The sequence below is a fragment of the Rosistilla carotiformis genome (assembly GCF_007753095.1).
GTDB lineage: Bacteria > Planctomycetota > Planctomycetia > Pirellulales > Pirellulaceae > Rosistilla > Rosistilla carotiformis.
Genome location: NZ_CP036348.1, coordinates 57,672 through 115,342, shown reverse-complemented (window position 1 = coordinate 115,342; position 57,671 = coordinate 57,672). Strand labels below are relative to the sequence as shown.

The 57,671-nt window shown below is 57.0% G+C and carries 35 protein-coding genes and 1 tRNA gene (2 of these 36 cut by a window edge); 26 read left to right on the top strand and 10 right to left on the bottom strand.

Annotated features, from left to right (window positions below):
• A protein-coding gene (locus Poly24_RS00430) for a type I polyketide synthase (protein ID WP_145088914.1) crosses the window boundary here: on the top strand, nucleotides 1-1,255 show its 3' portion. 4,790 nt of this gene lie to the left of the window's left edge; 1,255 of the gene's 6,045 nt are visible here — the last part of the coding sequence; its start codon lies off the left edge, out of view; it ends in the stop codon at nucleotides 1,253-1,255.
• 62 nt (nucleotides 1,256-1,317) lie between these two features.
• Complete coding sequence (locus Poly24_RS00425) at nucleotides 1,318-2,991, top strand: SDR family NAD(P)-dependent oxidoreductase (protein ID WP_145088911.1); 1,674 nt, start codon at nucleotides 1,318-1,320, stop codon at nucleotides 2,989-2,991.
• 32 nt (nucleotides 2,992-3,023) lie between these two features.
• On the opposite strand, the gene Poly24_RS00420 is transcribed toward Poly24_RS00425, so the two are convergent.
• Nucleotides 3,024-6,863, bottom strand: coding sequence for a hydantoinase B/oxoprolinase family protein (locus Poly24_RS00420; protein ID WP_145088908.1), 3,840 nt, complete (start codon nucleotides 6,861-6,863; stop codon nucleotides 3,024-3,026).
• A 134-nt stretch (nucleotides 6,864-6,997) separates the two neighbouring features.
• Here Poly24_RS00420 and Poly24_RS00415 point away from each other — a divergent pair, with 134 nt between their 5' ends.
• Complete coding sequence (locus Poly24_RS00415; RefSeq protein WP_145088905.1) at nucleotides 6,998-8,644, top strand: serine/threonine-protein kinase; 1,647 nt, start codon at nucleotides 6,998-7,000, stop codon at nucleotides 8,642-8,644.
• On the top strand, nucleotides 8,637-8,987 hold the full coding sequence (locus tag Poly24_RS00410) for a hypothetical protein (protein WP_145088902.1): 351 nt from the start codon (nucleotides 8,637-8,639) through the stop codon (nucleotides 8,985-8,987). Before Poly24_RS00415 ends, Poly24_RS00410 begins: the two co-directional genes overlap by 8 nt.
• 56 nt (nucleotides 8,988-9,043) lie before the next feature.
• On the opposite strand, the gene Poly24_RS00405 is transcribed toward Poly24_RS00410, so the two are convergent.
• The 3 genes from Poly24_RS00405 to tnpC all read right to left on the bottom strand — a co-directional run bounded on the left by Poly24_RS00405 (nucleotide 9,044) and on the right by tnpC (nucleotide 14,591).
• Nucleotides 9,044-10,543 carry a DUF1501 domain-containing protein gene (locus tag Poly24_RS00405; protein ID WP_231753385.1) on the bottom strand — a complete coding sequence of 500 codons (1,500 nt, stop codon included), beginning with the start codon at nucleotides 10,541-10,543 and terminating at the stop codon, nucleotides 9,044-9,046.
• 17 nt (nucleotides 10,544-10,560) lie between these two features.
• Nucleotides 10,561-12,993, bottom strand: coding sequence for a PSD1 and planctomycete cytochrome C domain-containing protein (locus tag Poly24_RS00400; protein WP_145088897.1), 2,433 nt, complete (start codon nucleotides 12,991-12,993; stop codon nucleotides 10,561-10,563).
• A 278-nt stretch (nucleotides 12,994-13,271) separates the two neighbouring features.
• A complete protein-coding gene (gene tnpC, locus Poly24_RS00395) occupies nucleotides 13,272-14,591 on the bottom strand; it encodes an IS66 family transposase (protein ID WP_231753667.1) in 1,320 nt (439 codons plus the stop codon).
• 304 nt (nucleotides 14,592-14,895) lie between these two features.
• On the opposite strand from tnpC, the gene Poly24_RS00390 reads away from it, so the two are divergent.
• The 9 genes from Poly24_RS00390 (at nucleotide 14,896) to Poly24_RS00350 (ending at nucleotide 26,715) form a co-directional block, all read left to right on the top strand.
• On the top strand, nucleotides 14,896-15,903 hold the full coding sequence (locus Poly24_RS00390) for a DUF1559 domain-containing protein (protein WP_145088890.1): 1,008 nt from the start codon (nucleotides 14,896-14,898) through the stop codon (nucleotides 15,901-15,903).
• A gap of 104 nt (nucleotides 15,904-16,007) precedes the next feature.
• Nucleotides 16,008-17,063, top strand: coding sequence for an alpha/beta hydrolase family protein (locus Poly24_RS00385; protein WP_145088887.1), 1,056 nt, complete (start codon nucleotides 16,008-16,010; stop codon nucleotides 17,061-17,063).
• Nucleotides 17,064-17,134: 71 nt separating this feature from the next.
• Nucleotides 17,135-17,572 (top strand): carboxypeptidase-like regulatory domain-containing protein, encoded by a 438-nt coding sequence (locus tag Poly24_RS00380; protein ID WP_145088884.1) that lies wholly within the window; start codon nucleotides 17,135-17,137, stop codon nucleotides 17,570-17,572.
• A 98-nt stretch (nucleotides 17,573-17,670) separates the two neighbouring features.
• Nucleotides 17,671-18,231: a sigma-70 family RNA polymerase sigma factor gene (locus Poly24_RS00375; protein ID WP_197452214.1), complete on the top strand. Its 561-nt coding sequence runs from the start codon at nucleotides 17,671-17,673 to the stop codon at nucleotides 18,229-18,231.
• Nucleotides 18,232-18,280: 49 nt separating this feature from the next.
• On the top strand, nucleotides 18,281-19,819 hold the full coding sequence (locus tag Poly24_RS00370; protein WP_145088878.1) for a hypothetical protein: 1,539 nt from the start codon (nucleotides 18,281-18,283) through the stop codon (nucleotides 19,817-19,819).
• 422 nt (nucleotides 19,820-20,241) lie between these two features.
• A complete protein-coding gene (locus Poly24_RS00365; protein WP_145088875.1) occupies nucleotides 20,242-21,225 on the top strand; it encodes an ImuA family protein in 984 nt (327 codons plus the stop codon).
• Nucleotides 21,140-22,843 (top strand): Y-family DNA polymerase, encoded by a 1,704-nt coding sequence (locus tag Poly24_RS00360; protein ID WP_197452213.1) that lies wholly within the window; start codon nucleotides 21,140-21,142, stop codon nucleotides 22,841-22,843. Before Poly24_RS00365 ends, Poly24_RS00360 begins: the two co-directional genes overlap by 86 nt.
• Before the next feature lie 842 nt (nucleotides 22,844-23,685).
• Entirely contained in the window at nucleotides 23,686-24,252 is a 567-nt protein-coding gene (locus tag Poly24_RS00355; RefSeq protein ID WP_145088869.1) for a peptidylprolyl isomerase, read from the top strand.
• A gap of 255 nt (nucleotides 24,253-24,507) precedes the next feature.
• Nucleotides 24,508-26,715: a glycoside hydrolase family 5 protein gene (locus Poly24_RS00350; protein ID WP_145088866.1), complete on the top strand. Its 2,208-nt coding sequence runs from the start codon at nucleotides 24,508-24,510 to the stop codon at nucleotides 26,713-26,715.
• 35 nt (nucleotides 26,716-26,750) lie between these two features.
• Here Poly24_RS00350 and Poly24_RS00345 read toward each other — a convergent pair whose 3' ends face one another.
• The 5 genes from Poly24_RS00345 to Poly24_RS00325 form a co-directional block, all read right to left on the bottom strand.
• On the bottom strand, nucleotides 26,751-28,034 hold the full coding sequence (locus Poly24_RS00345; RefSeq protein ID WP_145088863.1) for a polysaccharide pyruvyl transferase family protein: 1,284 nt from the start codon (nucleotides 28,032-28,034) through the stop codon (nucleotides 26,751-26,753).
• Nucleotides 28,035-28,070: 36 nt separating this feature from the next.
• Complete coding sequence (locus Poly24_RS00340) at nucleotides 28,071-31,046, bottom strand: exo-alpha-sialidase (protein WP_145102529.1); 2,976 nt, start codon at nucleotides 31,044-31,046, stop codon at nucleotides 28,071-28,073.
• Nucleotides 31,047-31,179: 133 nt separating this feature from the next.
• The gene (locus Poly24_RS00335) at nucleotides 31,180-32,682 is read right to left on the bottom strand and encodes a sulfatase (RefSeq protein ID WP_145088860.1); all 1,503 of its coding nucleotides are present in this window, start codon (nucleotides 32,680-32,682) and stop codon (nucleotides 31,180-31,182) included.
• A 174-nt stretch (nucleotides 32,683-32,856) separates the two neighbouring features.
• Entirely contained in the window at nucleotides 32,857-33,339 is a 483-nt protein-coding gene (locus tag Poly24_RS00330) for a MarR family winged helix-turn-helix transcriptional regulator (RefSeq protein ID WP_145088857.1), read from the bottom strand.
• Between the two features lie 198 nt (nucleotides 33,340-33,537).
• Nucleotides 33,538-35,811, bottom strand: a complete 2,274-nt coding sequence (locus Poly24_RS00325; RefSeq protein ID WP_145088852.1) for a transglutaminase family protein — start codon at nucleotides 35,809-35,811, stop codon at nucleotides 33,538-33,540.
• A 258-nt stretch (nucleotides 35,812-36,069) separates the two neighbouring features.
• Here Poly24_RS00325 and Poly24_RS00320 point away from each other — a divergent pair.
• Nucleotides 36,070-36,151 (top strand) — tRNA-Ser (locus Poly24_RS00320).
• Between the two features lie 537 nt (nucleotides 36,152-36,688).
• Here Poly24_RS00320 and Poly24_RS00315 read toward each other — a convergent pair.
• A complete protein-coding gene (locus Poly24_RS00315; RefSeq protein ID WP_145088850.1) occupies nucleotides 36,689-37,333 on the bottom strand; it encodes a TetR/AcrR family transcriptional regulator in 645 nt (214 codons plus the stop codon).
• 257 nt (nucleotides 37,334-37,590) lie between these two features.
• Between Poly24_RS00315 and Poly24_RS00310 the strand changes: the two genes are divergently transcribed.
• The 12 genes from Poly24_RS00310 to Poly24_RS00255 all read left to right on the top strand — a co-directional run.
• Nucleotides 37,591-39,168, top strand: a complete 1,578-nt coding sequence (locus Poly24_RS00310) for an HlyD family secretion protein (protein ID WP_231753384.1) — start codon at nucleotides 37,591-37,593, stop codon at nucleotides 39,166-39,168.
• The gene (locus Poly24_RS00305; protein ID WP_145088845.1) at nucleotides 39,165-42,506 is read left to right on the top strand and encodes an efflux RND transporter permease subunit; all 3,342 of its coding nucleotides are present in this window, start codon (nucleotides 39,165-39,167) and stop codon (nucleotides 42,504-42,506) included. The genes Poly24_RS00310 and Poly24_RS00305 overlap by 4 nt, the downstream gene beginning before the upstream one ends.
• A 55-nt stretch (nucleotides 42,507-42,561) precedes the next feature.
• Nucleotides 42,562-43,512: an SDR family oxidoreductase gene (locus Poly24_RS00300; RefSeq protein WP_391556929.1), complete on the top strand. Its 951-nt coding sequence runs from the start codon at nucleotides 42,562-42,564 to the stop codon at nucleotides 43,510-43,512.
• 939 nt (nucleotides 43,513-44,451) lie between these two features.
• Complete coding sequence (locus Poly24_RS00295; RefSeq protein ID WP_145088839.1) at nucleotides 44,452-47,202, top strand: O-antigen ligase family protein; 2,751 nt, start codon at nucleotides 44,452-44,454, stop codon at nucleotides 47,200-47,202.
• Between the two features lie 756 nt (nucleotides 47,203-47,958).
• Nucleotides 47,959-50,712, top strand: a complete 2,754-nt coding sequence (locus Poly24_RS00290) for a glycosyltransferase (RefSeq protein WP_231753383.1) — start codon at nucleotides 47,959-47,961, stop codon at nucleotides 50,710-50,712.
• Between the two features lie 95 nt (nucleotides 50,713-50,807).
• Nucleotides 50,808-51,806 (top strand): GDP-mannose 4,6-dehydratase, encoded by a 999-nt coding sequence (locus Poly24_RS00285; RefSeq protein ID WP_145102527.1) that lies wholly within the window; start codon nucleotides 50,808-50,810, stop codon nucleotides 51,804-51,806.
• Nucleotides 51,807-51,966: 160 nt separating this feature from the next.
• Nucleotides 51,967-53,085, top strand: a complete 1,119-nt coding sequence (gene gmd, locus Poly24_RS00280) for a GDP-mannose 4,6-dehydratase (protein ID WP_145088836.1) — start codon at nucleotides 51,967-51,969, stop codon at nucleotides 53,083-53,085.
• Between the two features lie 686 nt (nucleotides 53,086-53,771).
• Nucleotides 53,772-54,305, top strand: coding sequence for a hypothetical protein (locus tag Poly24_RS00275; RefSeq protein ID WP_145088833.1), 534 nt, complete (start codon nucleotides 53,772-53,774; stop codon nucleotides 54,303-54,305).
• Between the two features lie 181 nt (nucleotides 54,306-54,486).
• Nucleotides 54,487-55,308: an ABC transporter permease gene (locus Poly24_RS00270; protein WP_231753382.1), complete on the top strand. Its 822-nt coding sequence runs from the start codon at nucleotides 54,487-54,489 to the stop codon at nucleotides 55,306-55,308.
• Between the two features lie 149 nt (nucleotides 55,309-55,457).
• A complete protein-coding gene (locus Poly24_RS00265) occupies nucleotides 55,458-56,699 on the top strand; it encodes an ABC transporter ATP-binding protein (protein WP_145088827.1) in 1,242 nt (413 codons plus the stop codon).
• Nucleotides 56,696-57,142: an acyltransferase gene (locus Poly24_RS00260; protein ID WP_145088824.1), complete on the top strand. Its 447-nt coding sequence runs from the start codon at nucleotides 56,696-56,698 to the stop codon at nucleotides 57,140-57,142. Before Poly24_RS00265 ends, Poly24_RS00260 begins: the two co-directional genes overlap by 4 nt.
• A 13-nt stretch (nucleotides 57,143-57,155) precedes the next feature.
• Nucleotides 57,156-57,671 carry the 5' portion of a sulfotransferase gene (locus Poly24_RS00255; protein ID WP_197452212.1) on the top strand. Its footprint extends 510 nt past the window's final position, so the window shows 516 of its 1,026 coding nt (coding positions 1-516); the start codon lies at nucleotides 57,156-57,158; the stop codon falls past the right edge of the window.

Sequence of the window (57,671 nt, the reverse complement as noted above, 5' to 3'; positions counted from 1 at the left end):
TCAACTGGTTCACACCTTGGGCCGCTTGATCACCGCGGGTGTCGACGGGATCCGGCCTTCGGCCCTGTTCGCCGCACGCGCTCCGCAACGCATCGACCTGCGAAAATTGAATTCACAGATCGGCCATCCCGACTATCCTAAGAACGCATGGATGGTCAACGGAATGCGGAACCGCCCGATCAACGAACCGGAAAAACATTATCTGGGGCAGCGTCATCCCGACGCCGACAAACCTCGGCCGGCCGCCACTGGAAACGGCCAACCTGCGAAACAGGAACCCGCCGCCAAACCATCGGCGGCTGCGGCAACGGCAAAACCGATTGCCGCCGCAGCGGAGCTGCAAAAACCACAACAAGTCCCACCACAAAAACCTCGTCAAACGAAGCCGCTGCCGCCAGCAGCATCCGCCGCGCCACAGCGGCCGCAAAAACCGACAGCTCCAACTCCCGTTGTTCCATCTGATCAAAACACCATGCAACGAACATCCTCCGCTACGAATCGTCTTCCACAAGAAACCAACGGATCGGCTCAAGCACCTGCTGCCGCTTATCATGACGAAGCGACAGCCGTGATGCTTGGCTACCAACAACTGATGCGTCAGTTCTTGCAAACGCAACGCGATGTGATGGTCACCTACCTGCAAGGGGAAGCTCCCGAAGCCGACAACGGCATGCTCCCACAAGCGGCTCAACCGCAGATCGCTCAGCGACCGCAGCCAACCTACGCGGCGATCAGCCACAACGGCGAAAACGGCCACGCAGCGAAGCCAGCACCCGCGGTTCCTGCTGCCGCACCAGTCGCCGCGGCACCGCCAACTGCCGCAGCTCCCGCTCCCGCACCGGCGCCAACCGCTGCACCGGAACCGACTCCCGCCGCGCCAACGCCTGCTGCCGCAACGCCCGCGGTTGCCCAGCCCGCCGCCGCCGCGCCGACCGACAACGGTCAAGCGGCTCCCGCGTCGATTCAACAAGCCGAAGAAGCGCTGCTGGAACTGGTCGCCGACCGCACCGGATATCCGGTCGACATGCTCGACATGGAAGCGGACCTCGAAGGCGATCTCGGAATCGATTCGATCAAACGAGTCGAAATCCTGGGGAACCTCGCCGAAGTCCTGCAGCTCGCTGGCGATGGCGAAGACCTGCAAGATACGCTGGAACTTGAGAAATTGACGACGCTTCGCACGCTGCAAGGAATCGTCGACTATCTCGAAGAAGCGATCTTCAGCGACGACGCAAAAAAAAAAGTGAAGTCGTAGCGCAGGCCGACGCGGCAGTCGAAACCGCTGATCCCGAAGCCGTTGCTGAACCCGCGGCCGCTGTGGAACCAACGCCCACCGCGCCCGCTGAACCGGCAGCCGCAGAGGCTGTCGACGACGGAACGATTCCGATTTCGCGAGGCGGCGTGCGGTTGATCCCCGCGCCGCTGGGCAGCAACCTGGGTGCTGGGATCTTGCCCGCCGGAACCGTGGTTATCACCTGCGACGACCGCGGGATCGCCAACAAAGTCGTCGAACGTTTTGACATGTTCGACCATCCAACCGTTCTGCTGCGTCATGTCGACGGCAAACCGTTGGACTTGTCGACGCTCGACGATGTGATCGAAGCCGATCTCAGCGACGCCGCAGTGATCGATGCTCTGATCCCAGCCCTGCGTCAGCATCACGACGCCTTGGCCGGCCTGATCCATCTGTCGCCTCTGTCGCAGTTCAGCGACACCGACACGCTTGTCAATCGCGCTCGACGCGATTGTCGATCGCTGTACCTGTTGGCTCGAGCGATGGAAGCCGACCTGACCGAAGCGGCTCAGAACGGCAGCGCGGTCCTGCTGGCAGCCACCGCCATCGACGGACGACTCGGCTACGGCACGTCGGCCGACCAACCAATCGCTCGCGCTGCCCATGGCGGTATCTTGGGTCTGGTCAAATGCATCGGACTGGAATGGCCCGACGTCTTGGTTCGCGCCGTCGATATCTCCCCCGAAATGAACACCTCGACGACGTTTGATGCCATCGCGGCGGAACTGGGCCAGTCGACCGGACCGCTGGAAATTGGTGTCAGCAGCGCAGGCCGGATCACCTGGGAACCGATCGCTGCGACGATCGATCCGGCCAGCGAAGACAAGCTGGTTCTGGAACCTGGCGAAGTGATCGTGATGACCGGTGGCGCCCGAGGGATCACCGCCGAGATGGCGGTCGGCCTGGCGAAGAAGTACCAATCGCAACTGGTTTTGCTGGGACGGTCTCAATTGCCCGAACAGGTTGAACCGGCGGAGATCACTGCGGCGACCAGCGACGTCGAACTGAAATCCGCCCTGATCCAGCTGGCCAAAACGCGAGGCGAAACGCCCAAACCGGCCGAGATCGGACGCCAAGCAAATCGCATCATGGCAGCTCGCGAGATCCGGCAAACGTTGGATCGAATCCGGCAGGTCGGAGGTCATGCCGACTATCGATCGGTCGACGTCTCGGATCGCGAATCGTTTGCCACGATGCTGCAGAACATCCAAGCCGAATACGGGCAGATCGCCGGAGTGGTCCACGGCGCGGGAGTGATCGAAGACAAGCTGTTGCGCGACAAGACTCCCGATTCGTTCGACCGCGTCTTCAACACCAAGGTCCACAGCACGGCGGGGCTGATCGATGCGATCGCCCCCAACCAATTGAAGTTCCTCGCCCTGTTTGCTTCGGTTGCCAGCCGATTTGGCAACCGCGGGCAGAGCGACTACGCGGCGGCGAACGAGGTCTTGGGCAAAGTCGCCTGCACGCTGAACCAAGCCTGGCCGCAAACCCGGACCTTCGCGGTCGCTTGGGGACCGTGGGCGGAGATCGGCATGGTCGCCGACCTGGAAAAGCATCTCACGGCGCGCGGGCTGACTCTGATCCCACCACCGCTGGGCGTGCAGATGTTCCTCGACGAAATCGCCAGCGGAGATCGGGAAACCCCCGAAGTGATCATCGCCGGCGGTGCAGAACAATTGGCTACGCCGAACTAGATCGATCGATGTTGTTTGCGACAGCACAGGACCTACGTCTCCGCGCCGTAACCACCGCCGCCGGGCGTCAGCAACGTGAGCCTGTCGCCCGCTTGGACTTCGATCCGGCAACAGGCAGCTAGCCGCTGTTTCTTGCCGTCGGCCGAGGTGTACCAGTTCTCCCCCAACGCGCCATCGGCTCCGCCGGCGAGACCGTACGGTGGGCGATCGGTCCGCCGGCCGGTCAGCAGCGAAACGGTCAGCGGCTTCAAAAACTCGACCTCGCGGATCGCGCCGTCGCCGCCGCGATGTTCCCCCGCGCCGCCGCTGTCGCGGCGAATCGCAAACCGAATCAAACGCATCGGATACCGCAACTCGAGCACCTCCGGATCGGTGATCCTTGTGTTGGTCATGTGCGTGTGGACCGCCGACGCTCCGTTGCCAGTCGCCGTTGCGCCACTGCCACCACAGATCGTTTCATAGTAGCCGAACGTGGCGTCGCCGATGACAAAGTTGTTCATCGTCCCTTGGCTCGCCGCCGCCACGCCCAATGCGCCCAACAGCACATCGACCACGCGTTGGCTCGTCTCCACATTCCCCGCCACCACCGCGGGACACTTGCGCGGATCGTCGTCTCGGGTTGGGTTCAACAGCCCAACCGGAAGATGCAGGTCGACGCATCGCAGCACGCCTTCGTTCAGCGGCAGCGGTTGATCGATCAAGGTTCGCAGCACGTACAAAACCGCTGCGGTCACGATCGCGGGAGTCGCATTAAAACCACGCGGATGGACGCTGGCGGTACCGGTGAAATCGATCCTCAAGCGATCGTCGATCACCTGCATCTGCACGCAGATCGGCGTGCCATCGTCCAGACAGTCCTCGAACTGCATCTCCCCGGCGGGTAGCAAACGCAAGCGAGCGGAGACCGCAGCGGCGGCGACATCTTGCAGATGCATCATGTAGCGATCGACCACCGCGCCGCCGTATTGAGCGACCAGCGCGCAGAGATCGCGTGCCCCGCCCGTTCCGGCGGCTTGTTGCGCCGCGATGTCGGCAAGATTCTCCGCCACACAGCGCGAAGGATATTCGCCCGCGGAAAGCAAATGTTTCAAATCCTCTTGATGTTGCTGGCCGTTGCGGACCAATGCCAGTCCGCGAATCAAGACACCTTCCTGGCTAAGATTGCTCGCGTCCGGCGGCATCGAACCGGGCGTGATCCCACCAATTTCTGCATGATGCGCCCGACTGGCGACAAAAAAATCGGGGCGTCTCGTTTCTCGATCGCTCGCCGATTCCGGATCGCTATCGACAAAGACCGGCGTGATCACGGTCACGTCGGGCAGATGCGAACCGCCGGCAAACGGATCGTTAGTGACAAAACAATCTCCCGGAAACATCTCGGGAAACTGCGTCATGATCGATCGGACGGTATGCCCCATCGCACCCAGATGCACCGGCACGTGAGGCGCGTTGGCGACCAAGCTGCCGTCGCCACGGAAGATCGCACAACTGTAGTCCCGCCGCTCTTTGACGTTCACGCTGATCGCGGTCCGCCCGAGGACCAGTCCCATCTGATTGGCGATCTGCTGGAATCGGCTGGCAAAAATTTCCAACAGCACCGGATCGCAAGTCGCTTCGTCCGTTTCGACAGCAACCCGCCGATCCCTTGCCGCTTCCTCTTGAACCAGCACGATCGAAAGGTCTTCGGCGACCTGAGCCTTCCAATCGCGATCGACGATCAACGTGTGATGGTCCGACGCGACGATCGCGGGGCCAACGATCTGTGCTCCGGGGACCAATTGGTCGCGGTCGAACGAAGCGACTTGTTGCCAGCGGTCGCCGAGCCAGACGTCTTGAAACGCTGTCGGCTGCCAGTCCAGTGGTTCGACTTCGGCAAGAGGCTGCAGACTCGCTGCACCCGGTAAGCTGACAGTCGCTCGAACGGCGACAAGTTCCAACGGCTGATCGGTCCGCTGGTAACCAAACTGTTCGCGATGCTGACGGTGAAATGCCGCTGCGATCTCGTCGCGCGATCGGCAATCGATCTCGAGCGCCGCGTCGGTACCGAGGTAGCGGACGTCGATCGTTTGACGAATCGTTGCCACGACACCGTCGGGAGCGGTTGGAAGTTCAGCGAGCGCCTGTTGCGTGACTGCTTCGATATGACCCGATAGTTCGTCGTCGGAGACTTTTTCCAGCGGCCGATAGATGCCGTGCGATTGCGTGTTGCCGGTAGCGGCCAATCCCATTCCGAGCGCGCTCAGCAGACTCGCTTGCGGGTGATCGATGATCTTGCGAATCCCCAACACCTCGGCGACGTCGCACAGATGCTGCCCCGCGGCGCCACCAAATCCGACAAGCGTCATCCCCCGCGGATCGCGTCCTTCAGCGGTCGTCACAGCGCGGACGGCTTCGGCCATATGATGGTTCGCGATCGCGCGAAAGCCAGCGGCCAACGCCTCGGCCGATTCGATCGGTTGCCCCACCGCATCCATCGTCTGTTGAATCTCAGCCAACCGAGCGATCGCTGCATCGCGATCCATCGGGAAGGGGAACCGATCGGCCAACACGCGTCCCAAGACGACGTTCAGATCGGTTACCGTCAACGGACCGCCACGCCCATAACAGGCTGGGCCTGGATCGGCGCCAGCGCTTTCGGGCCCCACGCACATCCGTTGGCCATCGAACCGGCATATCGAACCGCCCCCGGCGGCAACCGTCTCGATCGCCATCATCGGTGTCAGAATCCGCGTCCCCGCTTTGAAGGCTTCGTATTGACGGACCGGCTGCCCCGCGAATCGACTGACGTCGGTACTGGTCCCTCCCATGTCGAAACCGATCGCCTCATCCGCCCCATGCGCGCGGGCGATTTCCGCGAGCGCAACGACGCCGCCAGCGGGCCCCGAAAGGATGCTGTCCTTGCCGCGGAAGGCGTCGCCGGGAACCAGCGTCCCGCCGCTTGTCATCAACTGCAACTGACATCGATCGACGCCGCCGAACTGCTGCCAAACTTGAGCGACATAGTCGGCGATGACCGGATTCAGATAGGCGTCCAAGACCGTCGTTTCGGCACGATCGACCAACTTGATCACCGGAGCAATCCGATGCGACGCGCTGACGTTGGAGAACCCAGCGGCCAGGGCAAGATCGACCAGTGCTTGTTCGTGGGCCGGGTTGATGTAGGCGTTTAATAGACCGATCGCCAGCGATTCGGCCCCGGAGCGTCGCAGCGCATCGATCTGCTGGCGGGCGGCTTCGAGATCCAACGGCTGCAAAATCGTGCCATCGGCGGCGATCCGTTCTTCGACCGCGGCGACCGTCGAATAGAGCGGCTTGCGTTTGACGATGTTTAACGTGAACAGATCGGGGCGATCCTGTTGGCCGATCTCCAACAGGTCCTCGAAGCCGGCGGTCGTCAGGAAGGCGGTCGGCGCACCGCGACGAGTCAACAGCGCGTTGGTGCCGCGTGTGGTTCCCATCCGAACGTCCAGCGGCGGCAGCGGTTGATCGGCAGGCAGACCCAACAGCAGCCGCGTGGCGATCACCGGAGCGGTCAGATCGCTTGTCAGTTCGTACGCCCAACCGGGCTGCGGTGGCTGAGAAAACGGCTCGGACAGTTGCAACTGGCCCGACGCGGCAGTGAACGACTCGACGACGCGTTGCTCGACCAGCGTGCCGTGGGGGTCGAGCAGCCGCAGGACCGAACCATTCCAAAATCGGTCGGGATCGCCGACGCGAAGCCGATCGATCACCGTCGCGGCGGTCGAATCGGCGTCGATGCGTCCCTTGGTGCTGCCACTGCTGAGCACCTTGGTCCAACGCAACGGTTGTCCTGGAATCGAAACAAAACAATCGGTAAATGTGCCGCCGATATCGGCCCAGACTTTGATCATTCCTAGACTATCGCATTTTTCGAGCCACTTTCCCAGACAACCAGCCCGACCGCTCGCAAACCAAGACGATTGTGAACAGAATAGAGAGGAATCTCTGGCCCCTTGTTGTTTCTCTTCCACATTTTGTGTCGCCGATGTCTCGCTCTCGCCTCGGACCGCTCGCCCTAGAATCCAAGCTAGGTGCCCATCCTTCGCAGTCCTCGGTCTGGAGTGCCGTGCATGTGGAGCAGCGGATTCGGTTGGCGATCAAAGTCTTTTCGCTGCCGCTGGGAGGGACGACGGAGTCGCGGAAGGAGCTGGCGGCGGAGTGGGCGCGGCTGAAACAATTGCAACATCCGGCGATCGCCCGCTGCTACGGCGGCGGGTTTGAAGAGACCGACGCCTACTTGGCGTACGAGCTGGTCGAGGGTGAAACGCTCGCCCAACAGATCGAACGCCGCGGGCGGTTGCCTTGGGAAACGGTGCTCGATTACGCCGACAATCTGATCGCCGCGATGGTTGTGGCGCACGATCAACAGATCATTCACGGAGGGCTTGAGCCCGACAAGATCATGATCGAACCGTTGGGTCAGGCGCAGATCCTCGACTTCCGCGTCGACCGCTACGATTCGCCCTACCACACCAATCAGCCTGCATCGTTGTTGCACTACGCTTGCCGGGCCCCCGAATTGATCACGTCGACAAGCAATCTGTCGGTCAAATCGGATCTCTATTCGCTCGGCGCGATCCTCTATTTCGCTTTAACCGGACGACCGCCAATCTCCGGGGATACGCCCGAAGCGGTTGCTGCGGCGAGCGCCACCGAAGTCCCATCGCCGATCAATGCCGTCGTGATGGAATGTCCGATCTGGTTCGCTGCCGTCATCGACCAGTTGTTAGACAAAGATCCCGCCGGGCGACCGTTTGGAACGCAAGCGGCTCAGTTGGCCTTTGTCGAAGTCCGCCGCAAATCGGCGTCGGGAGTTGGCGTGGCCGAACACGCTTCGGCCGGCTTCAGTCCGCTGAACATGAAAGTCGACAAACAGGAAGCGAAGAAGGTGTTGGGGCGAGCCGACGATGGCGTGCTCAAACCTGTCGACGGCGCGTCGTTCTACGAGAAGGCATGGTTCCTGCTGTTCACGTTAGTCGTCTTGATAGGCGTCGCGGCATGGTTCTTCGTTCCACCGAGCGAAGACAAATTGCGAGCCAGCGCCGAACGGATGTTGGCGACCGAGAACCGGACCAATCTGCGGATCGCCAAAGACGAGTATCTGATGCCGATGACGCGTCGCTTCCCCGATGGAAAACACATCGATTGGGCGATGGAACAGATCGACCAGATCGACATGCTGGAAGCTGAATACCAATTGGGGATCAAGCTGAAGCATGGCCGTCCGATTCGCAACGAGGCGGAGCGGTTGTATTCACAGGGCCGCGAATACGAACAGTTTGGCGATATGGTCTCGGCGCTCGATCAGTACAAAAACATGGTCACGCTGTTGGATCCCGAGGATGAAAAATCGCGGCCCTACATCAATCTCGCTCACCGCCAGATCAAGACGATCGAACGCGAAGGGACCCAGTCGGGCGTGCGGGTCAAATTGATCGAAGCTCGGTTGTCCGAAGCCGAATCCTTGGAAGCTCAAGGCCGTCAGATCGAAGCTCGCAAGATCTGGTACAGCATCGTCGAACTGTATGCCGACAACCAAGAGATGCAGCGGCAAGTGCAGATCGCCCAAGACAAGCTGCGCGAAGTGACCGAGAAGTCCAAGCCACGGGAATCCGACAGCAGCGATGAGTGATCCATCGACCTCTACGCCCATCGAAGCCGAAATCGTCTCGGCAACACCGGTCGCCGACGCGCCGCAGCCCGATGCAAAGCACTGGATCGAGGAGCTCGCCGACAACCGCGCGATCGTCCTCGGCACGCTGTTTTTAGTGACCGGAGTGTTGGGGCTGCCGCTGTTGTGGATCAGCCGCCAATTTACGCCGCTGCAAAAATGGCTGCTCTCGATCGTCGTCACGATCTACACGCTGGTCCTGATCGTGATCGTCGCCGTGGTGCTGATGTGGAGCTGGAACCGGATCCAGCAATCGATCGCCAGCAGCCCGGCTCGCCCCCACGCGATACGCGTAGCGGGCTAAGCGGAAGAGAAGCGAGGCTCGGGAGAGTCGCGTTGGCCCGTACGACGATGGGCGCGCTACGCGATGATATCGTTGACAACTCGCCCGGCGACATCGGTTAGGCGGAAGTCACGTCCTTGGACGCGATAGGTCAGCCGCGTGTGATCGAGACCAAACAAATGGAGCACAGTGGCATGCAGGTCGTGGACGTGGACAGGGTTCTCGGCCACATGCCATCCGATATCGTCGGAAGCTCCGTAGGTAAAGCCCGACTTAACGCCCCCCCCGGCCATCAGAATGGTGAACGCACCGGGGTGATGATCGCGACCGGTCACCTTCTTGTACCCCGGCCGATTCTCGCCCAAGGGAGTTCGGCCAAACTCCGATCCGACAATCACCAACGTGTCGTCGAGTAGTCCGCGCTGCTTCAGATCCTTGATCAGTGCGGCAATCGGTTGATCGGCCATCAGGCTGTTGTGTGTCAATTCGGGTTCGAGTCGCGAGTGGTGATCCCATGACGAGTGAATGATATTGACGACACGGACACCACGTTCCACCAATCGCCGCGCCATCAAGCAATCGTAAGCGAATTCACGGAAGAGGCCTTTGCCTCCGCGGTTGCTCTTAATCTCAGGCTCTTTGCGATCGAAGCCGTACATGTCGAGCGTACTTTGGGACTCGCTGGAAAGATCCGTTAGTTCGGGAGCCGACGATTGAAGTCGGAAGCCGAGTTCATAAGCTTTGATCCGGCTGATCAGTTCGGAGTCGCCGGTGTGGTCGATCCTTTGACGATTTAACGTGTTGATGAAGTTCACCGAAGATCGCTGAATTTCATCCGTGATTCCCTCGGGATTCTGAATGTTATTGACGGTTTGCCCTTCGCTGCCGAACAACACACCGGAATACGATGAAGGGAGAAAACCGCTCGACCAACTCGCCGAGCCGCCGGGGATGCCGCGTCCTGTCGTTGCCAGTGAAACATAGGCAGGTAGATTCTGCGATTCACTTCCCAATCCGTAACAAAGCCAAGAACCCATACTTGGCCGCCCGGCAATCGCCGAACCGCAGTTCATCAGCAGTTGGGCAGGCACATGATTAAATTGGTCGGTATGAACCGAGCGGACCATGCACAGGTCGTCGGCGCAACTTGCCAGGTGGGGAAGAAGGTCGGAGAAATCCATACCGCACTTGCCGTGCTTAGAGAACTTCCGCGATGTCCCCATGATGCGTGCCGTTTCCTTTTGCAGGAATGCGAACTGCATGTTTTCGAGCATCGATTCCGGCAATGGCTGGCCATCGAGCTTGTTCAAAGTTGGCTTGGGATCGTAAAGATCCATCTGGCTGGGCCCGCCTTCGAGATAGATATAGATACAGTTCTTCGCGCGGGCCGGAAAATGCGAGTCCCTCTTAACGAGTGGATCCACGCGTTCATCGGCCGCCGCGTTCGATACGATCTCTTCCGGGGCAAGCAGGTTCGAAAGCGTTACAGCCCCCATGCCCCAGAGCGATTGAAATAGAAAGTCGCGGCGTGCGCGTTGGCTGGCGGATTGATAGGCAAGCATATTCATGGTGGTCATCTTTTTCGATTCTTCCGCTAGGGGCGGGTGATAAACTCGTCGAGATTCATCAGGCTTCGCGCCAATAGAACCTGAGCGGCTTGCTGAATGAGAGACGCGCTGCTCTTCTCGTCGTTCACAATCGCTTTCAGATCGGATTGCTTGCTGTTTTCCAGGGAATCGAGCAACTCCCGATAGAACTCCTGCGAGGCTGCCAACTCTTCGCTGGTCGGATTTCGTGAGAGCATGCGCTGAAACATCTCGGAAATCCAAGCGTCTTCTTCGGCGGCAAGCTTTTGCTGCCCAAGCGACTGAGCACACTCAAAGAAAACCGGATCGTTCAACAGGGTGAGCGACTGCAGGGGAGAGTTCGAGATCTCGCGAGCTGCACACGCGGACGTCGAGTCGGGACCGTCAAATGTAGAAAGCATCGGAAACGGAGTAGCCCGGCGGAACAGGATATACATCCCCCGTCGATACTTCTGTTCTCCACGACTCACATCCCAGCTCTGATTTCGACTGATCGAAGTCAGGCGTTTATTCATCGGTGGGCGAATACTGGGGCCGCCGATGTTCTTTGAGATCAAGCCGCTCACCGAGAGAGCCAGATCGCGAATGATTTCCGCTTCCAAGCGATATCGAAACTGGCGGCCCAGCAAACGGTTCTCGGGATCCACTTCCTTCAGTCGCTGAGTCTGTTGAGAACTTTGGCGATAGGTCGACGAAAGAACAATCGTCTTGATCAGTGACTTTCGGCTCCATCCGTTTTCCTGTAGCTCGCCTGCTAACCAATCGAGAAGCTGAGGATGCGTCGGCGGATCCCCGGCGACGCCAAGATTGTCTTCGGTCCGAAACATTCCCTCCAGAAATAGATGCTGCCAAATGTGATTTGTGGCTGTCCGCGCGGTCAGCGGATGCTCCGGATGGAATAGCCACTTCGCCAAGTCCACACGATCCGCGTCCTTCTCGCTTGATTCCAGTGGAGGAAGAAAACTAGGCGTCCCTGGATAGACCTTATCGCTTGGTTGTCGGAAGTCGCCGCGATAGTGAATGAATGTTTGGCGTGGCTTGCGGCGTTGCTGCACGGCGGGGGCGACAATTTGTTTCGGCGCCGGTCGTTTGCTGGCCAGATCTTCGTACTCGGCCAGTCGTGATCGTGTGTCGTCCGGCAGGTCGGCAAGCCAGTGTTCGAGCGACTCCTTCTCCTCCTCAGTGCGATGTTTCTCTGGCTTGGCCAACGTATCCAAACGCTGGTCGACCAACTCTTTCTGAGCAGGATCCAAGGAAACCAGGTCCTGCAGAATCTTCGCAACGATCTCGTCGATCTTTTCTTCCCGTTGCTTGGCCTCTTGGGAATCTTCGGCGACTTGGTCTCGATAGCCAAGGACGACTTTGTCACTCTCGAGATTGTTGAAGAACGCGTAGAGTTGATAGAACTCCTGGTGCGTCAGCGGGTCGAATTTATGGGTATGGCATTCGGCACACCCGACCGTCATGCCCATCCAGATCGTTCCGAATGTACTGAGCCGGTCTACCGTTTGGGCGACGCGGTCGGCCTCTTTATCGACACCCGCTTCGGTATTTTCCATGGCGTTGCGATGGAAGCCAGTGGCAATCCGCTGTGATTCCGTCGCGTCCTCCAACAAGTCACCAGCAATTTGTTCCGTCGAGAACTGATCATACGGCAGATCGTTGTTGATCGCTTCGATCACCCAGTCGCGGTAACGCCAGGCCTCCGGTCGAAGCTCGTCTCCCAAATATCCGTTGCTGTCGGCGTACCGAGCCAGGTCGAGCCAGTGGCGTCCCCAACGTTCACCGAAATGCTTCGATGCAAGCAGCCTGTCAACGATCTGCCCGTAGGCTTCGTCATTGGGGTCGCTGGCAAACTCTTGAACCTCTGTATAGGTCGGTGGAAGGCCGATCAAATCGAGATAGAGTCGACGCATCAACTCTTCTGGTGAAGCCTCGGGACTGGGAGACAACCCGGCCGCTTGAAGCTTCGCCAGCACAAACGCATCCACTTCGTTGCGTCCCCAGCCACCCTTTGTTGACAGTGGGGCAGCCGGCTTATGAATTGGCTGAAACGCCCAGTGCAAAGAATATTTTGCGCCACTCTCGACCCAGCGTCGAAGGATCTCTTTCTCGTCGTCCGACAAAGACTTGCCCGTTTCCGGGGGAGGCATCTGCAGGAACTCATCCTTCGTGACCACGCGGGCCATCAGCTCGCTTTGGTCAGCGTCGCCGGGCACGATCGCCCTGCTGCCGCTATCGAGTTCTTCAACCGCGTGCTCGCGCGTGTCGAGTCGCAGTCCTCCCTCACGCGTCTCTTCGTCAGGACCGTGACAAGCAAAGCACTGTTTCGACAGAATCGGGAGAACCTCGCGAGCAAAGTCGGGAGCTTCATCTGCCCCAACGGAACTTGCACAGAGAATCAGGATGATCAGGGAAACAACGACCGTTCTATGTACCATGGGCAACGGTATTCTGCATCAGGAATATAAGGGAGGGAGCCAACAAAAGTTCATTGGCGTATATCAGGTAGGCTGCAACTATAAATCGTAGTGACCGCGACCGACTTCATGTCAAAAACGTCGTACCTAACGGAAAAATTTCCAGGAGAGGTGCAGCGCCCGGTAATCTTCTTCTTCAGGCTTGCGTAGCTAACTTCTGTCCTAGAGAGACCTTACGCTGCTCCAATAGCTGCAATTGAAGCGCTCGCCAACGCGAACCAATCCGAAAATGTACTTGTTTACCGGGCCGTGATGGGTAATGGCAGTGCCAGCGGCGTAGGGCTGAGCAGTTGATGGCGGATGAAGTCGAACGGGTCGGCCAGTCGTTGCTTGCAGGTTTGCATCACACTCATGATTCGGGATTGTGCCAACGCTCCGGACTCGGTTCGATTTCCGCCCCAGACTTTCCGATTCACCACGGCGGGACGAATCGCTTGCTCGCCTCGCCAGTTCGTCGCATCCGCACCGGGATGCCGAAGAAAGGTGTACAGGTCATGTAAGTGCTTCTCGAGGAACTTTGCGAATCGTTCATTGGCCCTGTGGGTCTTCCGATGGCGGACCAAGTCCCACATCTGCATTGTCAATCTTCCTGCCATCACCTTCATGCCATGAACGCCCACTTCATCTCGCCGAAAGCGATTGCGAAATTCAAAACCTCGCAACAACAACTTCTTCACGCCGCGCGGAAACGCCAACGCAACACCCGTCCCGCTTTCGATCAGCGATTCACATCGCCGAAGCAGGTGCGCGAAGCATTGTTGATGAGTCGCCGAAGTGAATTTGTCGTAGACCGCCCAGCCATCGTGTCCGAAGATTCCAGACCAATCCATCCCCAGCAGTCGTTTTGCCGGTCCGATGCTTCGCGTCGGGTCCACCTCGTAGCACGTGGCCGTCAGCCCGACGAAGGCGTGTAGCCAAGCCCCACGTCCATCCACTCGCCAGCCCGTTTCATCACCTACGACCTGCGGTGAACCTCGCACGGCATCACGAACTTGTTGGTCAGCCTGCTCGAGTCGATCCGCCGTGCGAAGCATACTGCGACAACTGGTGCTCCGACTGACGTGGATTTCAAAGAGCATTTCCAGCAGGCGTTTGACTTTGCCATGACTGAGCCCGAGTTCTTTGTTGAGCAGCGTCATCGCGGCGTGGACATTCGGGCCAAGTTGAGCGGCGGCAGCGCCCACGGCGCCGGAAGTTTGCAATTCGTGTCGGCTCTGAACATGGCTTCCGCATCCACTGCAACGGCCAGCGTCAATATTGAATTGTCGGTTGATGACGGTGCGAGGGATCTCGGTTTGGAATTGGACGAGAGTTTCGGTTTTCGTCAGTTCCTTGTGACCGCAATCGGGGCAGCATGCGGGCAGCGGAACATCGTAGGTCTCGTCGATCACCTCAGGCACGGCTCGGCGATGGTGATTGCCGTGATCCTCGCCACTCTTGCGTCCCGGTTTCTTCGGATCGGATTTTCGTTTCTTGCGAAAGGGAGCCGCTTGGCGTTTACCTTCGCGTTCAACCTTTTCGAGACGTGCAGTCAATATTTCGATCTGCTTGACCAGCATTTCATTGATCGCCTGCTGTTGCTCAAGTAACGTCTTGCAGTCGGGACAATCGGTCGTAATCTTGGGGACATTCATGACCCGCGAATTTTGATCGATTTACCCTGTTTTCGACAACACCAGTTTTTGCCCCGGTAAACAAGTACTCCGAAAAAACAATGCGTTTTTGTCGGATTGTGCCATGAAAGGTTATGCATTCCCGACGATTTAGGGGTGACGATTGTCTTTTTCTTTACTTGTTTAACAAGCCGAAGAGTCTATCACACGTCGTCACTATCATTTCCACTACTTCCAAAGGACTCATATCATGTTGCGGTTCCATCCTTTCCGTCGACACGGATTCACCCTAGTCGAGCTCTTGGTCGTCATCGCCATCATCGGCATCTTGGTCGGGCTTCTTCTTCCCGCCGTGCAAGCCGCCCGCGAAGCAGCCCGGCGGATGTCGTGCGGTAACAATCTGAAACAGATCGGCCTAGGACTGCATAACTACCACGACACCTTCCAATCGTTCCCGATCGGTTCGCGACATTCGAAGGGCGACTTGGCGAACCCAGGGTTTGGTGTCTCGTGGTGGCTAGGGCTGTTGCCGTTTGTAGAGCAGGGCAATCTATCCGACCAATTGACCGTTGATGGTAATCACCCGGGCAGCCTGTCCAACGGTGGCGGTGGCGCATATGACGGTCACGCCGTGAATGGACCGATCATCGACGGGATCGAAATCGACGTGATGCTTTGCCCCTCGAGCCCACTGCAAGCCGTTCGCAGTTCGGGTTATTCCTACACGATTACCTGTCCGCAATACACGGGCATTTCGGGAGCCGCCAACGATGCGTTGGGCTTTAACCTGAATCCTACCAATCGCCAGTGGGTCGGTTATCAAAGCGGGATTGTTTCGCTGAGCGGCATGTTAACCCCACTCAACTCCATCAAAATGCGTGATGCGACCGATGGGCTTTCCAACACGCTCATTGTTGGCGAGCAGGCTGATTTCGTCGTCGATACAAATGGCAATCGTACGGCGACCATCAACAACCACCAGGGATTCATGTGTGGCATCAATAAGACAGCATTCGGATTTACCGAACGCACTTTCAATACGACCACCATCATGTATCCGATCAACGGATCGTCCTTGAGCCTAACCGGCGTGAAGAACAACGACGGCACCAACAACGGCATCTTCTCGGCTCACCCTGGCGGGTCATTAGTTGCGATCAGCGATGGGTCGGTGCGTTTCGTAAGCGAAAATCTCGAGCTACGAACACTAAAACTCCTGGCGACACGCGATGATGGTCAGGTCCTTGGCGAATTCTAGTCATTCCCCAAGACGCAGTACTCGGCGCCAGGCATCGCGATGATTTACGAGCGGTTGACTGGCTCCGAGTCCTTCACTTGTAAACTTTGCCGATTGTCTTTCCAATGCAACACTTCACCTTGTTTCGATCTCAACTGAAACCATCTAGATTCTTAGGGCTGATCGTTTTGCTACTCGCATCGACTGGTGAAATAGAAGCCGTGGATCCATCGCCCCAAGAGTTGCCCAACTCATCCGTCGATCCGCGATATATCGAGGCAGAATTCGTCAGCACGTTCGACAGGACGATGCAACCGCTTCGCTACGCACTTCCTCCAAAAAGCCAGGATGCAGAGCGCCCCGTTCTCGTGTTCCTGCATTCCTGGAGTAGCGACTATCATCTGCATAAACCCGAGTGGCTGCGTGCCGCTTTGAGTCGCGGTTGGATCTTTGTCGAGCCCAATTTCCGCGGTCCCAATGACAACCCAGAGGCCTGCGGTTCAGCAGCAGCACGTGCCGATGTGTTGGACTGCGTCGAATTCGCGATCAAGCATTTGAATGTTGACACGAATCGGATCTACCTTGCAGGTGCTTCGGGAGGCGGTCATATGACGATGTTGATGGCAGGCCGGCATCCGGAGCGATTTACCGCGGCTTCTGCGTGGGTTGGAATCAGCGATTTGAAGAAGTGGTATGAACACCATTCACCCAACGGCATCCCTCAGAACTATGCCAAGAAGGTTGCCAAGTGCTGTGGCGGTGCTCCAGGTGTCAGCAAGCTGGTGGACCAGCAGTACTACCAGCGTTCCCCGATTCATTGGATCACCAACGCGGGAGATCTACCACTCGACATCGCCGCAGGTGTACACGATGGCCAGTCCGGCTCGGTACCATTCCAACACTCGGTCCAACTCTATAACGCAATTGCCAAAAGCCATGCCGCTCCTCTTGTGAGCGACGCAGAGTTGCAGCAGCTTTGGGACCAGGGCAAACTCACCAAACCCCAGGCCCAGGACACGGCAGAGGACCCAACTTATCGACGAGACATCAAACTTCGACGGAAGACCAACAACGCACGCTTGACCATCTTCGAGGGAGGCCATGAAGGACTTGCCGAAGCGGCTTGCGCCTGGTTGGAAGTCCAGCGGCGACCTACACACCTGTCGTCCGTCCCTGAGTAACTCCCACTCTACTAAGACATCCATACCTTACACTGTTTTTTAAACGCAAATCCCACAGGTGATCCACTATCATGTTTTCAGGCCGTATCGTCTTGCTTTGTTTGATTGCCGGTGCCTTGAGCCTGGGATGCAGTCGTGCACACAATCTTCCCGGAGAAACGGGCACCGTGAAGGGACACGTTAGCTACCGCGACGGGACCATTCCTGAAGGTTCCTCGGTCGTCATGCTTCACAAGGGAACCGGAATTCCTGCCGTCGGCGTGACAGATTCCGACGGCAACTTCACAATGATCATGCGAGAAGGCCCCGACGTTCTCGTCGGTGACTATGTTGTCAATATCCGGCCGCCGGGCGAGATTGATGATAACGTATTGGAGATCACCGCTGAGACCGTACCGCCGCTCTGGAATGAGGTCCCACAAAAATACTGGAATCCATCGACCAGCAACGAGGCCTACACAGTGAATTCAGGTACCAACTTTTACGAGTTCACGCTAACTGACAATTAGATCGCCAAGGAAGGCCCGTGCCAATCGCGAATTCGATGCGTTATCGGAGAGTTGTCATGTCCGAGCTTGATTTGTCAGCGCAAAGTAATGCGGACGGAATGAATCAAAAAGTAGAACAATTGAACGAGGATGCCGAAGCCCGAGAGATGGAGCTGCGTCTGGAGTTCGAACAGATGCTACAGGCTTCACGGGATAAACTGATGCTCTACCTGGTCGCGCTCGTGAGCAATGTCGCGGATGCGGAAGACCTTTGTCAGCGGATAAGCCTGGTGATGTGGCAGAAATTTTCCGATTACGACCGTTCACGTAGCTTCCTGTCGTGGGCATGTGGGATCGCACGATTCGAAGCGTATAACTTTCGTCGGGCGCGTGTCGCAGATCGAATGCTTTGGCGAAACGACCTGCCAGAACTATTGGCCAGCACGCTCGAGAATTTAGACCAAGCCCCATCGCATCAGCGATTGTCGGCATTGCGAAATTGTGTGCAGGCACTTCCCGAGCGAGAGCAATCCTTTGTCTGGCAAATCTACTGGGAAGGACGCTCGTTCGATTCCATTGCGCAATCGCTGGGATGCTCGGTTCGCACGTTTTACAACCGAATGTATTTACTCCGGCGTCGATTGTCCCATTGTGTCGCCAGGCGTTCGAAGGCCGAATAGTACAAATATTTGACAGAGCCCGACGCGGATTGTCCAAAGAGAGGGCGTTATGAGCGATTCAGAATTTCAACGTATTTCATCGTTATTCGAGGCGATCATCGCCGGCACGCTAACTCTTCAGCAAAAAGAAGATCTGGAGTGTGCCCTTGTCGAGTCCGAGCCGCTGCGTGTCGCCTATCTGCAGGCCATGAGCATGCATCTCGATTTAGATCAACTGAGCCGCTCGGATGAAGACATCCCGGAACTCGTAAAATCAACCGAGGAAACCTTGGTCCCGGACAAGCACAACCTGTGGCGCAGCAGGATCTTTCAGGCTGGTTTGGCTGCCAGTATTCTGGTCTTGGTCTCACTCCTCACGGTTTTGTTGACAACGCCCCAATCAAATCCCGTCGCCGTAGTTCCCCAAGGTGGCGACGAGGATCATTCGCCAAAGACGGTTGCGGTGGCCAACGCAATACTCCTTAGCCAAGGTGGCGATCCCACAACCGGCGGCCAGAAAGTAACGATTGGCAAGAACTATGTTCTCACCGAGTGGGTCCTTGGAATCGAGTTTGCATCGGGGGCCCGTGCCGTCATTCAGGCGCCGAGTGGCTTCACCGCAGAAGGTCGCCAGTCGCTGCGTGTACGATCGGGAAAGTGTTCGGTCGATGCGCCCCCTGGGGCCGAGGGGGTCGACCAGGGAACGCGCTGCGCAACCGGAATTGCGGAGACGGGCGAAACTCAACTCGTGGCGATCGACGGGGAAGCGACGCTGTCTTCCTTGAAACAACGCACACGTCCGACCATGCACTTACGTAGCGGCGATATGGCGCCGGAACCCGGCATGCCCCCGCATCGATCGAAGGGTTCTCTTCCCTCTCGGGCCAATTTAGATCGCTTACCGGATCGCATCATTCGCTACGAAGCAACGTTCATTGACTCATACGCCGACGAATTACTCACCCTTACGGTTCAACGAAATGGCGTCACCAGCACGATCGACCGCGACGATCTCATTCGGGCTCGCGTTGTGCATTTTGAATCGGGGAAAAATGCGGCTACGTTTTGCACGAAGATGGGAGACCACCTGCCGACAGGAGAGGATCGCTTAAAGCTCCTGCACGGCGACTTTAGTCTGGTCACGGGGATCATCAATCCATTCGCCCGTCCCGGTCGAAAGGTTTCCATGCGGGTTGAGTTCGAAGAGGCAATCGTCAATGCACCAGGCCCCGACATTGTGATCTTCGATCTCCAACTCCTGGTCTACGACCCCAATGGCGACAAGCTGGTCTTGCGATCAGGCGACGAGCGTCAGAACCGCCCTACATTGACTGTCGAGCAGTTCGATATTGGACTGAACTCCCCGTATGCGCTCGACCTCTTTCCTCATTGCACGTATCGCGCGCAGGAAGCCACCCGTTCGATCGACGACCTGAAGCAAAACGCGTTCATTCATGGTCGTCAGATCAACATCGATGCACGTGCCCTCGCGGTCGCGATCGATTTAAGCAACCTCGGCTATGAGGAAGGAGAGTCGCTGCAGAGGCTCGAATTCCTAAACACCTCAGGCGGTATCGATCCCGTCCTCATCGTCGGCTTGCGACCATAATGACGGCGATGGAACCATAAATCCCATCCCCGCAATATGTCCAACGGGTAGGCGCATTTCAGACATTTGTCCTTCACCCGAACCTTCGCCGTTTTGTTGTTCTTCCATAGGCTTGGGCTCGTTCTTCTCCGCGGGCTGAAGTTGCTGCCCCGCTCACACACGATCCCCGCGCCAGCGGCACGACCGTCGCTGCCTCAAACGTTCCCCATCGCGTAGCGAGACGCCCCCTCTTCACTCTTTCCAGCCCTGCGATCGCGAGCTTCGATTACCAGAGGCTTAGGGAGCATTCACGCCGCCCGCTGGAGGGGTTTGTCGCGGGGACCAAACGTGTCCAAACGCCAAATATCCTCTTCGTGGACAACTGAATTGTTGGTGATAGCATTGATGTTTCACCGATACATCAAGTTCATGGTGAGGGAGCGATGTCTGTGCAACTGCAATTGTGGGATGAGCCTGCAAAAACGCTAGCATTTCCGGAAAGGAAGGCTCAGCCGCCGGTGGAACCACCGCTGGCCGCGGGTTCTGCCGAGCTAGCTGCCGCGCCGCCAGACGCCAAAACTGACGTTTTTTCCACACTGCAATCTTGCTCGAAAAACGGTGAGCAGGACGAGTGCCAGCCGCCCGCAGCCAAAGCGGACGTTTTATCGAGCTTGCGAAAGCAGCTACGCCGCGTCGAAGCGGCTCGGCGTCCCGAATCGCAGGCCATCTCTTCGGGCATCGAACCGCTGGACGCACTGCTCCCCCAAGCCGGTTATCCCCCTGGTTCATTGGTCGAATGGATCGACGTCGGGCACGCCGGCGGTGCGGCTTGGTTGTCGCTGACCGGTGCGGTCGCAGCGCATCGGCACACCGGCGGCAAGGTCGTGATCGTCGACACCGAGCGGACGTTTTATCCCCCCGCCGCGATCGCTGCGGGGTTGCCAGCCGATGCGATCGTGCTGCTGCAGCCCAAGTCGCGGGAAGACCTGATCTGGTCGCTCGACCAATCGCTTCGCTGTTCCGCGGTGGCGGCGGTTTGGGGACGCATCGGGAATCTGCAGGACAACGATGCCCGGCGGTTGCAATTGGCTGCCGAAACGGGAGCCACGTTGGGGATGTTGCTGCGGCCAGCGACAGCGATCCGGCAAACCAGTTGGGCTGAGGTCCGTTGGCTGGTCCGCGGAGTCGTCCCCCGATCGGCTGCCCCGACCTCCATCCTGACGGCGAATTCCGACCGCTTGCTGGCCGTGCGGTTGCTGCGTGCCCGCGGGGCTACGGCCGGACAGCAATTGATGCTGCAGATCGATCAACAGTCGCGAATCGTTCGCAAGGAACTGCCACGTGAATCCAAGAGTGCTCAGCATTTGGCTGCCGAATTGGCCCATCCAAAGACTGCACGCCGCCAGCAATCTGCCCGCCGGGCCTGATCGCCCGCCGCTGGTCTTGATCGCTCGCGACCCTCGCCGCGGACAGCGCGTCGTCGCCTGCTGTCGCCGCGCCGCGATGGCGGGGATTAAAGTCGAGATGTCCGGGGGCGAAGCGACTTCGTTGATCGAAGCGGCAACCGATGCGCAATCGACGACTCAACCGCACGACGCTCAAGCCGACCTCGACGCGCTGCAGGAACTCGCCGCCGCCTGCACCGAACGCTTCAGTCCGCTGGTCGGCCTGGAACCGCTGGGCCCACGCCCTTGGGCGGGCCAGCTGCTGCACATGCCGCAAGGCTTGGTGATGGACGTGACCGGAATCGGTCCGTTGTTCGATGGCGAAGAATCGCTCTGCCACCAGATCGATGATTTTTTCCACAGCCGCAACCTGCAGGTTCGGATCGCGCTGGCCAGCACGTTAGCTGGCGCGTGGGGTTTGGCCCGAAGCCCCGCCTCGCGTCGCAAGACCGTCGAAACAACAAAACGTTATTGCATCACCAAACCGGAAACTGAGTTCCATCACTTAGTCTCGATGCCAACCCGCGCGATGCGGTTGGAACCGGCTTGTGTCGAGACGTTGGCTCGGCTGGGGATCGAGCAATTTGGTCAATTGCTGCGACTCCCTCGTGAAGGACTTGCCACGCGGCTGGGTGCCGATTTGATGTTGCGGATCGACCAACTGTTAGGTCGCGCCGACGAACCGTTGCCCGTCTACCACCATCGCCTCGAAGATCATGTCAGCATCGATCTGGAGCATCCGACGCGCGACACGGAGATCCTGATCTACAGCAGCGAACAATTGATGCAGCGGTTGGTGAAGGGACTGCGACGACGTGGTCACGGCGCGCTGCGGATCGCTTGCCGGTTTGAACTGCTGCAGCACGAAGCGGTCGAGATGCGATTGAGCTTATTCGCCCCGACCGCCGACGACCAACACCTCAACCGTTTATTGGCCAATCATTTCGGCCGCCAGCGGTTGCCGGCCGACGTCCATCGCGTGGCGGTCTCCGCGACGTTAACCGCTCCGCTGCAGCAACGCCAACCCGACCTGATCGGCGACGCGTCGACGCATGCCAACAGCGCCCCGGCGCTAGCTAATCTGATCGACAACCTGGCGGGACGACTGGGGCGACAATCGGTGTTGGGAGTTCGAGCGACGCGGAATCCCGAACCCGAATCAGCCTACCGCACTCAACCGTTGACTGGCCAACCGGTCGGTGAGATCGCGCGGATGCGACGCGGCGGCAGCCGATCGGCCGTTCGAAAATCATCCCGTTCGACGAAGCCGCGGGGATTTTTTAACGAGCAATCCGACAGCGAAAGCTTTGTCCCCTCGCCGCACGACCCGCTGCGTCGACCGATCCAATTGTTGAAAGAACCGATCGAACTGACGGTCCTCAAGATCGAGCGAGGGACGCCGCCGATGCTGTTCGGATACCGCGACCGTCAACTGCAGACGCATCGTTTTTGGGGCCCCGAGCGAATCGAGACCGCTTGGTGGAGCGGATCGATGATCCGCCGCGATTACTTCCGCATCGAGACCAATCAAGGCGATTGGTTGTGGGTCTATCGCAAACTGACGACCAGCCAATGGTATCTGCACGGACTGTTTGGTTGATTGGCGACGACGACGACGCCGGCAAGTCGCAAAGCGACGAAATGGACGCAAGTCCCTGAAACACCCGCCCGGCGAAGCCAGGGAGGGTCGGAAAACGAGCGTTTAGCGACGTTTTTCGGGGACGGCATTGCCATGTTTCGAGATGCTTGAAAATCGTCGGCGGACTCCCCTCCCCGAACCTCGCTTCGCTGGTTCGACCCTCCCCTCAAACTACGTTTGGGGAGGGTGAAGTAATGGGTTGCTTCACCCGCCCGGCGAAGCCAGGGAGGGTCGAAAAACGAGCGTTTAGCGACGTTTTTCGGGGAGGGCCTTCCGCTGGTTCGAGATGCTCGAAAATCTCCGCCGACTCCCCTCCCCGAACCTCGCTTCGCTCGTTCGACCCTCCCCTCAAACTACGTTTGGGGAGAGTGAAGTAATGGATTGCTTCACCCGCCCGGCGAAGCCAGGGAGGGTCGAAAAACGAGCGTTTAGCGACGTTTTTCGGGGAGGGCCTTCCGCTGGTTCGAGACGCTTGGAATTCCCCGCGGACTCCCCTCCCCGAACCTCGCTGCGCTGGTTCGACCCTCCCTACCAAACTGCGTTTTGGGAGGGTGAAGTGATGTGTTGCTCCTGCTTCACTCAAAAAACGGCGAGAACGCTTCGATCTGAGTAAGCCAAGGGTTTGCTAGCAAAACTTGGTTTATAGAAAAGACTTCGATCGATTGGACTTGCCTTTGCAGGTCAGGTACGGACAATAGCCTGTCGTTGAACCTCAAGAACCCTCGGTTTCATTCCGCTGCGACGACTCCGGGCGATGTGAAACCTAACCACCTGCCTTTCCGATACCAAGGAGTATCTACCCGATGCGAAATTTCGCTGCGATGCTTGCCGTAACACTGTTGGCCACCGCCACGTTGAGCGCTGCCAATCCTGTTGTTGTCGATATGAAGACCTCGATGGGGCCGATCCAGATCGAGATGTATCCCGACAAAGCTCCTGAGACTGTCAAGAACTTCGTTAACTACGCGAACCAAGGTTTCTACGACGGCACGATCTTCCATCGCGTGATCGATGGGTTCATGATCCAAGGCGGCGGATTTACGCCCAACATGCAAGAGAAAGAAACCGGTGCGATGATTCAAAACGAATCGACCAACGGACTCAAGAACGACAAGTACACGATCGCCATGGCGCGGACTCCGAATCCTCACAGTGCGACCAGCCAGTTCTTCATCAACACCGGCACCGACAACGGTTTTTTAAACCGGGCCAGCGCTCGCGACGGTTGGGGATATTGCGTGTTTGGCAAAGTGACCAAGGGAACCGAAATCGTTGACGCGATCGGCAAAGTTGCCACCGGAAACGTCGGCCCTCACGGCGACGTCCCACGCACTCCCGTGATCATCGAAAAGGTCACGATCGCTCAATAGGCGATGCCTCTCGGCGAATCATCGCCTGTTGTTGTCCCGCTGCAACGCGAACGGTCGCGTTGCACGTTGGTGGGTCAAAAGGCGATGAAGAACCGCCCCTCTCTGTCACGCCGCTCGTCGTGACGTATCAATCGCTTCAGTTATCGCGATCGCATTCGATCCGCCACACCAACATCCTTCAACAGAATGATTGGCGGAGCGATTTGAACTCGATTACATTAAAGCTCCTCATCCCCTATTCTGGAGCTTTGGTGCATGCGATCCGTAAAAATCCTGTTTGCCTTTGTCGCGCTGTTGTACGGCAATTCAGCAGTTGTTGCCGACAACCCACAATCGCTGATCTCCAACGGCAATTTTGAATCCGATTCCGATACCAACCGGTGGCCCGATGGCTGGCCACGCGTCGACGACGGCACCTGGGTCGAGGAAGCGGGGAATCGCTTCCTGCGGCTCCGCAGCCCCGAAGCTGGCAAGATGGTGATGCTGTATCGAGAGATCGCCATCCCGGAGGGAGTCGAGGCGATCGAGTTCTCATGGCGGCAGCGGATCACGGGGTTAAAAGTTGGTAAAAATTCGTGGTTCGACGCCCGCGTGTTATTGGAGTTTCTCGACGCCGATCGCAACAAGGTCGCTCCCAATCCATCGGCTCCCGCATCGCGGAAAGACACCGACGGCTGGCAGCAGCGCCGCACTGCGTTCCTGGTTCCCGAAGGGGCGCGGACGCTGAAGTGGATGCCTTGTCTGTTCCAAGTTGCGGCGGGAACGTTCGACCTGGATGACATCACGTTACAAAGAACCGACGCCGGTCCGCTGCGTGCGGCGGCGGCAAAAGCGGCTGCGGAGAGGCTGGCGAAACAGCAAGCTTCCGCTGCGAAGCGACGCGAAAAGGCAGCAGAGCTGTTGGCCGAACAGGGCACGCTGATTCTCAACGGCGACTTCGAATCGAACACCAAGCAGTCCGATTGGCCCGACCATTGGGGACGCCCCAAATCGGGCAGCTGGATTTCCGAAGCGGGGAATCATTTCCTGCGACTCGACGCCGTCGCGGGCGAATTGGTTTCGGTCTACCGAACCGTCGATATTCCCGCCGACGTGCAGGCGTTAGAACTCTCCTGGCGACAGCGTGTGACGGGGCTTCAAAAGGGGAAGCTCCCCTGGTACGACGCCCGCATCATGTTGGACCTGATCGGAATCGATGGCAAGAAACTCAAACAGCCTTCGCCTCCTTATACTCAGAAAGATACCGACGGCTGGGTCCGGCGGAGCAGTCAATTTCTGGTTCCGCCCGAGGCGCTTTCGTTGGCGTTGATGCCCAGCTTGTTTCAAGTGCAAGCGGGGCGGTTGGATCTGGATGATCTGACGCTACGCCCCGTCGACCCGGCGCCTCTGTTGGCCAAGGCGAAGCAGCGCGCCGCCGAAATCGCCGCGCGACACGTTCCCTTTGAAAAGCCCGACCAAACCAAGTGGCCTTCGCAGCTGAAGGTCGTGGGCAACCGCGTCCACGATGTCGATGGCAACGAGGTTTGGCTGCAAGGCGTCAACGTGGGAGGCCTGGAAACGCTGCCTCACGATCGCCAGATGATCAAGTCGGCTGTGGTCGCAATCGATCAATGGAAAGCCAACGTGATCCGCGTGCCGATGAAAGAATCGTTCTGGTACGGCCACAGCCCGTACCAAAAGGACGAAGGAAAAGAGTACCGCGAGATCATCGACCAGATCATCACCCTGGCCGCCAATCGCGGTGCTTACGTGGTGATCGATCTGCATCGCTACCGCGCACCGAAGCAGGAGCACGCCGATTTCTGGGTCGATTTTGCCACCCGGTACAAGAACCATCCGGCCCTTCTGTTCGACCTGTTGAACGAGCCGCATGGGATCTCGTGGAAGGTTTGGCAACGGGGAGGTCGCGTGGAGACGCCCGATGCCGTCGACGAATCGGCCTTCTTGAGCGATGAAGAGAAGCGAAAAAACAGCGGCTTCGAATCGATCGGCATGCAAGCGATGGTCGACGCGGTGCGATCGACGGGGGCAAAAAACATCGTCATCGCTGGCGGAATCTTCTGGTGCAACGATCTGTCGGGGATCACGCAGGGCTACGCGCTGCAGGACCCAACCGGGAACGGGATCATGTACTCCTGGCACACTTACAACTGGCATACCGATTGGGAAGCCAAGGTCCTGGCGACGGCGGCCAAGCATCCGATCCTGTTAGGTGAGGTGGGGGCGGACATCAACAAGATGAACTTCATTCCCGCCGACGCCCAAGAGGATCCCTACACGTGGGTTCCCGACATGTTGGGCTTTATCCAACGCCATCGATTGAACTGGACCGGATGGTGCTTCCATCCCAAAGCAACGCCGGTGATGATCTCCGATTGGAGCTACACACCGACGCCTTTCTGGGGCCAGTTTGCCAAAGAAGCCCTCTCGGGCAAACCGTTTGAACTGCGCCGCACCCGCTGATCGCAACGCTTCAGACGCGATACCGATCCGAGGCGTTAGGCGAGCGAACGCTTTAGCACAGCCATCGTCTCGGCTTGTCGTTGCTCGACAACTTTGCGAGCCGCGGCGGCGCGTTGCTTCGCCTGGTCGGGGTTTTGAGCCATCTCGCGGACGGCGGGGACGATCTTCGGCATGTCGGCGGGATTGTCCAGATCGAACAGCCACTGGCCCAATCCGATGTCTTCCCACATGTAGCCCTTGGACGTCTGTTCGGCCCAGCGGCAGACGATCGCCGGGATGCCGTGGCCGATGCACATGATCGGTGAATGCATCTCGTTGCCAAACAGCCCCGCACTTTGCACATACGTGCTGACCGCTTCCCCCGTCAACCAATAGTTCGGCCGCCAGACGACGCGTTCGCGGATCTCCGCCGGCAGCGGATCGACCAACATCTCTTTGCCGACCTTCATCTGCGTTTGGTCTTCGGGACAGACCAAAACTTTCAGATCGGTCGTCTTGACCACCTCGACGATCGCGCGACGCAGCTGCGCATGATCGTGCTCTTTCATCGCTTCGTTCCGCGCGTGCTTCACCTCATCGAACGGACGATCCTTGATCGTCCAATACGGCGTATAACGCAGACGCGGAATGCAGCACAGGAACTTGCCCGGCTGCAGATCGTTGGCTTTTAAGAAGGCGTTCGCTTTTTCCGGTTCCCGCAGATCGCAAGCAAACGCGCCGTCGGGACCAAATTCCATGATCTTCGATTGGCAACCCTTTTCTTTGGCCAGAGCCAGCGAATGCGAATCGCGGAAGAAAACAAACTCGGCACCGCTCAGCACCTCAATCGTCTTCGCCATCGCAGGTTCCGTCGTCGGTTTCGTGGAAGCCGATCCCTTCGACGGTAGCGTGATCCCATAGACGCCATACGGCTTTTGCGTCTCGTCGCGCCAACGAATCACATCTTTTTGAGCAACCAACGAAGGCCCTGAACCGTGCAACAGAAACTCACACTCTTCAAAAGCCTGCTTCCGCTGGTCGGCGGTTTTGATGATCTTCAGCTTCGGAAACTCCGCCCGCAACAACTCTTCGACTCCATTGTCGACGCGGCTCGGCCACAACGTGATCTCCGCGTCGGGCATGTGAGTCCGCAGGATTTGCAGCACACCGGGTGTGTGAGCGATGTCGCCGATGTTGACGGTTTGCCAAGACGATCGCAGCAGGATCTTTTTCTTGGCGTTTGTCGGTGCCGCGGAATCGTCGGCAGCCATCGCCGCACCCGCGGTCGCGAGCCCCAGCATGGCCAGGGCGTCGCGTCGATTGAAGAGGTTTTTATTCATGAGCTCTGAAAAATTGGGGGATTCGATATGCAGAAATCACTCTGCATCCCAATTGTCTTTGCTCAATAGGCTTCCGGCAAGGATCTTTGCCGGATCGACGACCACATGTTTGATCCGCTGACGCTTCCAGGTGTAACTGATGTGGACCAAGCCATCGTCGGATTGGATGATCGCGGGGTAGCTGAATTCACCCTTTTCATCCCGTTCGACAACGCCGACCTTGTGCCACGCAAGGCCATCGTCGGAGATCGCCAGGTTCAGCAGACCGCGTCGTCCCCAGCCGGTTTTGCCGCTGCCAAGGTGATTGTAGATCATCAATTGGCGGCCATCCTTGAGTGTCACTACGTCGATCCCCGAGTTCGGATTCGGCATGTCGATCGGTTCCAGCTTCGACCACGAAGCACCCTCGTCGTCGGAGAAGCTGCTGACGATCACGCTCTCCTTGGTCCGGCACAGCACCTGCAAACGCCCATCGGCGTGCTGCAGAATCGTCGGCTGGATCGCGTTAAAATTGGTCGCCGGTTCAATCGGGCCAACACGTTTCCAGGTGCCGCTGGGCTGGCCATCGGTCAGCGTTGTCGATTCGAAGTGGATCGTCCAACCGTCGTATTCGGTCGACGAACCCGACAGCAGCGTCTTGCCGTCGGCCAACAGGATCGGCTTGCAACGGACCGGGCCATCGATCCCATCGGGCAATCGTTTGCGCTCGACAAACGAACGTCCACGGTCGTAACTGACCATCACCTCGCCCCACCAAGTTTGTGGGTCGGGGCCAACTTTGAAGAACAGCAACGTCGGCCCATCGCCAGGCGATTGATAGAGGACGGGATTCCAGCAGGGATACCGAAGCCCATCGTGCTGCACGCCGTTGGCCCATTCCCTCGGTGACGACCATCCGTTTCCATCGTGATAGCTGACCCAGATGCCAACGTCTTTATCCTTCTCTCGCGTTCCACCGAACCACGCGGCCACCAGCCCACGATTGGTCTCGCAGATCGTCGACGCATGGCACTGCGGGAAACTGGCTTTGGTGTAAACGAATTCTTCGCTGACAAAGCCAGGGAATTTGGGCTCCTCGATCGCCTTAGGTTTTGCAGCCACCAGCTTCTCCTCGGGATAGGTGATGCAGTCGTTGTGGTCGGCGAAATAGAGTCGTCCGTTTTCGGCACCGATCAACAGATCGGGTTTGCCGTCGCGATTGAAGTCGCAGACCGAAGGACTTGATGTGTGCCCAGCGACGTTCCGCCGGGCCAGATTGCCGACCTTCTTCAGTACGATCTTGCCATCGCGATCTTCGCAGTTGCGGTACCAAAGAGCGTTCTGCGAGTTGACCAGCACGTCCAATCGCCCGTCGCCGTCCCAGTCGACAACCGTCAGTTTGACGCGTCCCGAACTGCCACACGACCTGGTGTTCAACTGCAACGGTTGATTGTTCTCGTCGACAAAAATGCGTTCGGCAGCTTTGCCACCGCGTCGCAGCGTCAGGAATCCTTCTTGATCCAGCATCACCAGATCGACGCTAACATCGGCATCGAAATCGATGGCAAATGGAGTCGTCCGCCACTGGGTCAACGTGTCCGACGCCAACGTCTGCCACCAATACCATCGTGGCGGAGCTTCGCGCTGTCCGGTCTCCAACGCAGTGTCGATCAACACGCCATCGTCGTTCCGCAACACGCCGACGCGAGAGAGGATTGAGTTGTAGATGACGTCGGGATCTTGATCGCCATCCCAATCGGCAACCGAAAGCGTCGTGTAACCCCACTTCGCTTCGCACGGTCCCTGGATCGAACCATCGCTGCCGGCGAGGACTCGGAAGACCTTCGAACTGTCAGCCGATTCGCTCTGCTTCGCCTCCAACAGTTTAGGAGCAGCCCACTTGGGCGCTCCGTTTTCGCCGGCGCCAAGATTCTCGAACAGGCCGATGTATCCCGCCGTGTTGCCACACAGGATGTCTTCGTCGCCATCGCCATCCCAGTCGTAGACCGCGGGGGTCGCCAACGCACCAAACTTCAACGTATCGGATTCCTGTTGAAAATAGACGGGAGCCAAGAAGACCGGCTTGCTGCCGCGCATCTGGCCACTGTTTTCGACAAGCGCGACGCGACCATCTTCATCTCCGACGATCAAATCGAGATCGCCATCGCCATCCCAATCGAACGCGGTGGGAGTGATCATCTGCAGATCCATCACCAACGGCTTGCCGGTATCGTCGGCCAGCTTGCTGCCGGCGGCGTATTCTGGCTGGGTCCGCGTGCCGATGTTCTCGAAGTAGGTGAAGCCGTCCAGGAATTCACCGCACAACAGGTCGAGATCGCCATCGCCATCGAAGTCGGCGAAGTTGGGGGAGGGCCAGCCGTAGACGTCGATGGCGCCGCCACCAGCCTGCAATTTGACAGGCTTGTCGGAATACTGCGGCGCCTGATCGCTGCCACCGTTCTCGATCAAGTAGATGTAACCACGCAGCCGTCCGTTGTGCCAAAGGCCATTGCGATCGTAGGCGTTGTCCCACACGTATTCCGACCAATCACCGGCACCGACGACGATATCGTGATCGCCGTCGCCGTCGTAATCGACGTATCGCCACATGTTTCCGCGAACGTTGTTTTCGTGGACGTTCCCCTTCGGATAGATCTGTTTTCGCTTGTCGAAGGCAAACGCACCGGTCGCTTCGTCGCGGGGGTATTCAAAACAGGTGTTCAAGATCCGCGGCTTGCCATCGACGTAGCTGACCTGCATGTTGTGCGAGGTCTTGCCGACGTGAACTCCGGGGCGAAAGACCGGCATCTTTTCGGCCGGGTCTTGCGACGGATTTTCGAAGTAGTAGACGCCGTTGGAAGGTTTGTCGGGACACGCCACCAACAGATCGATATCCCCGTCACCGTCGTAATCCATCGGCATCGGCCAGGCCCACAGCCCAACGCCCAGATCGACCTTCAGGCCGGGGTTGTTGTATTCCAGTGGCAACAATTTCCAGTCGTTCTCTTGAGCGCCAAGGCAACTGGCAAACATCAAGACTGCAAAAATTGGCAGCCGGTTTGGGATTCGTGTCACGTTTATCACCTCGGAAGTAAAAGCTGGGGCTGGGGTTGAGTCGGAGGGCAGGTTGGGTCGGGTGTCGGTTGGATGGACGATGAAGCACCGTCTATTGTTGTCGCTCGGGAAACGCGTTGGCCAACGTTTGATCCAATTCGGCGATCATTTTGCCATGTTCCGGATCGGCGGCGAGATTGGCGGTTTCCGACGGATCGTTGTCGTGGTCAAACAGTTCCCGCGCGATCACCTCGCCACTGTCGATCGCTGTCCAACGCGTGTAGCGCCAGCGATCGTTTCGCATCGAACAACCCCAAGCCTTCCAGTTGCTGGAATTGCCGTAAAAGGGTTGTTGATGTTGAGTGAAAGCGGCTTGTTTGACCGAAGCTTTGGGGTCTTCGAAGATCGGCGCCAAACTAGTCCCTTCCAACCGCCGCGGGAGGTCGTCGGAGATGCCGGCGAGCTGAGCGAGCGTGGGATAGAGGTCGATGAGTTCGGCCAGAGCCGGCGTCGATTTGCCTTGACTGGCCGGATGCCGTGGGTCGGCGACGATCAGCGGCACGCGGGCGTCGAGTTCAAAATTGGAGGTCTTTCCCCATAGCGTGCGTTCGCCGATGTGGAAGCCGTGGTCGGAGGTGAAGACGACGATCGTGTCGTCGGCTCGACCGCTTGCGTCCAATGCATCCAAGATCTCACCGACCTGTGCATCGATGAAACTGATCGACGCGTAATAACCGTGGCGCAGATGCCGAACCTCCGCCTCGCTGAGTGGACGATCCTTCGGCACGCCGCCGTAGCCGCGGATTTCGGAGGAGGGATGCATCGCGATCGCTGGCACGTCGGTTGGCGCCGCCGCGGGGTCGGGCATCGGAATCGTATCGGCGTCGTATAAATCCCAGTACCGCCGCGGAGCGACAAATGGCAGATGAGGCCGCCAGAATCCAACCGCTAGGAAAAACGGTTGGTCGCTGGTGGCGTGATCGCGAATCATCGCCGCCGCCAAGTTGGCGATCTGCCCGTCGCGATAGGCGGTATCGGGAACGTCGTGCGCTTCGGTCGCCGGAGCCTTAAATTGCCGCGGCTTGCCACCGCTGGGCGTGTTGTTGTAGATCGTGTCGGCCGCGTGGGTACCGCGAAACAGGACTTCATCGATCGACCACGAGCGGCGGTCTTGCGTCTCGCCCATGTTGTGAAACATCTTGCCGATGTTCTGACAGAAATATCCGTGGTTCTTGAAGTGTTGGGGGAGCGTGACCAGCGTGCTGCCACCGGCCGCGGTATTGCGGAAGTACTTGCGAAGATCGTCGACTTTGACCGTATCGGGACGCAGCCCCGTCAAAAACGAAGACCGCGACGGATTGCAGACCGCTTGTTGGCAATAAGCTCGCGTGAAGGTCAGCCCCCGTTTGGCAAGGCGTTCCAAATTCGGCGTCTTGGCAACGGGATCGCCATAGGGGCTGATGGCGCAGTTCAGATCGTCGGCGACGATGAACAAGACGTTGGGTGCGGCGCTAGCGACCGACGTCAGCAGGAGACAACTGGCGAAGAACAGGACGCAAGCAAGCATCCGCACTGCTGGACAACCAAATAAAGTTCGCGTTGCATTCGATGACATCGGTTGGAACTCCGCCAGGAATCGCCGCCGAAACCCGGCAACGCTGCGCCGATTCTACCCGAAATCTATAGACTTGCAAGCAAATGCCTCGGCGGAACCACAGTGCGATCAGCGTTTATGTTTCAGCCTACCCGCTCATCGAAACACTGGTTGTGACCGGCGGCGGTACCGAATTCAATCGTCCAGTCCCGGCAGGCTCAACCGCGCCTTCTCCAGCAGCCGACTGAGTTCCTTCAGTTCGGTGCGGTTCAGGTGTCCGATCAACCGCTTGTGAAGACTGAGCAATGGTTCGTCAATCTGTTTCAGCAGCGCCAGCGCACTGTTGGTGATCTCGATGTAAATCACGCGGCGATCTTCCAGGCAGCGTTTTCGCGTGACCAACCCCTGCTTTTCCAAGCGGTCGATCAGCCCGGTGATCGCCGGTACGACTTGGATCATCCGCTCGGCGATCTCCAACGAAGGCAACGGATTCCCTTCGCCTCGCAAGATCCGCAACACGTTGTACTGCGACGAGGTCAGACCATATTCGCGGAACAGCCGTCCAAACCGATTCTGAAATTGGTCGTTGGTCCGCAACAGGTTCAAGATCGCTTCCTGTTCGGGCGATTCGAAGGGGCGTTTCTTCTTGAGTTCTTTTTGCAACTGGCTGCTGGACATCGGTGAACACCCACTAGGAATTAAACTATGCATCAATAGTTTGCGTGGAAGCGGACCAACGGTCAACCTCGTTTGGCTGGGATTCCACCCATAAGTTGAGGTTTCCGCGGACCTGTCGCCCAAACACCGCAATCGTCATTGCTTCACCATCCGCGGTGAAGGGATTCCCATCGCCAGTTCTTTACGGTTCGCGAGGGCTTACTTTAACAAGAAGTCGCGCATCTCTTGAACCTCGTGGATGTCGATCCCCGGCGGTTGGTTCTGGATCAACCACTGAAGATCTTCCAACGCCGCATGATCGCGATCGGTCTGATGCCGCGCCGCCGCTCGCATCATCCGGTATTCGCCCTCTTCGGGACGCAGCGCGACCAAGGCGTCGATATACCGCAACACCGCTTCGGAATCCCGCAATCGCCCCGCCGAACCCATCAGGTTTCGCAGCACGCGGATCAGAATATCTTCGGTCGTCTGCGGGCGAAGATCGTGGTCCTGGAGCAACCGACCGGAAAACTGCAGCACGATCCGAGCCGCGTCGGCGCGCGACATTCGCTCGCCCCGTTCAAAGACATCGATCAACTGCCCCTCGCTTTCTCCATCGATATGCCGGACGACAAAGTGCCCCGGCAATCCGACCCCTTCGATCTCCAGCCCCAGCCGACGGCCGAGTTCGATGTAAAGGATCGCCATCGTGATCGGAAGCCCTTCGCGATCGTCGATCACACGATTCAGATGGCTGTTGGCGGGATGATAATATTCATCGCGGCCGCCGTGGAATCCGTTCTCTTCGAACAGATAGCGATCGAGTTGTTTCAGCCGCGCCGCCGGATCGGCGTCCTCAGCGATCCCCTCGCGGATCTCGCCAGCCATCTGATCGATCCGATCGAGATAGGCTTGGATATCGAGATCGGGATTGTCCAACGACGCGACCAACAGCGCCCCGCGCAACAGATCGTCTTCGTCCTCTTCGGTCAGCAGATCTCCCAACGCTCGCAACACCGGGACCCGGCGAACATCTTCGGCCAGCTTTTGCATCTGTTTTGCTTGACGCTGCAACTGAATCGCACGACGCGCCAGTTCCAACACGCTTGCGTCGCGGCTGTCCGCCAACATCTCGAGCTCGCTTTGCGAAACGGCATCGAGCTTCTGAGGATCGGATGCCGTCGCGGCAAACCATTCTTGAGCCGGCCCGGCCAGTTGATCGTCTTCCGAAATATCGCCGACGCGGAACTGCCGGAAGTCGGCCGAGGTCGATCGAAAGGTCGCCAAGCCGGTGCTGCCGCCAGTTAACTGCGTATCGTTTGATTCGATCGCCAGTTTGCCATTGACGTAACACTTGATTCCCTGGTCGTCGATGCGAACCTTCAATCGATTCCATTGGCCCGGAAGAAAATCGGGGGAGTCGACTTCGGCCAGCACCTGCCAAGAGAAGACTGAAGGGCCCAGGAAGCAGCTCAGCCGCAGCCGCCCATTGCTGGGATAAAACCCGTAGTGTCGGTCCTTCGCGTCGCGGTGGAAGATCAGTCCCGCCGCTCCGGTTTCATCGTGCAGACGAACGCTGACCGAGATCTCAAACGGTTTTGCAGGAACAGGGAGAGACGACACGCACAGCGAACGGCCTCCGATTCCGCCACCGCTGCCGCGAACCTGAATCATCCCACTGCTGCGCTGCCAGTCGGCTCCCGCTTGTGGCGTCCAGCGTTTTTCGTCCAGCCGTCCCAAGCGGGCCCAGCGATCGATCACGACGGGATTCGGACGCGCTCGCAGCTCGTGCAGCCGGGCGATCGGAATCGCAAAACCGATCCGTTCTTGGATCGCACTCTTCATATTAATGATCCCGTGGACCTGCCCCTTCGCATCGACAAGCGGTCCGCCGCTGTTGCCGAATTCGATCGGCATCGCCACCTGGATCATCTGGCGATCGTCGACATCGCGGATCGCCGAAACGATTCCTTGCACGACGCTGTACTCCAGCCCCAGCGGATTCCCGAGCGCCATCACCCTCGCTCCCTGAGCGATCGAATCGGCGGCGGCCAATTGCAGCGGGACAAGCTTCGTGTCCTGCGGCTGGACGCGGACCAACGCCAGATCGTGCGTGCTGTCGGACGCTTCGACCGCCAAGACCTTTAATGACTGACCGTCGGCCGTTTCGACGGAAAATCGACGTCCTTCGCTGATCACATGCAGATTCGTCGCGATCAGGCCCTCGGCGTCGACGATGAAGCCCGAGCCCAGCCCACGCTGTTGTCCATCGCGTCCCTTCACGCGGATCGTCACCAGCGAGGGGCGCAATTGGCGAACGATCGCCTCGGCCTGCGGGTCCGATTCCGGATCGGTAGCCGCTTCGCTGACCGCTGCATCGGAGGAGGGCTTTGCGGCGGCGGGAGCATCGGTAGGCGCGTCGACTTCTTGGGCGAAAGCCGCTCCGACTGAAACTCCGAGAAATGCCAGCAATGGGAAAAAAACGTATTTCATGTTCACTCGATGCTGCGACGTACGTGCGGGAAAGGCCAAAGGGAGACCGGCGGGGTAGCGTTCAATCGTAACCGATCGACCTACCCATGCGAATCAAAACCGACGGCCAATCGCTAGCATCGAGGAAAGGGATGGCTGCCCGAAGAGATGAGCTGGTGAAAAATCCCCAAAAAGCTGCGACTTTGGCACGCAAAGCCAAACCACCGCTCGATTCGTCCTTGACGGTTGTCGGCCGATACGTTATCAATTCCAGGTCGAGGAGGATAAGCGAATGGCTAGCAGGCTGATTCGAAATCAGTTGCCCCTCACGGGGTTGCGGGTTCGAGTCCCGTGTCCTCCGCCTTCATGAAAGCACCTCACGAAACCTTGGTTTTGTGGGGTGCTTTTTTTGTTGCCCCAGCCAAAGGGGGACAAAATCGTGCGTCTCAGATGCCTTGCTTGAACCACTGGGGTATTCGATTCGGCATGACTCCCCGCCTCAAGGATGCTTGTCATCGGTGGCGGCCCCCGCAGATTCCTGTGAGCAGATTCCGTTCTCCATTTCCATGCAGGATTCGTCTTTGCCGAGGTGGTCGTAGCGCCGGCCCCTTTCGCTGTCCGCATGAGCAAGCCAGTTCATTTTGATCCGCCAATGGAGATGCGCGGGTGCAGGCGATGCGGATGCAAGCTTGGAAACGGTGAAACAGGGCGTCGTGAAAATTAGGCTCTCAAGCCGCCATGAGAACCGCTCCGCCAGGGCGAGTCCATGATTGCGTTGCCGATGGGACGCTCGTCGCCAACGGATACGCGGTATTTTTCGAAGCCCCAATCGAAAATTCCCCAACGCATCACAGCAAGTCAGGGTGCCGTTAATTGGCGAAAGGATCGTACGAATAGCTTAGCTGACGCCGTACCGGCTGAGAAACATTTCAACGGTGCGCTCGACGATCTGGTTGCGTTTGCGACGCGACGGGGTGGGCTCGCCGTGGACGATCGTTGGCCAGAAAGCAAACGTGCGCAGCAAGCCGATGAATTGCATCGCTGCGAACTCGGGATCCGCCTCGAGAAGGCACCCCGATGCCTGGGCCTTTTTCATCCATGTTGTCACTCGCCGCATTAAATGCCGTGGGTCGACCTGTTGGCCTACGTCCGGCTCGCCCAACACGCGCGACAATCCGGCACGGGCAAACGCCTGCACCTCTTCGGACGTGCAAAAATCAATTTCGGAGTGTGCAAGCTCCGCCAACTGCTCCACGATATCACGCGATTCGTTGAACTCGCACGCGGGAAGCTGCTCGATGCGAAACTCCAACTCCTCAATGATCGCATCAAACAACGCCTCCTTACTGTCGAAATGGTTGTACAGCGTTCGCTTGCTGACCGACGCGGCCTCGGCGATGCCGTTCATGCTGGCGGCAAAATATCCGTACTTTTGAAACGCCTCCACCGCAGCCTGCACGATCGATGCGCGCTTGCGATCGGTCAGCCGCTCTCGCGGGCTCGATTCACATATTGCACTCGAGGGTTTACTTTTCTTCGCCATGAGCTAAGGCACACCTTTCAGTTTACTTTTCTGCGAGCCGCGACGAGAGCCATTCGGGCTGACGATAAATGCTACCTACAAAACCAGACTTCGGCGCCATTGTCTTGACAATTGGCTCCTTCTGCGGATTCGGCCTTTGCGGTTGCACGCAGAAGCAGGAGGAAAGCGTCCCACCGGAAAAGCCTGCCCTGCCGGTCACGATTACGACGTTACGAAAGTCCTCACCGACAAACACCCAATTCATAACAGGTTCGGTTGTGCCTTGGAAAGCCGAGCAGATTGGCTTCGAAGTCGCCGGACGTGTCGCGGAAGTTATCGAGCCCAACGAATCGGTAACTCCTCAAATCGGCGGTGTGATCGATGAGCTGCCCGCCGGTGCAACTCCGCTGGCCCGACTGGATGACGAGGCATTTAAGATTGCCGCCGAGTCGGCTCACGCCAGCGTCGAAGTCGCGAAACTCAACCGCGATGCCAACCTTGTGACGATCGAGCTGCAATTGCCCGCTCAGATTGAATCCGCACGGGCCGAGTCCGACCTCGCCGATCTCGAGTTGCAACGAGCGCTTGAGCTTTCGAGACAGAATGCGATTTCACGCTCGGAACTCGACGCCGCACAAACCAACGCCTCCACTGCGAAATCGCGTCTGGCCAGTGCTCAGGCCGATTTGGCTCAGGCGAAAGCCCGCCAGCTCGCACTCAATGCACAGGTTCTGCAGGCGAACCAACAGCTCTCCGAAGCTCAACGGAACCTTCGCAACACGGTTCTCTTCAGTCCGTTTCCCGGCCAGATTGCACAGATTCATGCCGTTCCTGGCACGTACGTCAAGGAAGGCGATCCGGTGGTGACCGTGCAGATGATGGATCCGATGGCCATCGAATTTGAGGTGACCGCCCGCGCCTCGCGCCGCTACCGTCGCGGCGACATGTTGTCGGTTCAAGTGACCGATGGCAATGGAACGTCGCGGCAACTGAGCGGCATGGTCTACCGGGTCGATACGGTGGCGGACCCCGCCGCGCGAACGTTTACGGTAACACTGCATGTGCGAAACGAGATCGACGAATCGGGGTTCGAATCGCTGCACACCGACGATCCGATCGCATGGACGGATCAGATCACCCCCTTGAACGTCGGCCCTATCATTACGGGCGACCAGCGTCTGCTGGTGGTTCGCGAAGCGGTTCACACGAGCGGTGGCGAGACATATGTCTGGAAGATCACCAATCGTCGATGGGGAAGTCCGTCGCCGCCAGGTGAGCGTCTGCTTTCGGTCACCAAAGTTCCCGTCCGCATCACCAGCGACGTGATCCCCTATCTCGGGCGGTGGAAGTTTGTTGCGATCGAGTTCACCGATCCGCAGGTGGAGATGGATGTCGAGCACGATTTGATTACCGGTGCGCTGCATCTCAAGCCCCAAGTTGCCGATTCGCCCAACGGATCCGCAAAGAAAAATCCAAGCCTGGAAACCTGGAACGGCTCCCAAGTCATGCTCGACGAACAGCGTTGGCTGCTGCGATCGGGAGATGTTGTGCAGATTTCGTTGACTTCGAACAAACCGACCGATGGCTATTACGTCCCGATGAAGGCTGTCCGCGAAGAACAGGGACTGACCTTTATCCATTTGATCGACGACTCCGAGAGCGAACCGATCGCGCGGCGCGTCATGGTCGACGTCGCCGACGGAGAGTCGGTCGTTGGGGAAAGAGTGTTCCTGCGGATCGCGTCGACTTCGCAAGAGAAATTGCATGAGGGAATGCAGGTCGTTATCGAAGGGACGCACTACTTGAACGACGGAGACCGAGTGATGGTTTCCCCGCTTGAAGGAGTGCAACCATGAGAAACCTTCCCGAATTCGCCGTGCGTCGGCCGACGATCACGATCACGCTGGTGTTGTTGCTGGTCGTCTGGGGCTGCGTCAGCTTCTTCACCATGCCGCGTCGCGAAGACCCCGAATTCACGATCAAGATCGCCGTCGTGACGACGCGTTGGCAAGGCGCTTCGGCCGAACAGATCGAAAAACTGGTGACCGATCCGCTGGAGGATGCGATCGACGGATTGGAAGAAGTCCGGTTGATTCGCTCGACATCCAGCAGCGAACAGTCGGTTATCTTCGTCGAACTCGAAGATAGCGTACCGGGTGCCAGGGTGGACGACGCCTGGGATCGCGTCCGCGCCCGGATTCGCAACGTGGCGATGCCTCACGAGAGCATCTCGCCCTATCTGTTCGACGAGTTTTCGGACACCAGCGTCTTGCTGTACGCGGTCCACCAGCGACCGCTCGACGGCGATTCGTTCATCGACCCGCAATACGCCTACTCGCCACGGCAGCTCGATCTGTTTTCTGAACGCATACGCGATTCGCTGCGGCTGCTGCCCGGTGTCTCGTTGGTCAGTCGCTTCGGAGTGCAGGAAGAAGCGATCTACATCGAGACGGACGAGGGGAATTGGTCGACGCTCGAATTGACAACCGATCAAATCGAAGGACTCGCCCAGTCGCAAAACATCGTGGCTCCCGGTGGAAAGATCGACGGCGAAGATGGACGCTTTTTTGTCAAACCCAGCGGTGACGCCAGCGCGGTGGAGGCGTTTGATTCGTTGGTCGTTGGTGTCGTGGAGACCGGAGACGAAGCTGGCAATGCCGCGGTAAACCAGGTCCAACTCCGAAGCATGGGGTTAAACGTTCGGCGCGGCTACACCGACCCGCCCCAGCAGATTTGCCGCTACGGAACGCCCGACCTTGAGACGCCCACGATCATCCTGGCGGTATCGATGAAGTCGGGCGCGAACATCATCGACATATGCGACCGTTCCAAGGAAAGCGTCGCCCAGCTGCAAAGCACTGGGGTGTTGCCGCCCGATCTGTCGGTGTCGATCATTTCCGATCAATCGGACAGTGTGAAGCAACGCATTCGCGAAGTCGGCGAGAACATCGCCCAGGCGATTCTTGTTGTTGTGGTCCTGGTCTATTTGGTTGTCGGATTTCGCACGGCGGCCGTCATGGCGGCCAACATCCCGTTTGTTGTCATTGCGTCGCTGGCGATCATCACCCTTTTTGATGTCCAGCTGGAACAGATGTCGTTGGCCTCGATGATCATCTCGCTTGGCTTGCTGGTCGACAATGCGGTTCAGGTATGCGACCAGAGTCGCACGAACCAAATCGCCGGCATGAATCCTCGCGATGCATCGGTCGCCGGAGCCAAAATGCTTGGACCGTCGATGCTGAGCGGAACCGCGACGACGGTTGCCGCCTTTATCCCGATGTTGATTGCGATGGATGGTGCCAACCGCGAGTTCATCTACAGCCTGCCGATCACGTTGTCCGTCATGCTGGCGGTCAGCTGGCTGCTGGCGATGACCTTCTGCGTGATTCTTGCCGCGTGGTTCATTCGTCCGCCGCGCGACCCGTCTCGCCCCTCCGCGCCGCTGCCGTGGCTGATGGATAAGCTTGGAACCGCGTGGCGTGGTCTTCGCAGAAAGCAAGCAGATGCGGCGCCTCTCCAAACGGGACCAGCTCGCGGCGGCTTCTATCAGATCTACGGCAGCGCCGTCGCTTGGGCGCTGCGTCACCGGTTTGTCACCATTTTCGCCTCCTTCGGCACGTTGGTGCTTGCGACGCAGTTGCCCGTTTCGAGCGAGTTTTTTCCGCTGACGCAGCGCGACCAATTTGCCGTTGAAATCTATTTACCCGAATCGGCTTCGATTGAACAAACCAATCGCGCTGCGCGCAAAGTGGAAGAGATGATCCGCGCGCTCAGCCCCTATGTCGATGCCGAAGGGAACTCGCATCAACGACTGCTCAACATGCGCACCATCGTCGGCGGAGGTGGATCGCGCTGGTACCTGACATGGGAACCCGAATCGCTGAAGCCCAACTACGCCGAAATCCTGATCCACACGACCAAGGGGGAGTTTACCCACGACTTTTCCGAACAATTGCGAGTTGTTGCGCGGCAGGGAGACGAAGAGTTAGGGCTTTCGCCGATCGCTGGCGCCCGAGTGGTTCCGATCGAGTTGGCGCTTGGCCCCCCCGCGGATCCCGTCGTTTTGCGGGTCGTGGGTAATGGGCTTGCCGACGCAAACGAACTGCGACGCATCGCCAACCGCGTCAAGTCGATCGTGGACGCCGAGCCGGACACGTGGGACGTCAACGATTCGTGGGGCGTCTCCGGCCAGCAGTTGTTCGTCGATGTCGATTCCGATCGAGCGAGCCTTTCGGGAATTCGCAACGCGGAGGTAGCGTCAACGCTCGACGCTTATTACTCCGGCAAACTGCTGACGATGTATCGCGAGGGAGACCGACAAATCCCGGTTTACTTTCGATTGAAGCCCGAGAGCCGCCAGTCGCTTGGCGCCGTCAACAGCTCTCACATCGAAAGCCGCGTCGGCAAGGTTTCACTGGCAGCGATTGCAAACGTCGAACCGCAATGGCGTTTGGAAACGATCGATCGACGCGACGGAAACCGAACGATCGAAGTCCGATCGCGGATCAACTACGGCGCGTCGGGCAACGACATCACCAATCGCGTCTTCCATTGCGAGGCGATGGAGCAGGTGAAGGCCGAATTGCCTCCCGGATTTCGCATCGAGATCGGCGGGGCTCTTGAAGAGTCGATGAAGGCTCAAGGGAAAATGTTCCGGTCGTTTGGCATGTCATTTATTGCAATCGTTCTGTTGTTGATTTTTCAATTCAACAGTCTCTCCCGCACTTCGATCATCATGGTGACCTTGCCGCTTGCCCTTGTCGGCGCTCTGTTTGGTCTTTGGGTAACCAACAATGCGTTTGGATTCATGCCGCAGCTTGGCGTGTTGGCGTTGTTCGGAATCGTATTGAATTCGGCGATCCTGTTCGTCGAATTTGCCGACATCGTCGTGGAGCAAACATCGACCGAGAAGGATCGGCCTCTGACACGCAGCGAATATCATGCTGCCATCGTCGACGCTGCCCGGCAACGACTGATGCCGATCTTCCTGACAACCGCGACCACCGTGGGCGGCCTCGTTCCTCTCGCCCTTGCCGGCGGCCCACTGTGGCAAGGCTTAGCCTGGTTGCTCATCTATGGTCTTACGTTTGCGACCGCCCTGACGCTATTTGTCATCCCCGTCCTCTATTCCTTTCAGTCCCCCTCGTCTCGACTTCGCGAGGCCAACAATCCCACTCCAACCCCATCGGTCTGACCGAAGACCGGCATCGAACAGCACTCCAGGAAGACAACCTAAATACGGAGCTTGAATCTTGAACACAAAGAACAGCTTTGGCCCCCAGGGCTGGACACCGGATCGACTCGGTTCCCTTGCGGGAAAAACCTACGTCATCACCGGTGCCAACGCAGGTGCGGGATTTGAGGCGACACGGGTGCTTCTGTCCAAAGGAGCAACCGTGGTGATGATGAACCGCAGCGCCGACAAATCAGCCGCTGCCATCGCGACTCTGAAACAGGAATTTGGCAGCAGTGCGGACGTGACCTTCGTGCGGATGGACCTCGCGGCGCTCGATTCCGTACGGGAAGCCGCGACCGAGTTGTTGGAGAAGGTTCCTCGAATCGACGCGCTCATCTGCAACGCCGCCATCGCACAGGTGGCCCGGCAGGAGATCACCGTCGACGGATTTGAAAGCCAGCTTGGCGTGAACCACTTCGGCCACTTCCTCCTGTCGGGATTGCTCTTCGATCGAATCGAAGCGTCGGCGGGGCGCATCGTCGTCGTCGGGAGCAACGCCTATAAAATGGGGCTCAAGAGAATTCAGTTCGAAGACCTCAACTTCGATACGAATTACACCGCCTGGAGCTCTTACGCCCAGAGCAAACTGGCGCAGATGATGTTCGCCTACGAATTGCAGCGCCGGGTGGAAGCTGCGGGAAAGAACGTTACCGTCCTGGTCTGCCATCCCGGCGCGTCGCGAACCAATTTGTTGAAGGATACCGCCAGCACCTTCAACAAAATTGTCTGGTCCATCCTCTCTCGCATCATCGCTCAATCCGCCGAGAAGGGCTCCTGGCCAGAAGTCATGTGCGCAACCGAAGAGAAGGTGGAGCCCTACAAGCTTTATGGCCCAACCAAACGATCGGAGATGGTCGGTCCGGTCGGCGAGTGCCCGTTACACGAGTGCGCCCTAAACCAAGAAGCGGCCGCCAAACTCTGGGCTCTCTCGGAACAGAAGACGTCGCGATACTGGTCGCCGTAGTTCCTTGTCCCGATCGCGCCAAAGGTCCCATCCGTCAAACGATTCAACCGCACGACGGACTTGCTTACCGTTTGACCGCCAACGAGATCGCGTTCAGCCAAGCGACCGTCGTTTTGTTTGTCGGTGCCCATCCGGCAGATGGCCACACCACGCTACCGAAGACCATTCATCGGCGGTGGCACTTCGGTTTCATCTCCTCAATCCATGACGAAGCGAAGCCGACTGGCCCCGTGGCAAATAAAACGCGACAACCGCTGGGAGCCCGGTGACCACCGACGACAACCAACCAAGGTCGGCGAGTCGTTAGCAGGTCAACCTTGACGCGCGCAACGGATTATCCCGTTATCCCTTACAGCAAACGCATCCGAGAGCCATCCGTTCTCCGTCTTGATAAAAGACCTCGCGAAACCTTGGTTTTGTGGGGTGCTTGCTTCGGCATTATCTGGCCCTGCCCCACCGCTATCGGTGCGTCGCCTCTCCGTATTGGAAAATTCGATTTAATCCAAGGAGACGACCAAAACTCTATCGTTAAAATCAGGCCCTGTACGGATCGTGACGCCGAATGAAGCCTGGTCAGTGATAGCACTCTTGCCGAACGCGTGCCCCCTCTCGCTCTCGTTGGTTGCTAGCCTATATATCGGTGGCTAACACCATCGGTAAAGAAGCAAAGTCCTACGAATGAGCTCGGCGAAAAGACTTTCATCCGCTTCGATTCCGAGGGCCCGCCGGCCACCTTCCCAGTCAAGCTTAGAACTTCACAGAATTACCTCCAACCGCCCAGGGACGCCCCATTACTGAGCTACGCCCACACGAAGCAGCCGCCCCGGCGCTCCTTCGCGGCGGGCAGACACACCGAAGTATTCCAGGATTACACTGTGAGCACGGAGAAAACTTCAGCCAAGCACGATCGCAGATGCTTTGCATCGAAACGAATATAACATGGATTTTGGCAACATGCCTGAGCGATTAGAGAAAGCGATTATCGCAATTGTGGGTGTCGGTATTTGTACACTGCCGGCAATTGTTGTGTGGGACTATGGCGGGGTATTGCCATGGACGAAGTTTTGGGCGTCGAATGTGTTGTTCGCTCTTGGCCTTGGCACACTACCGTTGCTTTTCTGGCACCGTGAGCGGGTGACTCTCTTTTTTATCTCGATCCCTCTACTCAGCCTATTTATCTGGGGCTTGACCTATGCGCAGACAATTCCGATCTCCAGTCATTGGATCTCATGGCTGTCGAGCGGATCGAAAGATGCCTATCAAAATTGGATTCCGACGGCCCTTTGGAATGAATATCAATCGCCATCCAACAACTTGCGTACGACCACCTCGCCGTCTCATTTTCCAATAAGCATCTGCCCATGGCTCACCAAACAGGCGATGTCACTCCCAGCACTATTTGGTCTGACAACGTTGCTCGCTAGCCTTGTCTACCAAACGCGACATTCCGTGTTGATGCTGCTAATACTCACGGCCATGTCTGGGGGCGCTGTCTCGTGCATGGGAATCTTCGACGCAGTCCGCAAGTCGCAGTCCACAGAGATGTCGACTGTCGTTACACCCAGCGTGCAAAATGCAGCACCGTTTGGCCCTTTTGTGAACAAAAACAATGCGGCATGTTATCTGAACCTAAGTCTTGCATGCACTTTGGGCCTCCTCGCATTTGTTGCCTTCGAGCGGTCGCATCCACAATCGTCCTATTCAAGGTACACGAACGATTCCGTTCATTGGCGAGAGCGGTTACGGACGTCGTTGGAATCATATGTCCTTCTCTTCGATGCCAAGACGGTCTTTTTGACGCTTTTAACCGGCCTGCAACTGGCTGGCGTCCTTGTTTGTTCATCGCGGGGCGGCATGCTAGCGACCGTCGCTGGGATGTTGTACTGCACCGTTAGTATCCGCCGTACCAAATATGCGAAAGAAGCGGGGGTGGTCATTCTGATCGTTGTGATCGCGACCGCCTTCGGACTCGAAAGTCTAAATCTCCGCACCAAGGCACAAGATCGCGCCGCATCCATCTGGAAATCTTTCGAACAAGCTGATGATGGACGGCTTCAACATTGGCCCGATGGCCTGCGTGCAGCATGGGCACATTTTCCTGCTGGTGCTGGACTAGGGACCTATCGATATGCCTATTTACCGACACAACAAAATGAATCTGCGGCATCGTTTGTGAACGCGGATGCTATGCCAGTGGAATGGCTGGTCGAAGGAGGCATTTGGTTGATTCCTTTGGTTTTAATCGGGCTCGTTGCCGTTCATCGACAGCTCGCACAACTCACCGTCAAACGATCGCCATTACAAAAATCGGTTGCTGTGACCGGATGGTATATGCTTGGCGCACTCCTGGTTTCTCAGATGTTTGATTTCGGTATTTTGATACCGGCAAACTATCTGACTGTCGCAGTTTTGATTGGAGCGATGTTTGCAATGAGCGCGGATCGTTGCAAACCCCAGCAAAGTTGCTCAGGGCGGTCATCTTGGGAACGCAACCCACAAGGTAAGCCTACCAATCGTGCCAGTTCGATAAGTGCACCGTCGTCCGCACTATGGAGTGTCATCCACGGAGCAGTTCACCGCTTAAGTTTAGTTAGCTTGGTGCTCGTCTACCTCGCGTTAGCTTTCGTCACGATCGTATGGTCGCGGCAGGCCGCCGTTTCAGACTTCGCCATCCGCTCGCAAAGCATCCAATCTACTCAATCATCACAGGATCATGAATCAAATCGTGTCGATTTACCAATGTCTTGCGATCCTTTCCTACAAGTTGCCTTTGCACGTTCAATATTGCGCGAACAAAGCAGACTGCCAGTAGTTCTAGCACGAGATACGTCGCCATCGGAAAATCTCGAATATCTTGGATCGCTCGCAAGCATCGAAATGCGGCGGGCGGAATATTATCATTCCCAATCGGCAAACTCTCGAGCGCTGCCCCCTGACACGGTATTGCTGTCGGGCCAAAATTTACAAGAGATCATGCGGTCGCGGCAGCTAGCCCTTGCCGCACTTGTGAATTGCCCATTGGACTTTAATGCTCGTTTAATTTTGTTGCTAACCAGTTTCGTTGGTAAAAAAGATGTGCCAACAACCATGCAGCTATTGAACCGATCAGCTCAGTTAAGTCCGAATACGGCAGATCGAGTGTTAGCGCTAGCGTGTCTCGGATACGCGTTCCCAGGCTTCGATGCATCCTCGGCATTAATTGCTCGCAGCCTACGTTTACAACCTAGATTATTCGACAAATTGTGGCCCTTAATACTGATGGTTGGAGATCACCAGCGAATGTCGCAAGCGTTTCCGGACGAACCTGCCGTCATGCTGATGGCGATCGAAAGCAAGCAACTCCCACCTCCTCTATCCGCTTTGCTGGCAGAACGGATCACCCTCCTTCTCAACTCTGACGATTGTGCACTCACGGATGCCGAGATCGCTTTCCTAAAAGGAAACCTGGCGTTTCAGCAAGGTGATCTCACAACTGCAAATACAGAACTCCGCACTGCCGTGCGTCTGGCCCCGTCTCAGATTTCCTATCGTATTTCCTACGTAGAGACGCTCGAGTCACAGGGAAAACTCGACATCGCCATCCAACAGATTCTCCGCTGTCTCGTCCAATCGCCCGAAAACGAATCGCTGGCACGAAAACACCGTCAGTTAGTCCGCGATTGGATGGATGGAAATGCCAAAGCGGATTAGGTTTCCAAGTCTGTGAATACATCGTCAGGAATCAGCCTCTCCCGCCCCCCCCCGTCTGGACAATGCTAGACTAGTACAGACGCGTTTATGGAGGCTCCCCCCCCCTACTGAGCTGCTTAGCGGAGTGCGAACTGTTTGCTAAACGCACGTCGCTGAGACGATGGATTTCATTTCGCCCTCCGTAGAAATGCGGATGGCTTCTTACATTCCGGCGATCGCTATTCGGAACAAGTTGCGTTTTGGACCATAAGTCAAACGAGGCCCGGCAAAGTTAGTTGCAGATGCGCATCCACGGCAAAACGCTGGATATCCAGGGCTTCTTAAGTACTCGTCCTGCGAATAGCGCTCGCAAATAACAGCAGCCGGGACCCCGCGCACGGAGGAACAGTTACTCCACAAGCACCCGCTAAGGCGGTGCGGAACACCGCAATGCAAGAACTGCAGGCTCGGTGCTTTCCAGGCAAAGGAATCCCAGGCGTTGACGTTCCGGATCGGACGAATACCGTATGACTACCGCACCCCTCCCTTTGGATTCGCCTGTTGTCTAAGACCCGACGAGCGATGCGGGTGAGGTGATTTTTGGAATCGGGACAATGCACTGCATACAGAACTGAAGGTGTCATCCAACCGTGGTGTCACCCAAAGGAACGAAGTCCATTTTCGGCAATGTAACTTCACATGTTATCGGTGTTTTCTTTCGCACCGTTGTTTCGCAATGTTGCGATTCGCTCGACTCGTTAACACTTTGATAGTCGAATGATGATCACTCAAATTTTGCCCTACCTGCCGCTGATTGTTTCCGCCATCGTTGCCTTGTGCTGCGTTCCGCTGACGATGCGGATGGCGTCAGGATTTGGGCTCGTCGACCGACCCGATGCGCGGAAGATTCATACCATTCCCACTCCACGTTTGGGAGGAATCGCAATCTTTGCTGGCATGGTGTTGGGTGTGTTCTCGTTAATTCTGGCGCGGCAGTTGATCGGAGATCCTGTATCGCGTGACACGTTAACGCATATCATGGCGATAATCACTGCCAGCAGCTTTGTCTTTTCCGTTGGCTTGGTCGACGACCTTCGCACTGTATCTTCACGCTTCAAATTGGCTGCTTTGGTTGCAGCGGGTGCTATGGTGTGTGGATCGGGAATTGTGTTGTCTGATTTGACTTTTGGTGGTCATGCCTTCATGCAGTTTCCATGGATGAGTTGGGGACTGACTATCTTGTGGATGATTACAGTCTCCGTCGCCATTAATTTCATCGATGGATTGGATGGTCTAGCGGGCGGGCTGACCCTGCTGTCGGCGGCGGTGTTGAGCGCGGTGGCGATTCAGAGAGGCAGCGCCGATGTTGCCATCATCCCACTGGCTTTGGTGGGTGGTTTAGCGGGTTTTTTGGTATTTAACTGGCATCCCGCCAAGACGTTTATGGGCGATTGTGGAAGCATGACCATCGGTTTTGTCTTGGCGTCGTCGATGGTGTTGGCGAATCCATCCGTTGGTTCGATGCGAGGTTTGGTGTTGCCCGCAGTGGCTCTCAGTATTCCATTGGTCGATACCGCGTTGACGGTATTCAGGCGACGGTACCTGCAACGGCGATCGATGTTTGCAGCGGAACGTGGGCACATCCACCACCATCTGCTCGATCGTGGACTGAGGCACGTGCATGCTGTCTTGGTGATCTATCTTGTCTCGGCTGTGGCGGTTCTGATTGGTTTCGTATCGTTAGCGTTCGAAGGCTTGGGGACGCTTGGCGGACTCAGCCTGCTAGCGCCACTGATCTGGGGAATCTTCCGCTTGGCTGGTTCGATGCGGACAAATGAAATGGTGGCGGCATTGCGTCTTAAACGCGATAACGATCGGGTCACAAAACGCTACCGAGCGACGTTCGAAGACCTGCAGCTCGAGTTCAATCATGTGGGTAACTTTAGCCAATGGTGGGACGGCATTTGTAATGCCGCTCAAAAACTCGATTTTGTCAGCCTTCGCTTAGACCTGCCGGGCAAAGAGGATGGGCGACGTGGGCAGCGGATGGAATGGGAGACCGATTCGAGCGATTTAAAACTTTGCGAAACGATTCAGGCATCGATACCGGTGACGATTTCGCAGGGTTTTGGCGAAACCGCCACGCTTAGTGTTCATATTGCTGCGGTACAAACGCTGGAATCGGCCAGCGAACGATTGGGGCTGTTTACACGTTTGGTGACCGAATTCAGCTTGCTGCGAATCCGCGAAAAAGAACATCAAAGCCGCAGGCGTCGATCCCCGCAAGATGGTTCGCGGACACCCGATTCTCTCGAGCAATCCCTGCAATTTCGCAGCAGTGGTAAAAGCCAGTTCGCACATCTTCGCGTCGCGCTGGTGCACGATTTCTTTTACACCTACTGCGGTGCGGAACGTGTCTTTGAGCAATTGTTAGACGTTTTTCCGCATGCCGATGTGCATGCTTTATTCGATTTCTTACCCGATGACCAGCGTGGATTTTTAGGCGGAAGGACGGTCACAACCAGCTTTTTGCAGCACATGCCATTTGCGCAGAAAAAACACCGTGCCTATCTCCCACTGATGCCGTTGGCAATCGAGCAGATCGACGTTTCCGACTATGATCTTGTTGTCTCAAGTTCTTATGTTGCTGCCAAAGGGGTGATTACCGGGCCGGATCAATTGCACGTTTGTTATTGCCATAGTCCAGTCCGTTTTGCATGGGATCTGCATCATCAATACCTCGATCAGGCTGGGCTGGGCTTCGGCCCTAAGGGGCTGCTGTCGCGGACGATATTGCACTATATCCGGAGTTGGGATGTGCGGTCATCCTTGGGGGTCGATCACTTTATCGCAAACAGCCGGTTTGTGGGGCGGCGGATCAAAAAGTTCTATCGCCGCAACTCGACCGTCGTCCATCCCCCGGTGGACACCGATCAGTTTGAACTCAACGAATCGCCACGCGACGATTTCTATCTGATCGCCGGTCGGATGGTTGGATATAAAAAGACCGAACTAATGGTCCGCGCGTTTGCGAAGATGCCCGATCGAAAGTTGATCGTGATCGGGGAGGGCCCCGACTTCCAGCAAGTCCAAAACGTTGCGACCGAAAACGTCACGCTGCTCGGCTTCCAACCGAGCGACGTTCTGGTCGACCACATGCGGCATGCCAAGGCGTTGTTGTTTGCGGCGGAAGAAGATTTTGGCATCGTCCCGGTCGAGGCGCTTGCCTGTGGCACGCCGGTGATCGCCTACGGCAAGGGAGGGGTAACCGAGTCGGTGATCGATGGTGAACATGGGGTTCTCTACGATGAACAGACCGAGGAATCGATCGTCGATGCTATCGAGCGATTTGAGGCCCAGGCAGAATTTGGCAAGTTCGACCCACGGATGCTCCGCCAGCGCGCGGAGTGCTTCTCCAACAGTTCCTTCGCCAAACAGATTACCGACGCGGTCCTCCGCTGGACTGGCAAGCAAGACAAGAAGCCGAGCGAAGTCTCGGGCCCCCGCGAGCCTGAATTGGTAAACAATTAGTTGCGTCCACCGCTGCCAATGCGAATAGCGGTCGATCGCATGATTCAAGTTGTCTCCACCCGCTCAGCTGTCGAGAAATTCTCTCACGAATGACAATTCCAGTAGCGCTCATCACGGGGATCACCGGGCAGGACGGTTCGTATTTAGCCGAACTGTTGATTGCCAAGGGATATGTTGTCCATGGTTTGGTTCGTCGCAGCAGTACAACGGCTCGAGCGCGACTCGATCTGCTTTTTCGCGACAAGGACATCTACGACAAGCAGCTGTTTCTACATTACGCCGATCTCGATGATATCACGACGATCCGTCGCATCTTGAAAAAGACGCAGCCCGACGAGCTGTACCACTTGGCTGGCCAGAGCCACGTTGGAGCCAGTTTTGAGATTCCCGAATCGACGTGTGAGTTCACGGCAATGGGAACCTTGCGGCTGTTGGAGATCGTGCGAGATCTCGATAAACAGCCTCGTTTTATGCACACCAGCAGCAGCGAGATCTTTGGTTCCCCCGACGAATTGCCCCAAAACGAACAAACCCCGATGCGACCGGTGACTCCTTATGGAGTTGCGAAGGTCTTTGCCACTCAGATGACGCGATTGTATCGCGAGTCGTTTGGGTTATTTGCCTGTAACGCGATTTGTTACAACCACGAATCTCCCCGCCGCGGTGAATCGTTTGTGACGCGCAAGATCACGCGTGCAGCCGCAGCGATCGCCGTCGGCCGGCAGGACAAGTTGCGAATGGGCAGCCTCGGCGCTCGCCGCGACTGGGGTTCTGCACCGGAATATGTCGAAGCGATGTGGCGAATGCTGCAGCACGACACGCCCGATGACTACGTGCTGGCGACGGGAGTGGCCCACAGTGTCGAAGAATTTCTATCGGCAGCTTTTGCAGCGGTCGGCTTGAATTGGAAAGACCACTACGAAGCCGACCCCCGTTTCATGCGACCCGCCGAAGTTTCGCGGCTGGTGGGAGATCCGGGACATGCCCAGCGTCAGCTCGGATGGAAAGCCGAAACCGACTTGGCCGGACTTGTCGCTCAAATGGTCAAGCATGATGTTGCTTCGTTGCAAGCATCCGCGTCGGAGCGACCCTGAGCAGCCGAAGATCGTTACAGCATACCGACGTCGGGTCGCGCGCCGGTCAGATTTCGAAAACATCGTATTATCCCCCCCCAAAAAAATATTCGGTTAGCATCGAACGATCCTGACTTGCAGGAGTGTTTCAAGCTGATCGCCAACTGCCGACATCATTGCTATGCCTACTGCCCTAATTACTGGAGTCACCGGACAAGACGGATCGTATTTGGCCGAACTCTTGCTCGAAAAAGGCTACGAAGTGCATGGGATCAAACGGCGTGCATCGTCGTTTAATGCCGAGCGGGTCGACCATATCTATCAGTCCCCTCATGTCGACGGCGCCAAGTTTAAACTTCACTATGGCGACCTGACCGATTCGTCCAACCTGACGCGGATCATCAACGCAGTCCAGCCCGACGAAGTTTACAATCTCGGGGCTCAATCACACGTAGCCGTCTCTTTTGAATCGCCGGAATACACAGCCGACGTGGACGGATTGGGAACGTTGCGACTGCTCGAAGCAATCCGTTTTCTTGGACTGGAAAAGAAGACCCGTTTTTACCAAGCATCGACGTCGGAATTGTTCGGGCTTGTTCAAGAGATCCCGCAACGCGAAACAACACCCTTCTACCCGCGATCACCCTACGCCGCCGCGAAGATGTACGCGTATTGGATCACTGTCAACTATCGCGAATCATACGGGATGTATGCCTGCAACGGGATCCTTTTCAATCATGAATCTCCACGTCGTGGTGAAACGTTTGTAACGCGAAAGATCACGCGAGGAATTGCAAACATTGCTCAAGGCTTAGAACCATGTCTGTTCCTGGGGAACATGGACGCGCTTCGCGACTGGGAGCACGCCAAAGATTACGTGCGGATGCAATGGATGATGTTGCAGCAAGAGACAGCCGAGGACTTTGTGATCGCAACCGGCAAACAGATCAGTGTTCGCGAGTTCGTCCGATTGTCGGCGCGCGAGGCGGGGCTGGAAGTCGAATTTAGTGGCCAGGGTGTGGAAGAAATCGTCACAGTTTCCAAAGTTATCGACCCGCACAAAGCCCCAGCTGCCTCGGTTGGCGACGTAATTGTCCGAGTCGACCCAAGATATTTTCGACCGGCCGAAGTGGAAACGTTGTTGGGAGATCCGACCAAAGCTAAAGAGAAGTTGGGATGGCAGTGCGAGATCACTGTAGAAGAGATGTGCGCCGAAATGGTTGCCAATGATTTAGACATCGCCCGAAAACACGCGTTGCTGAAGCGACACGGACACGCTGTAAATGTTGCCATTGAATAACGAGTTAGAAGCGAATGAATAGAGTGCCAGCAAACGCGATGCACTCGATGACTCGAGTGGGCTTGGCCCGGTTCGGGCAATGGGTGGCCGATACCAGGTAGATGACGCTGACTCTTCATCCATCCGTAGAAACGCGTTCGCAGGATTCTCGGTCGCAGAGACCGATATCACATGAGACGCTGCGTGCTTTTTATGAATTCGAATCAACCGACGGCCTCACGTCCTTGCACGTGGAGTCGATAGACGCAGCTTCGGATCCATTGCCGCGATGGATGAGAATCGCGTTGCCGGGCAAATCATTCAGCTTTTTGTCGCATCAGATCCGTCACTTAAAGATGGTCAGATTGGCCAATCGTCGGCCGACCTCACAGTATGTGCTGTTTCTTGACGCGACCTGTTGGTCCATCATCGCTTTGATGTTGTCACCGTTGTCGCGTCGCAGCACGCTGCTCTACTTATCGATGTTTCACCAACAACTCGCCAGCACGAGCTATTTCCGAAACCTTTCGCTTAAGCTATTTCGCCAGCTGATAGCATGGAGCGATACGAAGGTCGTGCTGCTGGAATGCGACGACGATTGCATCCGACCGTCGCTTCGGTTCAATGGAACTCGAAAAATCGTCCTCCCGATGCCAAGAAGCACCTCCTTTCTACCGGGCTCTAGGCAAAGCTGTCGATCGAATAAAATGAGCCTGCGGGTTGGCTTGGGAGGAACCATTCGGCCGCAGAAAGGGACGCTTGATCCCGCATTTCTGTCAGCCGTCATCATGGGCGCGAAGCAATCGGAAACGCCCATGGAATTAGTGGCGGGGTTTCCCGATCGTCAAGGCTTTCGTGAGAATTTGCCTTGCGAGATCAAATTCGTCGACACCACGCACTACGACGATTACCTTCGATTCATCGAATCGCTGGATGTGCTGGTTGTGAATTTGCGAAAAGATCATTATTGGTATCGATCGAGCGGCGTCGTGCAGGATGCGCTCAGCGCGGGTGCCTATGTAATTGTGAACGACTATCCTGTGGCTCGTTCGCAAGTCAGTACTCCAGTCGCGGTCGGTGCGGTTTACCGTGAGTTTGTCGAATTGACAACCGCATTGCGATCTGTGCCCGCCAAGCTCGGAAGTGGATTCGAGTGCCGAAGCCTGAAGTGGAATGAGGCAAGAACCTCCAAGGCAATTTCGGATACATTCGCCAAAGCGTTTGTCGTTCACGCTTCGTGATCAGCAGCTTGCGAGGATTCGGTCGGTTGACCCTTCGCGATCGACACGATTTGGAATCTTTCATTTCGCAACCAATTGAATAACTGAATCAAAAGTGCAAAGCGATATCGTGGCAACCTCTGAAATAGTCCCGGGTGCTGAGAGCACCTCTCCGAAGACAAGCGAAGCACCAAAACCCCACTTGGTAATCGAACCGGTCAAGGGTTTTCGCTCGCTTCGGTTGGCTGAGGTGTGGGAGTTTCGCGACCTGCTTTTCACGCTGGGGATGCGGGACGTCAAGCTTATCTACAAACAAACGCTGCTCGGCGTGGCCTGGGTTGTGATGCAACCGTTGATCGGTGCCGGCATCTTCACGTTTGTTTTCGGGATGCTCGCCGACATGCCCTCGGGTAAGCTACCGTACTTTGCTTTTAGCTTTGCCGGCATGCTCGGTTGGACCTTGTTCAGTGCAACCCTCAACGGCGCCAGCATGGTGATGGTGACCAATTCACACTTGGTCTCCAAGATCTACTTTCCTCGATTGATCCTGCCGCTTTCGAGTGCCTTTCAACCGATGGTAAACTTTGGTGTTAGTCTGATCCTGATGCTAGCGATTCTACTAATCTATAGCATCAACCCAGGGCCACAGATCCTGCTAATGCCCATCGCCTCAATGTTGTTATTGATGTTCGCGTTGGGAATTGGGTTTTGGTGCAGCAGCATCATGGTCCGGTATCGTGACTTGCGCTTTGTGATCCCCGTGGCGGTGCAATTCCTGTTATACGCCAGCCCCGTCGGTTACAGTCTGGCCGCGATCAACGAAAAGGTGCCCGTCGAATACCAGACGGCGTACATGCTCAATCCGTTGGCAAGTCTAATCGAATTCTTTCGTTGGACGCTGCTCGGTGAGGGAACCCTCAGTCCCATCTGGATGACGTACAGCATTGCCGTTGCAGTCGTCACGTTCATCGTCGGTGCCTTCGCCTTCCGCCGATCCGAACGTGGGTTTGCGGATGTGATTTAGATTAAATGGCCATCGCGTTCGAATGATGGCTTTTGACTCGTGTGTCCAGCTCTATGATTCCCTTGCCATTACTGTTTCCGTCGCCAGGCAAATCTCACCGCCTGTCCTTCCTACTGCTGTCAGCTGACGCCTGAATCCTGTCCTATTTCATGCCTGATACCGCAATCCGCATCTCCGACCTCTCAAAGTCCTATTCGATTCGACATGAATCCAGGGATCGGGCAACCAATTTGTCAGAGGCGTTCGTTAGCATGTTGCGAAAGCCACTTCAACGCGTCGCAACCGAGGAATTCTGGGCGTTAAAGGGCATCGAGCTTGGAATCAAAAAGGGTGAAATCGTCGGCGTTATCGGATGCAATGGGGCGGGCAAGAGCACTCTGCTCAAGGTTCTCAGCCGGATCACCGAACCGACAACAGGTAGGATAGAACTCTTCGGACGTGTTGGATCGCTACTAGAGGTTGGAACTGGATTTCATCCCGAGCTGACTGGGCGGGAAAATATCTACCTCAATGGTGCGATCCTTGGCATGTCTCGATTTCAAATATCGAAACAATTCGATGCGATTGTGGACTTTGCAGGCGTGGAAAAATTCTTGGACACGCCCGTAAAACGCTATTCAAGCGGTATGTATGTCCGACTCGCCTTCGCAATTGCCGCACATGTGAATCCGGACATTCTTATCATCGATGAGGTCTTGGCAGTTGGCGATGCAGAGTTCCAAACGCGATGTCTCCGCAAGATGGAGGAAGTTTCAAGTAATGGCAGCACCGTGCTTTTTGTAAGCCATGACCTAAATGCAGTAAAATCGCTCTGCACACGAGCAGTGCTACTTGAAGGAGGCAGTGTCAGCTACGACTCAAGTCCGGAACAAGCAATCCAACAGTATTCAAGTCGTGGGCAGTTTAGGAATACTTTAGCTTATAGCCACAACGCGGCAGCTGCATTGATTACGCAACTCTTGTTTTTGTCACCGGAAGGGGGCGAAACATCTGTAATTGATGTTGCCGCCCCGGTTCGTATACTGACTGAAATCGAAATACGTGAAGGAACTGAGAATCTTGAACTATGCCTTCGATTAGAACTCAGCACGGGGGTGTATCTCGGATCCATCAGGACCCCGGCGGGGATTTTAGACGTGTGTGGCCAATATCCGGGGCGATACCAGATATTATTAGACTTTGAATTGCCAGCACTACTCCCCCAGACCATCCAGCTATCGGCTTGGCTTCACGTGCCGAAGGTCAAACTGTACGACATGCAAGAGCGTTGCAGGCGGATTGTAATTCTGAACAGTTCCCTTAATCACGCCTCACGTTTCGACCTCGACAACGGCGGTCCTCTTGGTTTTGTGCCAACAAAAATTTCCGTCGATAGGGTTTCAACGAATTGATCCGAAGCTGGATCTATCGACGCATCCGAAAATGGCTCAGTCCGTTTGTTCTTGATATTCTTAATAACGAGCCCCGAATCATTGGTCCCGTCAATCGATTGCAGGTGTCCGATAAGGCCGTTTCCAATAACTTCCTTGCCAATACGAATTCCGGGAACATCGTGATCCGCGACCACGTATTTTTCGGTAAGGATGCGGCGTTGATTACGGGATCGCACGACTACTCGCAATTTGGAGAAAAGCGAGGACGTGAGTTTCCGACATCAGGCCGGGATATTGTTATCGAAAATGGGGTCTGGATCGGAAGTCGAGCCATTGTGCTGGGGCCATGTGTCGTGGGCGAAGACTCTGTTATCGCCGCCGGTAGCGTTGTCACAAAAGATGTGCCAAGAAGAACGATTGTCGCTGGTATCCCCGCCAGAAAAATCAGGTCAATAGATTAACGGGACGCGAGTTGTGAGTTCGCTTCAAGTATATTTCATCTGTGCAGGCTACCGGACGGGATCAACATTCCTCTGGTCTCTTTGTGATTTGGACGAAAACACGACGGCCATCTATGAGCCATTGCACCCAGACCTGGATCGCCGTGTCAATAGGCCACCAAGTGTTGAATCTTCCCACAAACACGTAACAGATTACTTTCAGTTCTTTCGATTAGGAAAGACATCGCCGAAATTGCTAGGATGGTCACCAGACCTTGCGCTATCCAATTTCTGGCTAACTGAAGACGACCAGTTCGATGCCTTGCGACACTATATCTCCAAGCTGATTGAACGAGCACCAACCTCAAAGGTGGTGATTCAGTTCAATCGTTGTTGCTTTCGAATGAATTGGCTTTCAAGAAATTTCCCGGAAGCCACAATCGTTTCATTGCACCGTTCCCCGCATGATCAGTTCAGTTCAATCCGGCGGAATGTTCCGAGCGATGAGCGGAACCGCTACCGCTATGACACATTCTATTTGTTAACCGAG

What these genes read in the sequence shown, in the direction of transcription:
- Poly24_RS00420 (WP_145088908.1), bottom strand. Translation starts at nt 6,863, where the DNA reads ATGATCAAAGTCTGGGCCGATATCGGCGGCACATTTACCGATTGTTTT.
- Poly24_RS00415 (WP_145088905.1), top strand. Translation starts at nt 6,998, where the DNA reads ATGTCTCGCTCTCGCCTCGGACCGCTCGCCCTAGAATCCAAGCTAGGT.
- Poly24_RS00410 (WP_145088902.1), top strand. Translation starts at nt 8,637, where the DNA reads ATGAGTGATCCATCGACCTCTACGCCCATCGAAGCCGAAATCGTCTCG.
- Poly24_RS00405 (WP_231753385.1), bottom strand. Translation starts at nt 10,543, where the DNA reads ATGACCACCATGAATATGCTTGCCTATCAATCCGCCAGCCAACGCGCA.
- Poly24_RS00400 (WP_145088897.1), bottom strand. Translation starts at nt 12,993, where the DNA reads ATGGTACATAGAACGGTCGTTGTTTCCCTGATCATCCTGATTCTCTGT.
- tnpC (WP_231753667.1), bottom strand. Translation starts at nt 14,591, where the DNA reads ATGCTGGTCAAGCAGATCGAAATATTGACTGCACGTCTCGAAAAGGTT.
- Poly24_RS00390 (WP_145088890.1), top strand. Translation starts at nt 14,896, where the DNA reads ATGTTGCGGTTCCATCCTTTCCGTCGACACGGATTCACCCTAGTCGAG.
- Poly24_RS00385 (WP_145088887.1), top strand. Translation starts at nt 16,008, where the DNA reads ATGCAACACTTCACCTTGTTTCGATCTCAACTGAAACCATCTAGATTC.
- Poly24_RS00380 (WP_145088884.1), top strand. Translation starts at nt 17,135, where the DNA reads ATGTTTTCAGGCCGTATCGTCTTGCTTTGTTTGATTGCCGGTGCCTTG.
- Poly24_RS00375 (WP_197452214.1), top strand. Translation starts at nt 17,671, where the DNA reads ATGAATCAAAAAGTAGAACAATTGAACGAGGATGCCGAAGCCCGAGAG.
- Poly24_RS00370 (WP_145088878.1), top strand. Translation starts at nt 18,281, where the DNA reads ATGAGCGATTCAGAATTTCAACGTATTTCATCGTTATTCGAGGCGATC.
- Poly24_RS00365 (WP_145088875.1), top strand. Translation starts at nt 20,242, where the DNA reads ATGTCTGTGCAACTGCAATTGTGGGATGAGCCTGCAAAAACGCTAGCA.
- Poly24_RS00355 (WP_145088869.1), top strand. Translation starts at nt 23,686, where the DNA reads ATGCGAAATTTCGCTGCGATGCTTGCCGTAACACTGTTGGCCACCGCC.
- Poly24_RS00350 (WP_145088866.1), top strand. Translation starts at nt 24,508, where the DNA reads ATGCGATCCGTAAAAATCCTGTTTGCCTTTGTCGCGCTGTTGTACGGC.
- Poly24_RS00345 (WP_145088863.1), bottom strand. Translation starts at nt 28,034, where the DNA reads ATGAATAAAAACCTCTTCAATCGACGCGACGCCCTGGCCATGCTGGGG.
- Poly24_RS00340 (WP_145102529.1), bottom strand. Translation starts at nt 31,046, where the DNA reads ATGTTTGCCAGTTGCCTTGGCGCTCAAGAGAACGACTGGAAATTGTTG.
- Poly24_RS00335 (WP_145088860.1), bottom strand. Translation starts at nt 32,682, where the DNA reads ATGTCATCGAATGCAACGCGAACTTTATTTGGTTGTCCAGCAGTGCGG.
- Poly24_RS00330 (WP_145088857.1), bottom strand. Translation starts at nt 33,339, where the DNA reads ATGTCCAGCAGCCAGTTGCAAAAAGAACTCAAGAAGAAACGCCCCTTC.
- Poly24_RS00325 (WP_145088852.1), bottom strand. Translation starts at nt 35,811, where the DNA reads ATGAAATACGTTTTTTTCCCATTGCTGGCATTTCTCGGAGTTTCAGTC.
- Poly24_RS00315 (WP_145088850.1), bottom strand. Translation starts at nt 37,333, where the DNA reads ATGGCGAAGAAAAGTAAACCCTCGAGTGCAATATGTGAATCGAGCCCG.
- Poly24_RS00305 (WP_145088845.1), top strand. Translation starts at nt 39,165, where the DNA reads ATGAGAAACCTTCCCGAATTCGCCGTGCGTCGGCCGACGATCACGATC.
- Poly24_RS00295 (WP_145088839.1), top strand. Translation starts at nt 44,452, where the DNA reads ATGGATTTTGGCAACATGCCTGAGCGATTAGAGAAAGCGATTATCGCA.
- Poly24_RS00290 (WP_231753383.1), top strand. Translation starts at nt 47,959, where the DNA reads ATGATGATCACTCAAATTTTGCCCTACCTGCCGCTGATTGTTTCCGCC.
- gmd (WP_145088836.1), top strand. Translation starts at nt 51,967, where the DNA reads ATGCCTACTGCCCTAATTACTGGAGTCACCGGACAAGACGGATCGTAT.
- Poly24_RS00275 (WP_145088833.1), top strand. Translation starts at nt 53,772, where the DNA reads ATGAGCCTGCGGGTTGGCTTGGGAGGAACCATTCGGCCGCAGAAAGGG.
- Poly24_RS00265 (WP_145088827.1), top strand. Translation starts at nt 55,458, where the DNA reads ATGCCTGATACCGCAATCCGCATCTCCGACCTCTCAAAGTCCTATTCG.